The sequence below is a fragment of the Parendozoicomonas callyspongiae genome (assembly GCF_023502345.1).
GTDB lineage: Bacteria > Pseudomonadota > Gammaproteobacteria > Pseudomonadales > Endozoicomonadaceae > Sansalvadorimonas > Sansalvadorimonas callyspongiae.
This window is the reverse complement of the sequence record NZ_JAMFLX010000002.1, coordinates 1-57,671: the sequence shown is the minus strand read 5'-3', so window position 1 is coordinate 57,671 and position 57,671 is coordinate 1. Positions and strand designations below refer to the sequence as shown.

Below are 57,671 nucleotides of genomic sequence, written 5' to 3'. Positions count from 1 at the left end.
CTGATAATCGAGGCATCGGCACGGTTAACCCCCCGTCCGGCACCGGCTGTTCCCAATGCAGAAATCGAGTTGAAGTCCACCAGTGATAACCCTGCCCCCTGGGAAATCCCGGGTAAAACAGCAAAACAACCACCGGTTGCTAAAAGGGTCGACATCAGCCCATTCCGGCAAAGAATACCAGCTTTTAACAGCTTGGACATGCCCCACTCCTCTATGGGTTATTGTGTTTGGTATTTCCTGAGTGGGAGGAGGTATAGACGTACCAGAACAATATTTCCTGTTTTTTGAGTCATTCCCTGGAAAGAGCGCTTGATAATCATTCGGGCTAAGGAATTGTCTGGGCAGTAAAGTGTTACTGCCCAGATCAAATCAGACTTCTGGAGGAATGACCGGAATACCAGCGTTTACATCACCATTTTGAGCTCGGTGACGCATCAGGTGATCCATCAAAGTAATCGCCATCATGGCTTCAGCAATGGGTGTTGCCCGAATACCAACACAAGGGTCATGACGGCCCTTGGTCACAACCTCCGCCGGGTTTCCCTGTCTGTCAATCGTCTGCCCGGGTACAAGAAGGCTGGATGTGGGCTTGAGAACAATGCAGGCCTTAATAGTCTGTCCTGTAGAAATACCGCCCAGAATTCCGCCCGCATTATTGGATAGAAATCCTTCCGGTGTTATCTCATCACGATGCTCTGTCCCTTTCTGGGAGACTGATTCGAAGCCTGCTCCAATTTCGACACCTTTAACGGCATTAATACTCATCAGGGAATGAGCAAGATCGGCATCAAGTCGATCAAAAACAGGCTCTCCTAATCCGGGCATCACGCCTGTGGCTTCGACAGAAATCCGCGCGCCAATGGAGTTTCCTTCTTTGCGCAAACTGTTTATCAGGTTTTCCATTGCCTCCACTTTGGAGGAATCAGGGCAGAAGAATGGGTTATTCTGTACTTCATCCCAATCGAACTGCTCAATTTGAATATCGCCCATCTGCTCAAGATACCCGCGAACTACGATACCCTGTGAAGCCAGGTATTTCTTGGCAATTGCACCTGCTGCCACACGCATGGCGGTCTCACGGGCAGAAGAACGTCCGCCGCCGCGATAGTCGCGAAAACCGTATTTATGGTCATAGGTGTAATCAGCGTGTCCAGGACGATAGATATCCTTGATATTGGAGTAGTCCTTGGACTTTTGATCGGTATTTTCAATAATCATACCGATGGGCGTGCCTGTGGTTTTTCCTTCAAAAACCCCGGACATGATCTTGACCTGGTCAGGCTCCCGGCGCTGAGTAGTGTAGCGGGATGTACCGGGCTTGCGCCGGTTCAGATCCGCCTGAATATCAGTCTCGCTCAGTTCAATGCCCGGAGGGCAGCCATCCACTATACAGCCCAATGCCAACCCGTGACTTTCACCGAATGTGGTGACAGTGAACAGTTTCCCAATCGTATTGCCTGCCATAATGCCCTGCTTTATCTAAAGGTCATCAGTTCCCGTTATTAAGAAACTGGTCTGACGACTTATTCATTATGATTTTGATTGGATTATACCTGTGAAATCATTTAGAGCCAGAGCCAGGCATTGTTAGCCCTGAAGAGTTCTCAAGCACTGGCCATCATCAGCTATCGCTTTTTCGTCAGCCTGTTTGGATTGTTTTCCGGAAATATTGGAGCAGGTTTCTCCACCTCAAAAGGATTTTTTGGTTTAAAAATTTCCTTTCTTACTTGTGACGACAGGTAGCTAAGTTCCAGAGTTTTATAAGAAATGCTGAAACGGGCCAAGCTGATATTTGTTTTCGCGACAAACTCATAACAATCCGCGTCCTGTAATTCAGGCCTATAAACCTGTTCAATACCAAGGATTTTGTCAGCAAACAGCTGACGTGGAGCTACAAAAGTTTCCTTACCCTTACCACCCTCAAACTTTATGTAAACGCCACCTCTTGCGAACTCAAACACAACGCCACCAAAAGCAGTGTTTGCTACAAAACAAAGCAGAATTATTAGACAGGCTTTCATTGTTTTTTTACCACGGAAATGCCCCCCGCATTTTCATTTATTGAGATGGCATTTCCCGCTCATAGCTGTTTCTTTTAAAAAGAACGGAGTATAGACACACCTGTCACAAGAAAAAGTTGTACAAACTCACACTTTGCAGCTCTGACAATGATCAGCTTCTTGTTTTTGTACGCTTATTTTTATGCTTACCGGCAGGTGATTTTCGGGTAGAAGACTTCCCTCTATGATTTTTCCCTTTTCGAGAAGGTTTTGGCTTCTCTTTCTGTGGCTGTTCATAAGACTCGACCGGTCGAACTTCACCATTTTCAAAATAGGGAACAGGCTCAACCTTGAGTGATTGTTTTACCAACTGACGAATCCCATCCATCAGTTTCCTTTCTTCCGGACTCATCAGGGTAATTGCACACCCTGCAGTCCCCGCCCGTCCTGATCGCCCAATACGATGAACATAATCCTGAGCAACTTTAGGAAGATCGTAATTCACGACCAGCGGCAATTGCTCAATATCTAATCCTCTGGCAGCAACATCTGTAGCCACCAGAACCTGAAACCTGTTGCGCTTAAAATCATCCAAAGTCCGTGTCCGCAAATGCTGACTTTTATCGCTGTGAATGGCTCTGGCCTGGATACCATCCTGAACCAGCAGTTCGGCAACCTTATTGGCTGACTTCTTGGTACGGACAAAGACCAGGGCTTTGTTCCAACGGCCACCATGGATGATATAGCTGAGGATTTCTGGCTTATCATGATGATCAACCGGGTAAACCGACTGTTGAACTGTTTTGGCCGCTGAGTTCTGACTGGAAACTTCAACCTTGACTGGGTGGCGCTGAAATTCGCTGGCCAGTTGTTTGATCTCTGGAGAAAAGGTGGCAGAGAACAGCAGGCTCTGGCGCTTGGCAGGAACCCCCTGCAGAATCCTGTCAATATCATCCTTAAAGCCAAGATCCAGCATCCGGTCCGCTTCATCAAGAACCAAAATGCGTAACTTGCCAAGGGATACATGTTCTTTACTGATCAAATCCAGCAACCTGCCCGGGGTGGCAATCAGGATATCAGCACCGGCTTCAAGGGCTTCTATCTGTGGAGCCATATCGACCCCACCAAATACTGTGACCGCATTCAGAGGAAGATGCTTTCCATAAGTGGCAAAGCTCTCACCAACCTGAAGCGCAAGTTCACGGGTAGGAACCAGCACCAAGGCACGGATATCCTGGCTGGCACGCATTTCAGATAATCGATGCAGCAGAGGCAGAGTAAAGCCCGCAGTTTTTCCTGTCCCGGTCTGGGCTGAGGCCATAATATCCCTTCCGGTCAATACCATCGGGATCGCTTTCGCCTGGACAGGTGTCGGTTTCTTGTAACCGGCTTCTTCCACAGCCGTCAGCAGAGGCTCTGATAAACCAAGGGATGAGAAGTCAGTCATTTTGAACAGTCAACTTTGCCAAAGAGGGGTAAAAAAGCGAGGCAGTCTACAATAAAGACCTGCTTCAATCATACGTATTTGCTGAGTTATGCCCTTCTTTTCATGCTTTCTCAAGCATTACACTCCCACTCCTCTCATTATTCAGCCCTGAGTTTAATATCTATGACTCCTGCACCAATCAAAGACACCATTACCTTTGACGATTTTGACAAACTCGATATTCGGGTTGGTACGATTACTTCAGTTTCCGAGGTTGAGAAATCCAAAAAGCTTATGAAGCTAATGGTTGATTTCGGCGACCATACCCGCTCGATTCTTGCTGGCATCCGACAGGAAAGGGAAAACCCAAAAGAGATTGAAGGTAAGCAGGCTCTCTTTGTCGTTAACCTGCCTGAGAAGAAAATGGCTGGTGAGCTGTCCCAGGGAATGCTGTTTGATATCGGTTATGCCGACGGCGTTACGCCCTGTCTGGCCATGCCGGAGAAACCGTTACCAAATGGCTCCAGGGCCGGGTAACGCATTAGATTTCTATGGATAAAGTCGCCTCCCTGCGGCTTTATCCTGATTGTTATTAAAAGTTGGACAGATATTTTTTCAGATCTGCAGCAGTCAACAGGAATACACCATGCCCACCCTGCTCAAACTCGAGCCAGGTGAAGGGGACATCTGGAAATGCCTCATCCAGCGCATAACAGCTGTTACCCACTTCAACAATCAGAATACCGTCGTCAGTTAAGTATTCAGAGGCTTCTCTCAGAATTCTGCGGGTCAAGTCCAGACCGTCATTACCAGAAGCCAGACCCAGCTCGGGTTCGTGATGATACTCATCAGGCAGGTCTGACATATCCTCAGCATCAACATACGGCGGGTTGCTGATAATCACCTGATACTTTGGTGCATCATCACCATGTCCAAGGGCTGAGAACACATCGGACTCAACCGCTTCCACCCGATCCCAAAACTCAAACTGGTCGATATTGATACGGGCCACTTCCAGTGCATCGGGAGAAATATCCAGAAGATCAACCTGAGCCTCAGGAAAGGCCATGGCACAGGCAATGCCGATACAGCCGGAACCGGTGCACAGATCCATAACCCGGGTTACTTCCGCATCACCCAGCCAGGGCTGAAAACCATTGGCAATCAACTCGGCCACCGGTGAACGGGGAACAAGCACCCTCTCATCCACATAAAATGGCATACCTGCAAACCAGGCTTTGTTCAGCAGGTAAGCGGTTGGAATTTTCTCTTCAATACGACGGCGTACAAGTATTGCCAGACGCACGGATTCCGTTGCCGTCACCCGACTGCTGTAGAAGGACGGATCAAAGTCCCAAGGCAGTTCCAGCGCCTGAAGTACCAGATGACAGGCTTCATCCCAGCTGTTATCACTGCCATGTCCGTAGAACAGATCATGTTCGTTAAAGCGGCTATAGGTCCATCTCAGCCAGTCTCCAATAGTCTGGAGGGCCGCTGTATCAGTTAATGTGTCAGAAAAGTTCCCGGACATCATGAATCCTTGCAAGACTCGCGGTAAAATCAGCAGATTATATCTTAACTGCCTGAAGTCTGTTGATTTTTCGCTGTAGCAGGTTCTTTTTATGTAACCTGGTTTCGGCAAGTTTGATCAGGCTGAGGTTAGAGAAACGGAATTCAGGATTTCCCATGGTAACCGATGACGACAAACACCTTTTTTCGCAGGAGATGAGCGGAGTCAAACCGCTGAAACAGAATAAATCTGCTGCGCCCACAACAGGTCAGAAAAAAATTCCCGAATTCACTCTCCGCCTGCGTCGCAGGCAGGCCGTGGAAGAACAAGCCGATATCGAAGATGGACTGTCAGACACTCATATCGTAGCGATTGGTCCGGAAGAATATATCGAGCACACCGGCAAGGGGCTGCAGCACAAGCGGATGAACAAGCTGCGCCATGGTCAGATTGAGGTTCGATACAATCTGGATCTGCACGGTCTCACCTTTGAGGAGGCCAGGGATATGCTGCTGCGATTTATTGCCTTTAGCAGAAACAACCATTACAGCTGCGTCCGAGTGATTCATGGCAAATCCCATAAAGCCTGGCATGGCCAGCAGGATACTATGAAAAGCTATGTGAATGCCTGGCTGAAGCAGATTTCTGGAGTACTTGGATTTGCTTCCTGCCTGCCTGTTGATGGTGGAACCGGTGCTGTATATATCCTGCTCAGCAACTCCCGGTAGATCATTGAGTTAGTTGTCAGAAGTCCGTTTCACTGATTTTGACAGATAGTTGCCTAATGTTTTAAAAGGTCAAGGATGGCCGACCGGCACTATAGGGCAAGGAGCGACTGTGTTTCAACCATTGCGGGCAGCCTCGAAATTATCCAGAATTCTTTCCGTTTCCAAACGGCCAACCCGAACCATATCTTCAGCTCGGTTAAACTCATAAAAACGACACTGATTCCTCGATATTGGCACCAGAATATCCGGTGAATAACCAGCCATCTTGTACCGGGCCAGAGATTCCTGCATCACTTCAAGAGACTGGTTAAAAATATCCAACATACCCGTTTTGACTGTTGCCTCTGCTTGCTCACAATTATCTGATTCTGAGTATTTTCTGGTGCGCCAACTCAGCTTACTCAGCCAGCGGTCAAGAATCTTCTGCTGCCTGTCTGCTTCCTGAACCGGAGTTTCACACTGCAGAACCAGTGGATTCACATCAGCATTCAGATCTACCGCGATAATCAAATCCGAATGGCTTGAGACAGTTGGTGCAATTGGCAGCGGGTTGAGCACTCCGCCATCCACCAGCGTGCGACCATTATAGTTCACTGGAGTGAATAGACTTGGAATGGCAATGGATGCCCGGATGGCTCGCAGAAGCTGGCCATCCTGGAACCAGATTTCTTTGCGGGACTCCAGATCAGTTGCTACGGCAGTAAAAGGAATATCAAGATCTTCAATACGAGTGTCACCAACCATATCGGCAATCACATCAAAAACCCGGGAACCGTTGATCACACCCGGTGTGCGAAAAGATAAATCGAGCAGCCGGATCACATCCAGGTAATTCAGTTCATGCACCCAGTCCCGGTAATCAGCCAAGCGCCCTGCTGCATACAGGCCACCGACCAGAGCTCCCATAGAGCAGCCGGCAACAGCGGCAATTTCATAACCTCGGGCCACCAGCTCTTCGATAACACCAATATGGGCATAGCCTCGAGCACCACCGCTACCAAGAACCAGGGAAACTGTTGTTGTCATTGTTCGATAACTCCCGCTATTTCTGCAGAAGTTATCGGCCATTCAGAGAGGGTTTAGAGTCCTGTGCACAATCCTGTCACAGGTAGCATATTCATGGGCAAACTCTAACTCAGCTTCACAGCTTCTGACGCTGTCGCCAATGTTTCTCGCGTGGCAACTATGGAAGGCTCTCCCGGACGTATAAACTCTATCTTTTCCCATAACTGTCTGTCCGGGCTAATTGTCATATGACATTCGTTGCCACCACAGGCTAAAGGATCTTTCTGTATTACTTTCGTTACAAAACCAGCAGCCTGGTCTACGACAGGATCTAAATGATCACAATCGGCAACAGTATACGCTCTCAAGTTATCAGGAAGTTTGAAGCTAGTTATGAGAGGTTGAACAAAACAAGTCCTTTCTGAAGGTTTTTGAGACTGGCAAACATCCGCTAACATCCTTTCATGAAGGCGACCAAACATAAAAGCTTGTGCCATATTGGGTTCGTTATAATGATTACGAAATATCTTAAGAGCTATCTGGCTATAGCGGTTTTTCCTCTCGGATACTAATGACAAATCGACATCTTCCGATATTTTTTCCCCTTCTAAACTTCTTCCTGTTCGCCGCCCGACGACAGGTTTTTTTTCTGGCTTTATGTCATGGTCTTTCCATTGGCCTTGTTGCTTAACTGAGAACAATGATATGCCTTCCTCAGTATCTGTATCTGTATCTGTGAAAGCCCTGCCTTCATGCCCACAAACTTCGGTTTCAAACATGTCCGAATGATAAAGAAAGGCCAGATGATTTATCAGAGATATTTCACTTTTGCCCTTACCATCTTCAGGAACCGGTGGGCGACAGTGGAGAGTAAGCCTCCAATTATTTTCCAGTACTGATTTTGAATCATTGCCCGGTTGAATAACCAGAGTCCCTAAATTACTCCCGCCGTAACGAAGCACGTATTGATCTGCAAATCTGGGGATGCGATGCTGTAGAGGATGCTGTGCAATATCCTTATGATCTCCCTTCCAATCACACCCTGGTACACGGCAAAAGAATGTTGTATTGGCTAATTCGCGCTTTAAGGTCATCTCATGTAAACAACGGTCTTCACTAGAAAGTTTTTCTATTTCAAATCTACATATTGGGCATGTTTTTATTTTAGGTGCACATTCATCACAAACAGCATGTTCGGGTGATCGACAAACAATTGCTGAGGTCATGTTATCAGCACATATGGGACATTCCCCGATGATGTTGCTTGGGGTTACTTGCCAATCTACACCATGAATTGAAATAGTGGATAACCCTCCAGTTGCTGCTGCTTGCATATAAGCACTCCTTTATTGTCTGATTTCCAACAATTGTCTGAATCCAGTTTTCGTGAAATGAACCTGCTTGTATATTGGAAATAAACTGGGGAGGAATAGTTCCGCCCTTCCATTAAAAATAACGCATATGTTTGGAGGTTTGACTTAAGCCGATGAGGAAAGAGTCGTAGAGACTTTTTGGCACAATATAACGATAAGGCTGGCAACCTTGCACTTTGCTATTGACTGACAGCGAGGAGCCTGTCAACCATAGCGTAGACGCGGCGGTTGCCACGTTTGATGGTATAGAGCACGTAGTATTCTTCAGCACCTTTAACTGTGCGCTTGCCCAGCATATAAAACTGGTCTCGGTCATAACCGTTTAAAATCGCTACACGGAAGATATTATTGGCCCAGAGGTTACTGGCTCCACAATCTCGGCCATCACAGGTAAAAATGGGTTTAACATCCAGCTTGTTAAGCTGGCGAATCAGGTATTGGAACACATTCTTGCTGCTGTGCCCTGAAGGCATCTGGTACAGGCGACGTTCAAGATAACCATCATTCCAGTTGGTATCATCAGCACGAACTTCATTATTAACTTTTTTCAGGCGGCTGCTGATCAGGGGATAGTTAACCGTTTCCCGGGATTCCTGGATTTCCAGACTGGAGTTGGGATAACGGGGTATTCCCTCCAGATCGCCGTCCTGTTCACCTGCACAAGCAGGAGCTGCAGCAAACAGAGCCAGACACAAACCCGCAGCTATTTTGAGATTATCTCTAAACCACACAGTTGCACCCCAGTTCTTTATGTTTGTTATACAGATTGTACCTTATCCAAGTGAGCTTGAATCAGCTTTGCAGCAGGCTCTGCTCCTTCTTCCATATGCAGATGATGATCTCCATCAAGAGTCACGATATTGATATGAAGCAACCGCGACTTATTCTTCTCCACCAGCTCAGGCAATATTCCCTGGCTGGCAACGAGTAACAGAGTCGGCATCTTGATCTCCGCCACTACCTTGCGAGCCTGATCAAGAGTAAACCGAACTCCGGCAGGTGCCAGCAGACGGGAATCTGATCGCCAGATCCAGCCACCATTGTCCTCCTTAATACCCCGGCGAACAATCAACTCGGCAGCTGCAGACGAAATGCGCCCAAACCCCATCCTCCTGGCACGGACGGCCATATCGATGGTTGGAAAATTATTCTTAGCCCGCCCCGATATTCTGGCCCGGTGTTCAACAGCACGCTTAAGCTGGCTGACAACATTTTCAACCTCACCCGGAACAGGCCACAGTCCATCAATCAGGGACAATGTCAACACGCGCTCCGGACAGGCTGATGCCAGAATACTACTGACAATCGCTCCCATAGAATGCCCCAAGAGGTGAACCTGTTCCAAATCGAGTGAGTCCATAACACTGATCACATCCGGCACATAGGACCAGATAGGATAATCAGCCCCCTGCCCCCGGTGATCAGAAAGACCATGCCCCGCCAGATCCAGAGCAATAATCCGGTATCCTTTCAGCATCGGAGCAAGAATATTGAAGCTGGCGGCATTATCCAGCCAGCCATGAAGAGCCAGCACTACCGGTGCACCTTCTTCACCCCAGCTTAATGCCGCGAACGCCTGTTCCGCAGCTTTGATGGTCATGGATTGGGGCTGTGTACCCTGGTCTTCGCTCATAACCACATCAACTGTTTTGGGATTTTACGGCCATGGTCAGGCGGGAGATACAGACCATCCTGCCCTTATCATCCATTATATTGATTTCCCAGATCTGGGTAGAGCGACCGATATGGATGGCCCGGGCTTTTCCGGTAACAAGTCCGGATGTGGCTGATCGAATATGGTTAGCGTTGATTTCCAGACCAACGCAATAGCTTCCCGGTTCGCAGGCCATATTGGCGGCCATACTTCCCAGGCTCTCAGCCAAAGCAACGCTGGCACCACCATGCAGCAGTCGCATGGGTTGAACTGTCCGGCTATCTACCGGCATGGTGCCGGAAACGCCATCATCATGGATGACGGTCACTTCCATACCTAATGCTTCACAAAGGGTGTTTCTCAGCCCAAGATTCAGGGCTTCCACGGTAAAATCCCGCTTCCAGATGGTCATATTGGTTACTGAACACTTCTTCTATTTATAACAGTGCCAGATTACCGGAGCTCATCCTCAACAACAATGGGGCAAGGCTCAATCTGTCCTCTTTTGACACACATCAGAAGAGCTGAAGCCATAACAATTCCAGCTGGAATCAACAGAAGAACCTGGCGATAGCTATCGAGGCTGACTTCAGCATAGAAACCAAGCAGCCAGCCTATAAGCGGCTGAAATAACAGGGCACCAACCATCACGCTGATGGAGTTGGTCAATGCCAGACCGGTATCAAGAGCCGATCCATTCAACCAACGTTTTACCATCATAAACGGCATCAAGTACGAAGAAGAACAGAAGCCCAGCAGAAACATCAGCGGGTAATGAAGTCCCGGGGTGATTTTGTCGTAGAGAATCACCAGGAAGGTCAGGAAGGTCAGCGCACTGCAAATATACATAATTCCACGGCTATCACCACGCTCATCGGAGATCCATCCAAGTAGTGGAGCCCCAACGGCGGCCCCAAGAAAAATCATACCGGCAAGATTACTGGCACAGTAGTCATAGCCTTGGTTTGACTCCAGAAATGGAATAGCCCACAAGGCCGCAAATGCGTTTAACACCGCAAACATCAGCCCACTATAAAGAGCGACCAGCCATACATTGATATTGGTCAGGCCATCTGAAAAGCGACAGTTGCGCCCGCAGGTATCACAGGGTCGTTTCTCTTTTCCGGGTAGAAAGGACAGGGCAAAAAATGCCAGTATTGAAATGGTATAGCCAAACCATTCAAAAACCCCCTGCCAGCCGGATGACCTGATCCCCTCCGGTATCAGAAAATCACCGATTCCAGCCCCGACCATACCAAATATTTCCGTACCGGCTGCAAACAGGCCGAACAACCGTACAGGCAGAAGCGAGCTGACGGTACTCAAAAAACAGACAATCCCCGGTGCCGCACCCACTCCCATGAGGCAACGGCCAGCCATGGCAAGCGCAGCACTATCTGCCACCGACATAACAAAACAGCCCCCAGCCATAATCAGGGTTGAAACTGCCAGCAGCCAGCGCACTCCAACCATCGAGAGAAGCCAGCCAGCAGGCACCTGCAGAAGGACATAGGGATAATAAAAAACAGAGGCCAGCATACCGACCCCAGCTTCATTCATATCCAGATCAGCCTTTAACTCAGGCACCATCAGACTGATTGATCCCTGGAGAACAAACTGGCAGGCAACAAACAATCCAACAGTCAGATACCCAACGACAGATCGCAGCCGTGTCAGTTCCCGATCGCGAAAAACATGGGTTGTTAAGGAGTGCATTCCCTTGCCTCCTTAAGAAACAGAGAGGCAATCACCGCAAGCCCTGCCATCAAAACAAGAGGTAAAAATGCAATCTGATAATCAGCCAGTGTCAGCGAGGCTGCGTTCATCGTCCGGTTATCAAGAATATGACCCAGTAAAGGCTGTAGAACCTGCCCGGAGAACAACATACAAGCATTGATAAAGGCCATGGCAATACCTAAACCGGAAGTTCCCAGAGCCCTTTTGGATGAGACAAAAGCCAGGCCATAGCATCCAAGAGTCAGGCCAAACAGGAACAGCAGTATGGCCATGACCATAAGACTGACCGGCAAGTAGAGAATGGCAAGCAGGAGTAACAGCGCTGTAAGCGCCCCAGCTATCATACAGTTCCGCAGTGAACCCCAGAAGGAAACCAGCCAGCCACTCGTTACAGTGCCTATCGCCACACCAATGAATAGCAGGGAGATACCCTGAGCCGCGAAGTCACCACAGTCAGGATAAAGGCACTGCAGATAGGGTACGCCCCACATCATGCCGAAAGCATTCACCAGACCAAAAATGCATAGTCCAAAGAACGCGCTCATCCAGAAATTCAGGGAAGAAAACATGGCGGTTGCACCGCCCCTGGCTGGCTGGTCTTCACTCTTGGCTAAATCCACAACACCTGACGGCCTGTCATAGACAACAAGGGCAACCAGAATCAAAAGAATACCGCCTATAACCGCCGACATATTCATGGTTTCACGCCAGCCAAATTCCGTAACCATCCCAGGAACAATAAGGCCACAGAGGGCTCCACCCAACATCGCCATCATCTCAATAAAGCCGACCCCAAGGGCGAACCAGCTTCTGGGAAACCAGTTATTCAGCAGGCAAAATGATCCGACAATGGCCGCAGAGCTGCCAACGCCAGTGATTAACCGCCCCACTATGGCAAATTCAATCCCTGTTGCCCTGGCTGCCACCACTGAGCCCAGACAGAGCAGCCCAACACCAGCCAGGAAGCTCCAGCGCACGCCCCACTTTTCAACCAGCCAGCCAGCAGGAATCTGCATCAAAACGTAGGAATAAAGGAGAGAACTGCCCAGGAGTCCCGCCTGAGTACGGGTTAAAGACAGGTCGCTGATCAGCTCATTAACCATAAATGCGGGCGATGCCTGCAGAAATATTTGAAACAGGCAATAGAGAGCGCCTACCAGAACAATAAGGCAGCCCTGCAAAGTCACTTGTGACCGGTAATTTTCCATACCCCGTCTCCTGCATTCCTGTCGTCCCGCACCAGTAGGGACACCCATACGAAAGCCCCGGAAAGAAAGGAGTTTCTTTAACCGGAAGCTGGTCTTTCAGGGAAAAGGGCATGAAGTATAGAGAGCGATCCCTGCCCCTGCTGCCATGGGCTAAAAAATATATTTCTGCCACCCACTGTCTCTATAAGACATTGGTCTGCAGAAAAGGTTCGCAGGGATTGGACTTTGGTAATGAAGGGAAATTCAGGGGGTGAAAATTCGCTGCAGAGATGCCATTCCAGCAGCAGGAAATTCCATTTCCAGCTCGGCTATCATCGCTGTGCTGAAAGGAATCCCCATATTGGTCACTCCGTCTGTCAGTAAGCCTGTCAGACGTGAGACTAAAGGCATATGGGCTACCAGAAGAACGACCCCGGTCTCCGGCAGGGCATCAATAACGGGCTCCGGGGGCAAGTCCGGAGTGATCAGTCGGGAAGTGATAATCTCCGGCCCGTTAATGACCGACTGCACAATTCCAGCTGTCTGCTGGGCCCTTTTATAGGGGCTGGCAAGAATGGTTGTCAGTTCATATTTACCAAGCTGTTCAGCGACTGTTCCGGCCTGGTTCTGCCCGAAAGGAGTTAGAGGGCGCTCAGCATCACTGTCTGCCCAGGGTGCCGCCTCTCCATGGCGCATCACAAATAACTTCATCACTCGTTTTGTCCCGATCTTCACATCCGGTTAGCTACGCGCAGCTTACTGCGAATGCTGGCTGCGTCAAATGATTTTTCCATAACCACCGGGACTCACTTTTTGAGCAATGAAGAAGCAGATCATTTATTACTCGCTCTTATTCTCACTCACATCAGCAGGCCAGTCTGAAAACGGATAAGGCTTCAACTCACTGTTAAAGGTCAGAAACCCGGCTATCTGGTAGAGATAACGATTCAAACCTTTAGTGAAATCGAGCAAATTCGCGTTAGGACTTCCGGAAAGAAGAGTGATGACCGCCTGAATCACTGCGACAAAGAGTACCAGTGCAACTACAAGGTGGCCTGCCAGCCAGAACAGAACCATATAGATCAGACGAATCCATGCCGATTCAGACATAAGGTTCTTTTTTACATCCTGCTTATCAATATTATCCATTATTATTCCCCTCCCTTAGCGGGGTAGAAACGGGAAATGCTCAAACTTTTGATACCACAGAGCACTTCCGCAAAATTCTCTTAATTCGCTGGCGGCCGCACAGAAAACTCCACGTCTGTTTTCTGTTCCCGCATCATCATGGTGCTGGTCACTTCACGAATATCCTGACCTTCCAGAATGATGGCATAAAGACCATCAACAATGGGCATATATACACCTTTTTCCCGTGCCTTGTCCCTTACCAGGGATAAAGTATTGACCCCCTCTGCCACCTGCCCAAGTTCCTGCTCAGCCTGCTTCAGGGTTTTCCCTTCACCAAGCGCGTAACCGACCCGGAAATTCCGGCTGAGTTTGGACTCACAGGTTACAATCAGATCCCCGACTCCGGAAAGGCCAAGGAAGGTCATCGGGTTGGCGCCCATGGTCACGGCAAAACGACTCATCTCTGCCAGACCGCGGGTAATCAGCATACTCCGGGTGTTGTCTCCCATGCCTAGTGATGTCGCCAGACCTGCCACAATGGCATAGATATTTTTCAGAGCCCCGCCCATTTCGACACCATAACGGTCATGGTTGGAATAGACCCGGAAATAATCACAGTGGAGAATGGTCTGCACAGCCTGGCACAGCTCATCGTCCTCACTGGCAATCACTGTTGCTGTGATGCACTTGGCCATAATTTCCTTGGCCAGGTTGGGACCGCTGAGTACCCCGATTCTTGCACCCGGCACTTCCTGATGGAGAATGTCGGTCATCAGGTCAAACGTACCGGCTTCAACGCCCTTGGTGGTACTGATCACCAGTTTGCCTTCAGCCCTTCCTTTCAGGCGTTTGACCACGCTGCGAAACGCTTTACTGGGAATGGCAACAATGATGAGGTCCGCACCATCAATCGCTTCGTCGAAATCACTGGTCGCGGTAATTTTCTCGCTAACCTCGTATTCGGGCAGGTAGCGGGTATTGATATGGGCACGGTTCATGGCATCGGCCTGCTCCTTCGAGCGCATCCACTGGCGGACCGTATGCCCTTTTGTCGCAGTAATATCAGCCAGAGCCGTACCAAAGCTCCCACCACCCAGCACAGCCACAGTGCAGTGATTTGAAGATAATGAACTGGTCATTCCATTCCGTCACAATTTTAAAACAATGCCTATCATACACTACCCTGATGAACGATAAATCGGGGAAGAGCTGGTTGGTTGAATAGCAGCGATGAATACCAAAATACGGAAAACGGCTTATATTGAGGTGGCTTACATTTAGGTAATTGTGTCGCGACATGTTGCCGAACTGTAGTGAATTTGTTACAAAGCCGCGTTCCCTCATTAATTCATACTCAGTCGAATGGTATAGTCGCCACTGACCTGAGCACTCAGAGGGTACTCAACGGACGTAGCCTGGCTGATTCAGGATTGATGACTGGCCATTGATTAATGCTTCCTATAATGGACTATCTTCCCGCCCAGTCTCCCAGGCACGACCTGACCGGAATATATGATGAATAAACACAGCTATAGCCGAGATGAATTGCTGGCATGTGGCAAGGGCGAGATGTTCGGCCCTGGCAATGCCCGTCTCCCACTCCCCAACATGCTGATGATGGATCGCATTACTAAGATCTCATCTGAAGGTGGAGCCTACGGTAAGGGCGAAATTATCGCCGAACTGGATATCAACCCTGACCTGTGGTTCTTTGACTGCCACTTTGAGGGTGATCCGGTTATGCCTGGCTGTCTCGGCCTCGACGCTATGTGGCAGCTGGTCGGATTCTACCTCGGCTGGCTGGGCAGCCCCGGACGCGGACGCGCACTGGGCAGCGGTGAAGTGAAATTCACCGGACAGATTCTTCCAACCAGCAAGCTGGTTACCTACCGTCTGGACCTGAAGCGGGTTATCACCCGTAAACTGGTTATGGGCATCGCTGACGGCAGCGTGTCCGTAGACGGCCGGGAAATTTACACTGCAAAAGATCTCCGTGTAGGTCTTTTCACTCGCACAGATAACTTCTGATACAGGTTCACCAAGATATGAAACGCGTTGTTGTTACTGGCCTCGGCATTGCTTCCTGTCTGGGCAATGATGCCGAATCCGTAACGGACTCCCTGCGGGAAGGTCGTTCCGGCATTCGCTTTAACGAATCCTACGCAGAGAAGGGTTTCCGCAGCCATGTGTCCGGTACTGTCGATATCGATTTCTCTGAGCACATTGATCGCAAGACCATGCGCTTTATGGGTGATGCTGCAGCATACACCTTTATCGCCATGAAGCAGGCTATTACCGATGCAGGCCTCACTGAAGAGCAGGTTTCCAACCCTCGCTCCGGTCTGATCGCAGCTTCCGGTGGTGCTTCTACCGCCAACATCGTAGAGAGCACCGACACTCTGCGTGAAAAAGGCGTGAAGCGCATTGGCCCTTACCGTGTCACCCGTACCATGGGTAACACTGTATCCGCCTGTCTGGCCACTCCTTTCAAGATCAAGGGTGTGAACTACTCCATCACATCCGCTTGTGCCACCAGTGCTCACTGCATTGGTAACGCCATGGAACTGATTCAGCTGGGCAAGCAGGACATCGTTTTCGCCGGTGGTGGTGAAGAAGAGCACTGGTCCCAGACGGCCATGTTCGACGCCATGGGTGCCCTGTCTTCCAAGTACAACGACACGCCTGAAAAAGCATCTCGTGCTTACGATGCCAACCGTGACGGTTTCGTTATCGCTGGTGGTGGTGGTGTCCTGGTTCTGGAAGAGCTGGAACACGCTCTGGCCCGTGGTGCCAAGATCTACGCAGAGATCACAGGTTACGGTGCAACTTCTGACGGCTACGATATGGTGGCACCTTCCGGTGAAGGCGCTGTCCGCTGCATGCAGCTGGCCATGTCCACCATCAAGGGGCCAATCGACTACATCAACACTCACGGTACCAGTACTCCGGTTGGTGATGTTGCCGAACTGGGTGCGATTCGTGAAACCTTTGGCGACGACTGTCCGCTGATTGGTTCCACCAAGTCCCTGAGTGGTCACTCTCTGGGTGCGGCTGGTGTTCACGAAGCTATCTACAGCCTGCTGATGATGCAGAACAATTTCATTACCGCATCTGCAAACATCGAAACTCTGGACGAGAAGGCAGAAGGTCTGCCAATCGTTGTTGGTGAAAACAAAGAGAAGAAGCTGAACCGGATTATGTCCAACAGCTTCGGCTTTGGCGGCACCAATGCTTGCCTGGTGTTTGACCGCTTTGAAGGTTAATGCCTGACTGGGCAATTGAATAAAAGAAAGGGAAGCTTATGCTTCCCTTTCTTTTATTCAGGATCGGTATTATTAAAAGCCTTTACATCTGCTCTAATGACGAACAATTCCCTGCATTGCTTTAATAAACCTGTCGTAAGCATTACTCTTCATATTAAGCCAGAACTCCTTCCAGCCAGTATTGCTTCCAAACATGCTCACTAATTCCTGAGCAATTTCATCTTTACCAAGATGCGTAAACTGAGTCAGAAATTCTGCTGCCTGGGGAATAGCTGTCGGGCCATGAAAAGCTACAGGAATATCTGCAAAGTGATCTATCAAGTGCCGCATTTCCTGCTGATGGACAACCTTCGTTTTCCCAAGAGCCTCTTTCATTGATGTCAGATCTTTTTGTAACACCGCCAAATAATTGTTACGCATCGCGCGCCATTCTTCATCAGAACAAACACGACGAACTTCTTCCATCATTTTATTCTTCTGACAAAGAGTCGGTTCAACCAGTGCACTCTCATCTTGAGTTCTGCGCCTTAAATCATTCAGCCTTCCCTGGTATTCATCCATTTCATAATTATGCTGCCGCACATGCATGTCATACAGCCAGTTCACGCCTGCCTGAATTGATTGCCAGCCTTCAGCTGGCATTTCCGGCAGAAAGCGTTCAACAACCATTGTTACTTCTGCGGCTTTATTGGCAGTTTTCATCAAATCATTACTACGTTTCAGATCAGCTTTGAAGTCCTTATCTGAAATATTATCCACCCTGAGGGTGTAGATATTACGCCCTCCCAGAATATCCTTAGCCTCATCGGTATAGGTTCCATCCGGATGCAGAAGCGGATAAACCTGTCGGGACTGTCCGTCAATTATGATAAAACGCCCGGTCGCCTTAGACCTTACCATGTATAAGACATGCCCCCCCCCGCCTTCCTTACTGGTTTTCAGCAATATATATCGGGAGCCATTCAAAGCTGCAGGACCATCGTTTGCTGGATTTGGTTGTTTAGCCATCCCCTCTGCAGCTGCAGCCCTAAAATCATACAAACCTTCAAGGAAACTACTGAAATTTCCAGCCTGATACTTTGGCAAGTTCCAACAAGCTACAGGGGTGGGATCACCAACTTTAACATTCATATCGAGCTGCTGCATAACACCCACCACCTGCTGATACCCCAGACCTCGCATGAAGTGTTCCATGGAGTTTGCAAAGCTCTGGCAGTTTGAGTTGCCATGAGACTGAGTTTCATAGAGCTCCTGTACTGCTCTTCTATATACACCCAGCTCACGTACTTCTTCTTGAGATAATTTGGTAGGTCGGACTGGTGTGGTTCCTCTTAACTGCCCATCAAGGTCACGCCATTGTGTACTGGGAACACCATTTGTCAGCTGTCGCCATGCTTCTTCTCTGGAGGGAATAATTCCAAAGCGATATTTCTGCAATATTTCATTATTACTTTTTTGACGTATATATTCTTCTGGCGTCATAAACACGGCCATTTCATCTGTTGCCTGATTGACCCTCGCCAGCTCGGCCTCATAAGTCACATTGGTTTCACCATGAGCAAACAACTCTTCAGTGAGCGGCTGGTCATAGTGAGGTTTTCCAACACTGCGGACTTCCTGCAGCCCTTGGTAAACCTGATCCAGGTTACCGATTTTAGGTATTAGTTGAGGATTGGGTTGCCCTGGCTGTGCTTCAGGCTGTCTGGCTGTGGTTCTATCCCGACTCGACTTACCACCACCAACAGGCTGGGACTGCTGCCCGAACGTGATTTTATTTGACCTTTTTTCAGAGCTCGGCTTATTCATTACAAGTTTCTGTAACTCATGGGATGCTTGAAAAGCCTTGTATTCATTCCAGCCTTCAGTCAGTTCACGAACACTCGTACTATCTATTTTTCGATCTAAAAGCCTTTGAGAATAAATCTGAGCAAAGGAAGCATAAGGCAACTTTGATCCATATCTCTCCATCTTCAGGAAAATCACCAGATCTTCACGCAAACTCTGTTTTCCCCACTCACCCTGAGGAATATCCTTTAGCAACTCAGTCAGCTTTTCAGGCTCGACTGATAGATAATATTCTTGAAGATAAGTCACAACTTCAATTCTGGCCTTTTGATAATTTGTAACAGCCTGGCTTTGCTGGAAGGGGTTTCCTGCCGGCACTCCCCTCCCTGATGAACTCTTAAGACCTTCAGAATCATTTGGTTTTAGAAATCTGGTACCAGCTGGAGCTGGAACTGGGGCTGGAGTTACAGCTGGCTTTAGTGGAGCTTGAAGGCCCTTCTGCGGATCATCAGTACTCTGAAACGTTGCCACCCAGTCACCATCGAACTCATCAAACTTTGGTACCTGTGGAACCGGAGGGTGATCATGAGTGGGAGCTGCGCGCCTTGGCTCTGGAGAAGGAGATCTGGCAGGCGGCTGATATCTATGGATTTGAGGCTGAGGCTTAAACGATTCAGGATCATCATCCCAGCCCCAGTCGTCATCAGGAGGGTTGTGGGTCGTCGGCCTTGAAGGCTGACCACCCTGACTAGGTTTAGGCACAGGAGTCACGCCCCGCCGATCAAGATCGGTTTTAGGTGCATCACCTTCCGCCTTGTTCTTGCCAGCAAGAATTACCCTTATCGGTTCAACAGCCTTACTGACAGAGCGTCCAACATACTTTACTGCACTCCAAGCTGCCCTGAACGGATAGGTACAGGCCCTAAAAACCATCCGTGGTATAGAAGTACTGCCATTAACATCACTCATGATTCTCCTCCCTGAGAACGCACCTTAACAGCCTGGGGTAACGCCCACCTGCTGGAAGGAACGGGTAATCATCCTGTCATCTATTCCATCAACCTGGGCAGCCTGCTTAACACCACAGGCCGCTTCCGAAAATGTTGTTGTCGTCGTCCAGTAGAGCATATTGGCTCGAACCATCAGGGCAAATGCCGCACGGACATCACCATTCAGTCCTTCGACGATATTGACAAAGGCCCGGTTCATAACACCACTGCCTTTGTGAACGATATAACTTTGCCGTTTGTCAGAAGAAATCTGCTGAGAGGCTGTTAAAACATCATTCCAGCTTCGATCACATCCAGCGACCCGGCTTTCACACTCTGCAGAGCTATAGGCTGAAGGGTCGTACATAGAGCGCATGGCAAAACTGCCCTTTGATATCCGGTCGCCTATACGCCAGTCGATCCCGGACGTTCCAATAACAGTCTGGTAGGCTGTGTTGCTGATCTGCTTGAGGTAATATTCCGCTGCAATAGCGGCCATATCTGAAAATGCTTCATTGATGGCACCGGACTGGTTGGCATAGAACAGACCAGAATGCTGGCTGGTAAAGGCATGACTTAACTCATGGGCAACAATGGTGACCGACACCAACGGGTGATAGCTGTAACCCCCATCGCCAAACGCCAGATAGGTTCCATCCCAGAAGGCGTTTTCATAATTCTGCCCCACATTGACCAGTACCAGAAGCTGCTTCTGATTGCCATTTGGCCAGGCCAGAACCGGTGTCTGGTACCATCCCTTAAACATTGAAACGACCATATTGGTAAAGACATAGGCATCATTACCAGGAGACCAGGCACCATTTACCGGGGCTCCTGTATTCTGATCACAGTAATAACTGATAGGGCTGGGATTGCTGGAGATTCTCCAGCCATTGTTCATCGAGATAACTTTGACATTGGAATTACCCAGCTGACAGGTGTTATTGGTTTTGGTGACCTCCATATCCGGGATTGTTCCCTGGCCAAACACGTACTTGCCGGTTTTCCCATTGCCCCCGGGCCCCTGATCCTTATAAAGAACCTGTACATTATCCCAGTATTGGAAAATCTCATTATTTTCCGCAGCAATCATATAGTGCGGCCACATCTGTCGACCATCTTTGGGCTGTACCCGGAAATTCACCCGGTACGCGACCCTGGCCTTTTCATCACTGTCGATCCAGACCACCGGCTGGGTATCGATATTATCAACCTGTCCTTTGACTCCAGCCCTGCCAGCAAAGTCATCCTGGGCAAAGGCTGCAATGCTATTGCGAAAGTTCTCGCTTAAATACTCTTCCGGCACCGGAATTCTGATCTTTCTTGTGACCTTGCCGGTAAACACCGCCTTGTCATAGCCGGCTTTGTCGACAGGACCCTCAAAATGGCCAACAACACTGCGCCCAACAACTTCTAACCCTTTGAAATACTGGGAATATCTGACATAACGCTTATTATCCACGCTAAACCTGCGGGTCTGCACCAAGGCATTTTCAACCTGACCGACTTCAATATCGCCACTGGCATCATCCACCAGAACGAACTCTTCCAGAGAGCTGATATCTTCACCAGTTAAAAGGTCATCATCAATAGCCAGAACCTGAAGCGGCAGAAGCAATAATGAAGCAAGAACAGCAAGACTCCATTTAAAATTTGGAGAAGTTGGCATAGGTCATCCCTGTTAGAAAGCTTTCCCGTCCTATTCAGATATAGGTGGATGTGATTCGAAGGGAAAGAATCCGGAACCCTGCCGACAAAAAACCGCCAGCTCCAAGCGGAACTGGCGGTTTCAAAGTAAGAATTACTAAGTCTGATCAGCTATGGAGTTAAGATCCGGACAGCTCCAGCAGCAACTTGTTCAGACGCTGAACATAGGCACCGGGATCATCCAGCTGGCCTCCTTCAGCCAGGCTGGCCTGATCCATCAGGATACGGCTCAGCTCGGCAAAACGGTCTTCATCAGCTTCGTTATCCAGACGAACAATCAGCGGATGCTCTGGGTTAACCTCAAAGATTGGCTTGGTGTCAGGTACAGCCTGACCTGCTGCTTCCATAATACGGCGCATCTGGGCCCCCATATCCTGGGCACCAACCACCAGACAGGCTGGAGAATCGGTCAGACGGTGAGTGACACGTACAGACTCAACCTCTTCCTTCAGAACGTCCTGGATACGCTTAACCAGGTCTTCGCTCTGCTTCTCGACTTCTTCCTGGGCTTTCTTATCTTCTTCAGACTCCAGCTTGCCCAGATCCAGATCGCCACGACCGATATCTTCGAACTTCTTACCGTCGTATTCGAACAGGTGGGACATCAGCCATTCGTCGACTCGGTCAGACAGCAGCAGAACCTCTATACCCTTCTTGCGGAACACTTCCAGATGCGGGCTGCTCTTGGCAGCATTGAAGGACTCAGCGGAGATGTAGTAGATCTTCTCCTGGTCTTCATTCATACGACCGATATAGTCGTCCAGGGAAACAGTCTGCTCTTCCTTGCCTTCGAGGGAAGTGGAGAAGCGCAGCAGCTTGGCGATCTTCTCTTTGTTGCCCATATCTTCCGCAGGGCCTTCCTTCAGAACCTGGCCGAACTCTTTCCAGAACGTCTTGTAGGTTTCTTCATCGTTCTTAGCCATCTTGGTCAACATATCCAGCACACGCTTGGTCAGCGCGGACTTCATGCTTTCCACATTCGGATCTTTCTGTAGGATCTCACGGGAGATATTCAGGGACAAATCGTTGGAGTCCAGTACACCCTTGATAAAGCGCAGGTACATGGGCAGGAACTCTTCCGCCTTGTCCATGATAAATACGCGCTGAACATACAGCTTCAGGCCGCGATCCATCTCGCGATTGTACAGATCGAAAGGCGCCTTACCAGGAACATACAGCAGACTGGTGTATTCCAGCTTGCCTTCCACACGGTTGTGGCTCCATTTCAGCGGATCGGTGTGGTCGTGGCTGATATGGCCGTAGAATTCCTTGTACTCTTCGTCCTTGATCTCGCTGCGACTGCGGGTCCACAGGGCCTTGGCGGTATTTACTGTTTCCCACTCAGGCGCTTTGTTTTCCTCTTCCTTCTTCTCGTTGCCTTCTTCATCGTAGGAAGGCATGTCCTGCTTTTCCATCAGGATGGGCAGGGAGATATGGTCGGAGTACTTGCGGATAATGGAACGCAGCTGCCAGCCATCGGCAAAATCAAGGTGCTCATCTTTCAGGTGCAGGGTAATGCTGGTACCACGGGAAGCCTTGTCAGTTTCCTCGATAGTGAACTCACCAGTACCTTCAGATTCCCAGATAACGCCTTCTTTTTCACCGGCTTTACGGGTTTCAACAGTGACCTTGTCAGCAACAATAAAGGAGGAGTAGAAGCCCACACCAAACTGACCGATCAGCTGGGAGTCCTTCTTCTGGTCACCAGTCATGTTCTTCAGGAATTCCGCAGTACCGGACTTGGCGATAGTGCCCAGATTCTCGATCACATCTTCGCGGTTCATACCAATACCGTTATCAGCGATAGTGACGGTCTTGGCGTCCTTATCGAAGCTGATACGGATTTCCAGGTTAGGGTCAGATTCCAGCAGAGTGGCATCATGCAACGCTTGGTAGCGCAGCTTGTCGGAGGCGTCACTGGCGTTGGAAACCAGTTCACGCAGGAAGATTTCCGGGTGGGAATACAGGGAATGGATCATCAGGTGAAGCAGCTGCTTCACTTCTGTCTGAAAACCTAAAGTTTCTTTCTTTGTTTCAGTAGTCATTAATAAATCGTCCTCGGAAAACTAACCGTAAGCCGGAGTTAATAATTGATATTCGAAATGTGGGGATAGCCAAAAACGTTTTCAAGGGGCATTTTTAAAGAGATTGAAGAAAAATGTCAGATCAGCTGACAAGGACGTAAGAATATCCTTGCCAGGCTGAAGCACTTACGGGGCGTAGCGACAAGATATGACAAACTAAAACGTAACTATGCCAGTGTTGTCGCTATGGCATGCTGCATTATTTGGCTACCGATGTGAAAACCTCAACAGCCCCTGATATCACCACACCAAACCTACTTGATAAACTCTTGTTTGACGACCAATGTATCTACATACGGAAATAATCAACTTACCCTTTATTACCTTTTCAAGTTATCACTTTGATTTCAGGATTGGCTTTCGCATTATTTCGACTTTTATCCAGCACCCCAATCACAACCAGCCACCATAAAACAGCAATAAAGAATATTCCTCCCAGCCAGATCATTGCCAGCGAAAGAGATCCCAAAACGATTATCAGTAATTGTTGCATAAATGCACTGCCTGATTTACCTAACCGACTGACCAATAGCTCAATAGCAGCCTTGCCCTTATATTTTTCCTCATTCCCCAGTGGGACAAAAACCATCTCTTTAGTGGCATCAAACAGTGTATATTTAGCTGATTTACTCAGAACATTACTAATCAGACCAATGTAGACAGACAACGACAGCAGCTCTACCGAGAAAAATCCAGTTGTACTGAGCTGGTTCTGGTTATACAAAACGATAAGAAAAAATGGTACTGCCGTTATAAGCATAAGAACCGGAGTAGCCAATGCTGCTGCCTGCCACCCCTTTGACAACAACCTGAATAAACAGAGCCCGCACACAATACAGCCAAAGCCACTCATCAAAGTCATTTTTCCCATAAAAGTGGCATACTCAAGCTCTGTTGCAAAAACTTGGACAACCTGACTCTTCCAGGCGACTTCCAACATATTGATACAGACACAGTAGAACAGCATGACCAGTGCGATATATCGTACATTTGTGGAATGACTCAAAAACCGAATACTTTCAGTTAGAGGCAGATGTGTCACTGGTGCTTTACTCTCACTAGATAGTGCCTGTCGTTTTATTATTGAACTCTTTTTGCACCGCTGTTTATTACAGCTGTTATGAAGTAAAAGAATGATAATTCCATTAATAAGAAACAGTACCGACAACTGGTTCATACTGAGTTGCCAGCCTGCAGCACCCTGACTGCTGTTATTCGAAATACAAAATAGGATCAAAGGACCGGAAACCAGAGAGGCAAGATTACCCAGCATCGCAATCCATGGATAGGATTTCTCTGCACTGTCCGATGTATGCAGATCATTCGCTGTTGTCCAGAATAGAATGGATATAACCGCCGCGCCCCATAATTCAGCGGCTGTAAATAAAACAACCAAAGGCCAGTAGTACAGAAGCTCAGTAACTATCTGTAATTGAACAGGCAACCAGTTTTCCAGAAAATCGCAGAGCCTGCCGGGAGCCAGTTCATCCAAAGCAGGGTAAATAAGCCAAGTAAAAGCGAGCATCCAGATTATAAATGGGATGATAGATACCCTGAACAACCAGGCTTTACTAAGATGGTTTGCCAACCAACTATAGGTTATCAGGAAAACTAACGCCGCAGGCATAACAACCCAGAATTTCACAAAAGGTATCGCCTCAGCTCCCATTCGGGTAACCAGCAGCGTCTCTTTCAAGTTTCGGGCGATATCAAAATTAATCACTGTACAGAACAGCATTAACGCCAGCTGCCACCTCAGTCCTTGTAACTGATATTGACATTTCAGGCGACTGAAAAGTGCAAAACGTTCCAAAACGTCATTCGCAACCAAGAGCGGGAATAACGCATCAGGTTAGACACAGACAACCAAAAATGCCGAGAATTGTTACAGCCTGAAATGCACACGCCCGGTTGCGATCGGTACATCTCTGTGGGTCTGCCATGCTGTTACAGCAACATTGGCAACTCTGCGCCCCTGCCGATGTACCTGACATTCTGCAAAAGTATTCCTCAACTGACCGGTACGCAGATAGTCAATGGAAAAATCAATAATGGCGGGAATTTTAGGCCGATCCATAAACAGCAGCAGATGCAAAGCTGCCGAAGTCTCCATAAAACCACCAATAACACCCCCATGAAGAGCTGGCAGAATGGGGTTACCGACATTGTCTTTGTTGGAAGGAAGAAGAAAGAGAGCCTCGTCACCCACCAGCTGCCCCTGCACGCCTATCATTTGGGCATAGGGAATCTGATCAATCAATACCTCGACCCGCCCACTCTCTCTGGCTTCAATAACGGCCTCTGCAAAATTCACGATTCCTCTCCCTGCTTTGACTTGCTCTTATCCTTCTTTATTGCAGCTAATGGCCCCAGGCGCATAAAGGTACCAACAGCATGGGCAATGGGATCATCCGGTGATTCCTGCCAGGCAGTGCCACGGGTAAAGACAATGCTTTTCGTCACCCTGTATGGTTCAACCGTTGCGTAGAGGGGCTTGCCGGAAACAGGCACTTTCATATGGTCAATACGAAGATCCAGTGTGGGACAGGCCTCCACATTGGCCAGTGCACAGATTGAACAGATGCCACAGGCTGTATCCATCAATGTTGTGAGTACACCCGAGTGAACAACACCAGTTTCAGGGTTGCCAACAATCTGCTCACTCCATGGAAGCTGAACAGTTACACTGGAGAAATCAATTTCCATTATCGTCATGCCCAGCTTTACGCTATGAGGCAATGCGGCAAGAAACTGTTTGGCAACTGTATCCAGAACCTGTTCATCAGGAATAATTCGGGACATGTTTTTGTCATGATTGTTTTACTTATCTGCTTATAACATATTTTTCTGATAACTACTCGAAATCATCACTTGTTGAGCTATAAGCCATGGTTTTCAAAGCACGGGAATGAAACTCTCGCTGGTAGAGAATCACAACAACACCAGTAATCAAAATCAGATAGAACCAGACATTAATAAACCAGGCCAGCGAAGCCAGACCAAAATAATAGGCTCTTAACCCATAGTTAAAGTGAGTCGCTGCCATAGAAATGGTTCTGGCTCCTTTTTCCGCAAAGGCTTCTCCCAGTGCCTCTGATTTTCTGACTTCCTCAGGCAGCGGCGCACTTCCCATTAAAACCGCACAGTAGTTATAGAGACGTAATGACCAGGAAAACTCAAAAAAGGCATAGATAAAAATTGCAGTGAGCACTAGCATCCTATATTCCCAAAGCTCTCTTGTGATGGCTGCGGACACAGGCAAATGCGAAAGAATACTCAAACCCTCATCCGAAGCTGCCATTCCTGTCACCAGACCGGCAACCACGAGAATGGTTGTTGAAGCAAAAAAACCGACACTGCTGCGAAGCTGATCTAGCAGGTTGGCATCTGCAATCCGGGTTCCACGCTTCAGCATTCTCAGTAGCCACTGCTTGCGGTAAAGCTTCAGGACAGAGGCAAGGCAGGTATGGGTTTTTGAGAGTCGACTGGCTAATAATGTGTAACCAAGCCACAGGCTTAACATCCATATCAAGGCCAGAGAATCAAGCACGGTCGCTTTACCTGAAGACGGGGAAGAGCGGGGCAGTATAGATGGTAACTGAGAAATGCTATTTGTTGTGCTAAATATACCCTACTTGTGAATAACGCCTTCCACTCACGAAGAGGGTACCATGGTTTATCGCAGCCACTTATTTTTTCTCCTTGTAATCACTGTTTTCTTTTTTAACCTGAATGTTTATGCCATAACAGGTCGGATGAAGCAGCCTGAATATCAGAGTACAACTCTCACTCACACTCCTGGTTCAGCCAGACTCTATAAGCCGTTTTCATCTATCATCACCACCTCTTTATATGGTCGATCTGTAAAACTTCATTTTATTCCCACATACCTCCCCCTAGATCTGACAAAATCTGAAAGCTCAGATGCTGAGGTAACTGAAGATACTTTCGGCGTAACCCTTAGAGGATTCATGGTCATTTATGATTTTGGTGGTTATCAAAAATTCATTTTAAATATGCATCAAAATAATGATCAGTCACCAAATGATGACTTCACTGAGTCAGACGAGTTCTACGCCATGACAGACCCTTTTTTTGACTTTGTAAATAAAAAAAGGCCAGCGGAAAGCGATATAATTTCTATAGACAGGGATGATGTATCAACCTTTAGCCCTTTTTCCGACTATATCCTCGCCCTGCTTGAGAAACTGCTTGATTACGAAGTAAGGCACCCACATGAACCGACAGATCCACGGACTTGGGCACCACCGCTAAAAAACAGAACCGGACAGACAGCCATTATTCATGCAAATGGGACCCGCTATATTAATCTTGCTTACTTTTTTCCTCCAGAGGGAGAGGGAGGCTGTGGACATGATTATTGTTTGAGACCCCAAACGACCACTGTAGAGTTTTCCGGGATTAAGGGCAAAGAAAAAATTGAGATTGAATTAGCCCACTCTAAATCCATGTATACTGATGGTTGTAAAGTAAAGCTCTCCAGAACTGCATCCAACCAGGAGAAAAGTTACTCAATTTCAATCACCAAAGCTGCTTCATTTACACATACAGGAAACGATTTTATTGATTTTTTGCTTAAATCCGCAAAAGATTTTATTGTTCCTGCGGGTCAACCTGAAGATACACCTACAGCTTTTACAGAATTAAAAGGGCATGTTCACTCTTTAAGCAACAACTCCGTAGTTTGCCTGGAACAACCTTCCGGCAGCGCCCCTGTTGTCGTAGTTTTACCAGGTCGCAACCCTTCAGACTCTGAAGGAACCACTATTAAAATTCTTCCACCTGGTTCCTTCAGCACCCGGAAATAACCGTCTTTGGTGCAGCCCATTAATCGGCATGGTCTGCACCAAAGATATCATTTTGCAACGGATAGAATAAACGCCTGCTCAAAAGCAGCCTCACGCATAGCCTCATAACGGCCGGATGCGCCAAAGTGTCCGGCCCCCATATTGGTTTTTAAAAACACGGGATTGTTATCCGTTTTCAACTCCCGCATTTTGGCCACCCATTTTGCGGGTTCCCAGTACTGCACACGACGATCTTCCAGCCCGGCCATGACCAGCTGAGGCGGGTAATGCGCTGCCTGAATATTGTCATAGGGTGAGTAGCTTTTCAGGTATTCATAAACTTCGGGATCAGAAGGGTCTCCCCACTCATCATATTCAGTGACTGTCAGCGGCAAGTCCGGATTCATCATGGAATTCAACGCATCCACAAAAGGCACATCCAGAACTGCACCGGCAAACAGATCTGGTCGCATAACCAGTGCAGCCCCGGTCAGCAGCCCACCAGCGCTTCCTCCGGAAATTACAATTTTGCTTCTGTCGGCCAGGTCTTGACTGATTAAATGCTCGGCACAGGCTATAAAATCATGGAAACTGTTTTTCTTCTGCAGACGACGACCATCCCTGTACCAGCTTTCACCAAGGTCTGCCCCTCCCCTGACATGAGCGATTGCAAAAAGCATTCCCCGGTCAAGAAGATTCAGACGGGCCCGGGCAAAATACGGATCTTCGCTCATTCCGTAAGCACCATAGCCATAGACAAGAACGGGAGCCGGTTGATGGAAGCTTTCTTTTCTTCCAACAACACTAACCGGTACCTGGACTCCATCATGGCTGACAGCCATCAAACGACGGGTTGCATATTCTTCCGGATTAAAGCCACCCAGTACAGGCAGTTGCCGACGAAAAGTCAGCTCTCCCGTGTCAAGATCTACGTCGTAAACAGTCGGGGGACGATTCAGGGATTCATATTCCAAGCGCAGAAAGTCTGCCCGATACTCGGCATTATCACAGCCGCCCACTGACCAGGCTTCATCCGGGAAGGCCAGTGTTCTGGTGCTTCCGTCTTCAGAACAGATACGAACTTGAACCAGTCCATTTTCCCGTTCAAAAACAACCAGTCTGCCGGGGAAGATTTCGAAATCCTCAAGGGTGATCTGGTCCCTGTGGGAGATAACTTCCTGCCAGTTATCAAGCTGTTTAAATTCAGCTGTTACAAGGCGGTAATTAATACCTTTATCGTTCGTGCGGATAAACAGCTTCTGGCCATCGGAATCCGGATAGTACTCAACACCCGTTTTCCGAGGGCGGATCATGGATAACGGTTGTGATGGATCAGTCAATGAACCAATAAAACACTCCGAGGTGTCAGTACTGGCAGACTCGACCAGCAGCCATGTCTCAGCCCGGTCTGGATAAACCGACAGAAAAAATCGCTCATTAGGCTCTTCCAGAATAACGCGATCGTTATCAACAGAATCACCCACTACATGATGGCAGAGTTGCCACGGGCGGAAATTCTTATCCTGACGGATATACCAGAAGGAACGGGAATCAGAAGCCCAGACAATATTTGCCGAGCAGTCTTCCAGAACATCAGCAAACTCTTCACCAGAGCTGAGATCCTTTACCCTTAGTGTCCAACTCTCATTGCCTTCATAATCTTCTGCCCAGCCAAGAAGACGATTATCGGGGCTGACGGACATCGCCCCCAGATCAAAATAATCATGGCCCTGGGCTCTGGCATTGCCGTCAAATATCACCTGCTCTTCAGCATCGGCCCCAAGCTTTCTGCGATAGTGAACACCGTAATCCTTACCGGAAAATGTACGGCTGAAAAACTCGTAGCCACGCCAGGAATAGGGAAGTGAATCATCATCCTCTTTCAGGCGGGCCTTCATCTCCTGGTAAAGTTCTTCCTGCAAGGCTTCTGTCGCAGCCATTCCCGCTTTGGTATAGGCGTTTTCAACTTCAAGCCACTGTTTAACCTCAGCACTTTCCCGGCTATGGAGCCAGCGATAACTATCCCTGCGGAGGTGCCCCTGCCCATCATCGATTTCTACAGTTTTCTTAGGGGCAATTGGGAAACAGACCCTGCAATTGGCATCCAGTGGCATAAGAGCTAATCATCCTCAAATCATGGGAGGCGCAAAAAAGGAGGCATTATATAGAATTAGCACCGATAAAAAACAACACTCGCACTCAATAATCCTCAATTTATCAGAATGTTATCACCGTTGAACTTTTGATAAGAATTTTGATCGAACTTCAACGACAGGATTTTTTTGACGGGTTTCCCAATGGCTGCACCTATCAGCGATCAGATAGCCTCAAGCAAACAATCAGGCTCCCATGGTTTTGACACAACCACTTCAGAAAAAGCTTCGAATACAAGCAATGCGCCTGCGCAGGCTTTCGATCGCCCCTGCAACATCTGCCTTGAGTCTAAAACAGTAATCGCTATAACCTGCTGTGTGAGTTCATACTGTGCTGATTGCATTAAGACAATGCATAGTCGACATACTTCCCGATGTGCCAACTGCCGAAAACAGTTATCTTTCAAGAGCAGAGAAACTATGGCTAAGTTCGCGGGGCTCAATAGTTGGCTTCAAGCATCAGAAAAGACACTTTTTTTAAATATAAAAACAGCCAAAACAAAAATACCTGAATTCAGCCCAGATTTGTTAAACGCGATAGATGCTAACGCAAAAAATACTGAGGGCAATACTTTTTTAGTTGAATTATGTCGCCTGCATGATTTTAATGAAACGGTTTTCAATGCTTTATTGGAAGCTGGAGCGAATCCCAACATTATCTCTAGTGAAGGATTCACAATTTTATCATTGTTAATGGATTATGATGATTTCCCAAAACTGGCTTTTGAAAGAACACTCAAGAATGGAGCAGATCCAAATAAAAGAAATGTTGCAGAAGATAAATGCACTCCTCTTGAGAAAGCAGTGTCAGATGATAACTTGAAAGCATTCGAGCTACTGCTTGAATATGGAGCAAACCCTGAGATGAAAAACTCATTTGGCGAAAACCTATTGTATCTTGCAGACTCACCTGCTGTAGCAAATAAACTTCTATCTCTTGGCAAGCTTGATATTGAAGAGCGCTGCAATGAAGGTTACACAGTATTTCTTGCTATGGCCGCAGAATACCAGCCTCACATGTTAAGGTATTGGTACATTCATAAAGCTGATATTAATGCCGTAGATAACAAGGGACTCAATATTTTATCAATTTTGGCCAAGAGCAGGAATATTAAGGATGAGAAAAAAGCAGACTTAGAAAACTGTTGCGATATTGCGCTGGAATTACCACTCAAAACCCCTCAAATTGGCAAAGCGTTGCGGCAAGCATTGAAAGTCAGAAATGATATTTTCATTGAGTGCGCGCTGAACAAAAGTTCCACTGACTCACGCTACAGAGAAGATATCGAAACAGAACTTAAAGACCCATCCTTTTTACAAGATATAAAAGACTCTTACCCCTGGATGGCAGACCAATTACTTAAACATGGTTATGATCCAGCGTAAACAGCTCTGTAGTGGACAATACATTACAAGATGAAAGCGCATCTCGCACTGTTCCGTTATGGCCCGGAATGATTGGCCAGTTTGCTTTAATCCTTATTTATCAAAAGGTTATCATCATTGAACTTTTGATGAAAATTTTAATCTAACTTTATACAGCGATATTTTTCAACATGTCAATTTAACAGTTATGGATACTAGAAACCAAACAGCTTCAAGAAAGAGACAAAACCTCATTACCCCTCAGATGATCACGCCTGCAAAGGCTTTAAAGACCAGTGGTGCGCCTGCACAGGCTTTCAAGCGCTCCTGCAGCATCTGTCTTGAGCCTAAAACACAAATAATCTCTATAACCTGCTGTGTGAATTCATACTGTGCTACCTGTATTAACGATCTTCATAAACACAATATTTTCAAATGCCCCAATTGCCAAATACCGTTATCTTTCAAGAATAGAGAAGCTATGGCCAATTTAGCGGGGCTCAATAGTTGGCTTTTCAGGTCAGAAAGCAAAATTTTTTCTAGCATAGATAGTGGTAAAACCATTAGCCATAAACATTTATCAACTGTTTCAAACGCGATAGATGCTAACGCAAAAAATACTGCTGGCAATACTTTTTTAGTTGAATTATGCAGCCTGCATGATTTCAATGAAACGGTTTTCAATACTTTATTGGAAGCTGGAGCGAATCCCAACATTATCTCTAGTGAAGGATTCACAATTTTATCATTGTTAATGGATTATGATGATTTCCCAAAACTGGCTTTTGAAAGAACACTCAAGAATGGAGCAGATCCAAATAAAAGAAATGTTGCAGAAGATAAATGCACTCCTCTTGAGAAAGCAGTGTCAGATGATAACTTGAAAGCAGTCGAGCTACTGTTTGAATATGGAGCAAACCCTGAGATGAAAAACTCATTTGGCGAAAACCTATTGCATCTTGCAGAGTCACCTGCTGTAGCAAATAAACTTCTATCTCTTGGCAAGCTTGATATTGAAGAGCGCTGCAATGAAGGTTACACAGTATTTCTTGCTATGGCCGCAGAATACCAGTCTCATATGTTAAGGTATTGGTACAATCATAAAGCTGATATTAATGCCGTAGATAACAATGGACTCAATATTTTATCAATTTTGGCCAAGAGCAGGAATATTAAGGATGAAGAAAAAGCAGACTTAGAAAACTGTTGCGATATTGCTCTGGAATTACCACTCAAAACCCCTCAAATTGGCAAAGCGTTGCGGCAAGCGTTGAAAGCCAGAAATAACATCTTCATTGAGTGCGCGCTGAACAAAAGCTCCACTAACTCACACTACAGAGCAGATATCGAAACAGAACTTAAAGACCCATCCTTTTTACAAGATATAAAAGACTCTTACCCCTGGATGGCAGACCAATTACTTAAACATGGTTATGATCCAGCGTAAACAGCTACAGTCCAGAAACACAAACCTGTGCTTCAATCTGCCTGTCCTTGTTCTCACTGTCTCCATCTAATCACTTTTTCCAGAAGCTGGACTAAAGATGCAACATCATCATCGACAGGGGCAGAACCAACTTTCTGAACAATTCTGGTGAGCAGACATTGATATTGTGACTCTGTAACTGCTTTGCTTTAAAACAAGCCCCGCAGTCGCTACATTGGATATCCTGCTCAGGACAAATCTCGCCCAGGTGACTCTGCATATGCTTGCGTAACAAAGACGCATTGCATTGTTTGCAGTTTAATGGAGCGAACTCGCATGTGTTGCTATGTTCTTGCCAGCCCTGCTTTCCTTCCCCACCAGCCCCATATTCAATGTTCCATTCACACCCTTCATAAGCACAATGGACAACAAGTTTCCCAAGCTTTGTTTTGTATTCATCAACCAAAATGTATTTGACCTGACCAGTTATCATGCCCCAAGCACCAATATTACCTTCATTAACCTCAGGTACACTGAACTGATCAAAAACATTAGCGACAGGCTGCGCACAGCTTTTACAATTAAATTTGCCATTAAAACTGCCATAGCCAGCACGAAAGCAACAACCCAGAAACAGCGCATCAGGCATTCTCCGGGATGGGATACACAGGCACATCAAAATACCAAAACAACAGTGGAACCATTTTAGATAATACTGAATTATTCCGAGTGCTCTTTTGTTTTGGTAGAAGTACAATAAACTATATGTCTTACTGGCTTGCAAACATTACCAATTGGAAGTGCTGATTTCATGACCCTGACCCAGTACCTTGTTGCCTGGATGGTTTATATTCTGGCATCTCTTGGCTGCCTGGCAGTCTGGTGGCGTATGACCCGAGGATTTGGCCCTGCATTGAGCGCATGGCTCAGGCTGTTTGCAGCCGTTCTTGTTCTCACGCCCGGGTTGACCAGTCCGGATATGCACTATATGTCGCCGGCATTTCTTGGTGCGCTGTTTGACGGACTAACCAACGGCCCTGAAGCCATGATGCGTAACGGCATTCTACTGGGAGGCGTACTGATTATTGTATCAGTAGGAAAGATTCTGTTTTTCCGTTCTCCGAAGAAACGGGCAACTCGCAAGGACACGAGCCACCGCTCCAATCCTGGTCAACGTATTGAACCCAAAGCACATTGAGGCTGTTTTAGAGACCGTTATAAATGTGTGAACTGCTGGGCATGAGCGCCAATACTCCCACGGATATAATTTTCAGCTTTACCGGCTTGATGCAACGCAGCGGCAAAACCGGCCCGAACCGGGATGGCTGGGGTATAGCCTTTTATGACGGCAAGGGAATCCGCGATTTTCGTGATCCTGATCCCGGCTGTACCTCAGAGATCGCCGAACTTGTCCAAAAATACCCAATTAAAAGTGAAACGGTTATCAGCCATATCCGCCAGGCAAACGCTGGCCGGGTCTGCCTGGAAAACACCCACCCTTTTACTCGCGAACTCTGGGGACGCTACTGGACATTTGCCCATAACGGTCAGCTTCAGGGAATCAAATCCCGGCCTCTGGAGTTCTATCAGCCGGTTGGCACCACTGACAGTGAATATGCTTTCTGCTGGCTTCTGGACCAGATACGAGCCAAATACCCCAAACCTCCCAAGCGCAGGGAAACTCTGTGGCGATATATTCGTAAAGTCTGCAATGAGCTGAGGGAGATGGGTGTTTACAATATGCTGCTCAGCGATGGTCGGGATCTGGGCTGCTACTGCTCAACCAAACTGTGCTGGATTACCCGCAAGGCACCTTTCACCACAGCGTCCCTGAAAGATGCGGATGTCACAGTTGATTTCCACCAGGAAACTACGCCGGATGATATTGTCACAGTGATCGCGACCCAGCCCCTGACAGATAATGAAACCTGGCTGACTATGAACGCAGGAGAGATGCAGGTGTTTTACAAAGGTGAAACTCTTGCTCTGTAGGCGGTTGGACATCGTATAGAGCGGCTGTTTCCGCCTCTTCATTCATTAGTTTTTCACACTCCTCCATCACCAGCTGCCGGAACCAAATATGAGCGTGGTCCCGGTGGCGCAACCTGTGCCAGGACATCTGGTAATCTCCTTTCAGAGCTTTCAGCTCAGGAGGCAGTTCAGCCGCACAAAGAGAATACTGCTCAATAATCGGCCGGGTCAGGCAGGTAGTTCCGATCATGAGTGCCTGAGTATCACTGACTACCTGCAAGGCAAGATGATGATCGGGCGTTGACATCAAAACTTCTCGATTTCCCAACAGCATCATGATTTTGCGAACGAACGGATTTTCCTGGAACTCAGGAATCTCCACCCCGATTCGCGGGTAAGCCATATATTCATTCAGATTCAGGTTACGCCGGCCTGCCAAAGGGTGATTGCGAGACATAAATACGCAAGCCTGAGCATGGGCAATCACTCTGCGATGAATATCCGGTCTGTCTATTGGAATAATATTGATACACATATCCAGCTTACCGGAAGACATATCCGACACACTGTTTTTTGACCATGGGCAGACGCGAAGGCGCACATTCGGGGCATCTTTTGCCAGCCTCATCAGCAGGCGCGGAATCAACTGAACGGAAATATGCTCCATCACACTGATTGCAAACTTGTGCTTACAGCTCAGCGGATCAAATGAAGATGGCTCAACTACCCTGGATACCATGTTGAGAGCTTCAGCCAGTTCACTCTGAATCTCCAGGGCCCGGGATGTTGGCTGCAAACCGTGGGGACGGCGAACAAATAGTTCATCCTCAAAGATATCACGCAAACGACCCAACGATCGACTGATCGCCGACTGACTCAGATGCAGCCGCTCCGCAGCCCTGCTGACATTGCACTCTTCCAGCAATACATTCAGGGTAATCAGCAGATTCAGATCATAACGACGCAGGGCATCGGGATTCATTCACGGCTCCATCCAGTTACGAACCGTGATATTAAGAAAGGGAATGTAAACGGCTCATGCCGGCTATCCTAACGGGACAACCGGCATGAGCCTGTAGGTAGTTACCGTAAACCTTCTAAAAACTGCAAATTTTTAGAAGGAATGATTGTATTGGAGACTCCAGAGGTGAGCAGGACCATCGGTCAGCCTACCGCGAATAGTTGCAAGAGTGATATTATTCCCTGCAACAGATCCTTCCAGCTTATCTTCAATCTCTACGCTTTCTGTTTTCAGGTAGGCGTAACCGAAATCAATTCTCTGATCTTTATCCAGCTGATAACTGGTTCCAAAGGCCAGCAACTGCCGATCACCGTCCGGTACGGTAAAGTGCCGATCATCATTTGTTACCGGACTGTTGTCGTAGGCATAACCAGCCCGGAAGGTCCACTTCTGGTCATACTTGTAAGTTGCGCCGACTGCAATTCTGGAGCTGTCCTGATAATTTTGTTTTACTGCGGCAGGAGATTCACCACTATCAAGCTTGGGAGCAAGTTCTTCGAAGGTTGACCAGCCTGTCCACATATAGCTGGCGTGAACGGCCCACTGATCATTGATATCCTGCCAGATGGAGAGTTCGGCAATATCAGGCAGTTTAATATCAACAGATCCTTTTCCGTTGTAACTTGGGATAACTCCAGGCACCTGCCCAACAAAAACATCTGATTTAGCTTTTCCTTCAAGTTTAGTTTTAACAGTAGAATGATAACTCAACCCCAAGCGGGTACCATCAACAGGCTCCCACATAGCTCCCGCTTTCCAACCAAAGCCCCAGTCATCACCAGACATATCCAAAATACTACCCGGACCAAGTGTTAGAGAACCAATTCCAGGTACATTTAGAGGATAAGGGGTCGGAAGAGTAGTTGTAAGTTTGGCATCAATATAAACAGCATTAACACCCAAGCCAAAGCTCAAATTTTCCTGTGCCTTGTAAGCCAGGTTATAACTCAGGTTATAAGTTTTGATATCAGACAGATCAGCAACAGGAGTAATACCGGACGTATTGGAATAATCCGTCACAAAGCCAAAGTTTGTATAAGCACCTAAACCATAGCTCCACTGATCATTGATCGGTGCTACATAAAAGAACTCTGGAGCAATAGCCTCACCAGCAATAGCTTTGTCTTTTACACCTGTATCAAGATTCTTTATAACAGCATTTGGATGGATATATGTCGCTACTGCTGTGAACATTGCCTTATCAAAAAAGGCCATACCGGCAATATTGGTTGCAACCACCGAAGCATCATCAAGTGCTGCTGCACCGGATGAGTGGGCATTACCTGTTCCAGTCGCCCCATGTTCTCCCAGCTGAAAACCAGCAGCACTGGCATTCATAATGGGCAGCATGGCTGCAAATAAAACAGAAACAGTAAAGGTTCTGGCGATTCTCTGGTGACTCATGGGGTCCCCTTATACTTCTTAGAGGTATTTTGGATAGTTGTTCTTGTGCAGCTTTTCGATCTGGATGCTTCGAGGAAAGGAGCCATGACAGTGGACAGAAGCAGATCCAGCTCTCCTTGCTAGGGGTAACAGTAAGAAATATAAAGAGAGGCCACTATTGACTTTTGGTTCTATCTGGTATGAATAAAACAAATACCAAAAGACTGTGTAAGTTTTTCAACAAACACATTTGAGGAAGGAGGTTTGAAATGCCCCCCAGAATTATTCCGGGGGACATGCAAAGCATATTAGAACTTGTAGTTATACTGCAAACTCAGGATATGAGCATTACTCTTCTTGATTTTACCATCAACCTTGATACCGGTTGAGCTGGTATAATGGATTTCGCTCTCTTTACCCGTTAAATAAGCATACCCGGCATCAAGCTTTTGATTACTATCAATCGTATAGCTAGCACCAACACTGAACCATTCACGATCGCCATCCGGGATACGGAAGCTGCGATGCTCATCACTGACAGGGCTGTTGTCGTATGCGTAACCGGTACGGAATGTCCAATCTTCACTGTACTTATAAGTCGCACCTACTGACCAACGAGAAACATCTTTGTATTCAAAGATCTCTTCAGGGTGTGCAGCAGCCGGGACACCATCAAGCTTAATTGTGAGTTTCTCAAGTGAGGACCACCCAATTTTTTGGTAACTGGCATGAACAGACAACTGATCATTCAGCTGCTGTAAAATTGAAAGTTCCGCAATTGAAGGTAGTGTCAGATCAGCTGAACCATTAGTGTTAAAGTTCAACCCAAGAGGGTTAACATTGGCAACAACAGTGCCATTATAGACTTGAGATTTATTCTTACCTTCAAGGGTTGCGTCGACTTCCGAAGTATAACTGAATCCTAAACGCGTATGCTCAAGTGGCTGCCAGAGAACACCAGCACTCCAGTTATATGACCAGTCATCTCCTTCCATATCAAGAGCTGTTCTGAATGTATCTGGGGCGACAAGAGCAACATTGCTAAGAGCAGCTTCCAAATACACGGCATTCAATCCGAAACCAATACTAAGGTTATCTTGAAGTTTATAAGCGACACTTGCATTTAGGTTGTAAGTCATAATATCTGACTTTTTAGCTGGCAAAGTCATGCCAGATTCAGTGTCATATTCGGTGGAAAAACCAAAGTTGGTATAACCAGCAAAGCCTACGCTGACTTTATCATTTACCGGAGTTACATAATAAAAGACAGGTACGACAGCAGCAGGAGCTACATCTTTTTGCACTTTACCTTTATAATCTCCATACGGGTAATTAGGATCAGTCAAACCTGTTGGAGTTGGTGTAGTATTTTCAATCTCAATATTTGGCTTAATATAGCTGACTGTACCAGTGAATGTGGGGCCATCTAGGAAGGCCATACCTGCAACATTTCGTGCAATAGTGGATGCATCTTCTGCCGTAGCAGCTTCACCGGCAAAGGCACGGCCGACACCAGCGGCACTGTGTTCAGCAACCTGGAAAGCGGCAGCATTGGCTTGCATGGCAGGAAGCATTGCAGCGAACAGAGCTGATAGTGTGAAAGCTCTGGAAAGGCCTTTATAATTCATTCTTATCCCCTTGGTACAGCGAGGTGTGTGGTGCAATTTATTATTCTTCCTGCTTTTCGAAGGTGTGAACTCAACTGGAAGAATAATTCTGGCCAAGTCAGAGTTCAGACCCAACACTCCTTGTTGCGGCCACTCTAGAGGAACGTTGTTTCGCTCACCATTGAATCTTTCTGCTATCTGATTTGTGCTGCGCGCATATCATAGCAACCATGATTTCACTCTTCGCAACACGCATTACCTGATAGATGCCAATTGAGAGAGCCGCTTTGCGTGGAATGCATATTTTATGGAGATATTTTCTGTAAAGACTCTTTTACAGGCTATTGATAAAATACATGCAGATCAGCGACTTGAACTTCCATGGAAACCACGATTACAGCTTCTTCACCTGCCACACCGGCTCAGGATGTCTTTATTGTTCCCCCCTGCCGGGAACAGGTCGACTTTATATATGTTGATGAACACTGCCTACTTATCAATAAACCATCAGGACTTCTCTCTGTTCCAGGCCGCCACCCTGCCAACCAGGACTGTGCTATATCACGTGTTCAGCTGCGGTACCCGGATGCGTTGATAGTTCATCGACTGGATATGGATACATCCGGCCTGATGGTAATTGCCCGCGGAGCAGAGAGTCACCGCAACCTGAGTCAGCAATTTGAGAACCGCTCTGTTGAAAAGGAGTACCAGGCCTGGGTTCATGGAATCCTGAAACCCGGTGAAGGCATCATTGAACTGCCTCTGCGCTGTGACTGGCCCAACAGACCTAAACAGATGGTCGACTTTGAACAGGGAAAACCGGCAATAACCCGCTACCAGGTTTCCGTCAGGGACAGTGGTCAGAACAAAACCAGGGTCAAGCTGTTTCCGGTCACCGGCCGCTCTCACCAGCTCAGGGTTCATACGGCGGAACTTGGCCACCCGATTCTGGGTTGTAACTTCTATGCCCATGAAGATGCCAGAACAGCAGCCAGACGGCTTCAGCTGCATGCCTGTTATCTCAAACTCAGACACCCTAAAACAGGAGAGGAGCTGATCGGCCGATCAACTCCTCCCTTCTAGTTCGATTAAACGAGGGCTGTTTACTGAACCAGCTCCTGCTCGGAGAACATACCTTCGAACAGCGGGCTGGACAGATAGCGCTCACCGGAATCCGGCAGAATAACAACAATATTCTTGCCTTCGAATTCCGGCAGTTCGGCCAACCTGACGGCTGCTGCCATGGCTGCACCGCAGGAAATACCACAGAGCATACCTTCCTCTCGCCCCAGGCGAAGAGCCATTTCAATAGCTTCCTCGTTGGATACCTGTTCTACACGATCGATCAGATCGAGATCCAGGTTCTTTGGTACAAACCCTGCCCCAATCCCCTGAATTTTATGGGGAGCGGGCTGTACTTCTTCATTGTTCAGAGTCTGGGTAATCACTGGAGAAGCAGAAGGCTCAACGGCAACAGTAACAATCTTCTTGCCCTTCTCTTCCTTGATAAACCGTGATACCCCAGTAATAGTGCCGCCGGTACCGACACCCGCTACCAGAACATCAATTTCACCATCGGTGTCGTTCCAGATTTCAGGCCCGGTTGTCTCTTCATGGATGCGAGGGTTTGCAGGGTTTTCAAACTGCTGCAGCAAAAGGAAACGTGATGGATTAGCTTCTGCAATTTCCTTTGCCCTGGCAATGGCCCCATTCATACCTTTGGCCGGCTCTGTCAAAACCAGGGTAGCTCCCAGTGCTTTCAGCAGTTTTCTACGCTCAAGACTCATAGAGGCAGGCATTGTCAAAGTCAGAGGAATGCCTTTAGAGGCAGCCACAAACGCCAATGCGATACCAGTGTTACCACTGGTAGGTTCGACAATTTCCATTCCTGACTTGAGACGGCCACTGTTTTCAGCATCCCAGATCATGCTGGCACCAATACGGCACTTGACACTTCCCGCCGGGTTTCTCGATTCAATCTTGGCAAAAACCTTCTTATCTTTGACAAGACGCTGAACCTTCACCAGAGGGGTGCGACCGATAGTGCTGGCGTTATTACTGAAAACAGAACTCATGAAAATATCTCCCTAATGGTCACCACGCTTATTCATTTATCACAAAAATCAGCGTTCAAAATTTTTTCTATGTACGAACTATCCAGTACACGACACAAGCAGTAAACGATTGTTTTCTTATGATCATATAACTCCAAGTTATAATTAGCCCCATCCGACACCTGATATCCACCTATGGAATATATTGATCTGCATCAAGGGAGTGTTTAGAGTACCTGCACACAAGCACAGTACAAGAACAACAAGTTACGGGCCAAAGAACACGTTATGAAGTTCAACAGCACCGAAGAATATATCGCCACCGATGACCTCCGACTAGCCGTCAATGCCGCCATCACCCTGCAGCGCCCCCTGCTGGTCAAGGGGGAGCCTGGGACCGGTAAAACCATGCTTGCAGAGCAGTTAGCCAACTCCCTCGGATTACCTCTTATCCAATGGCATATCAAATCAACAACCCGTGCCCAGCAGGGCCTGTATGAATATGATGCGGTATCGCGCCTAAGAGACTCACAGCTTGGTGTTGAGGGTGTTCACGATATCAGCAACTATATCGTCAAAGGGAAATTGTGGGAGGCCTTTGAATCCGACACCCCCGTGGTTCTACTAATCGATGAAATTGATAAAGCCGATATTGAGTTCCCCAATGACCTGCTGCTGGAACTCGACAAGATGGAGTTTCATGTTTACGAAACTCAGGAACAGGTCAAAGCCCGCCACCGTCCGATCATTATTATCACCAGTAACAACGAGAAGGATCTGCCGGATGCCTTTCTGCGTCGCTGCTTTTTCCACTACATCAATTTCCCTGACCGTGAAACCATGAAGGAGATTGTCAACGTACATTTTCCCAAGATTCGGGATTCCCTGGTTAAAGAAGCACTTGAAGTATTTTTTGATGTGCGTAAAGTGCCCGGCTTAAAGAAAAAGCCCTCCACATCAGAGCTGGTCGACTGGCTGAAATTGCTGATGGCGGATGATGTGCCTGAAGAGGTATTACTGGAACGTGACCCAACGCGTGCGATTCCACCTCTTGCCGGGGCGCTGGTGAAAAACGAGCAAGATGTACAACTTCTTGAAAAGCTGGCATTTATGGCAAGGCGAGGAACTTAAGGGCATACTGACAACTCTTTAACAACTTTTACGGAAATCTTACAAGAGCAAAAACGCTGCCATTTTCGTTGAAAATCTGCAAAACAGACGACATCTAGTGAGCAAAAATCGCCTCTCCCGATTTTTGTTCGTCTACAGAATTTCACGGCCATTCACAAAGAACACTCATTTCTGACAAAATTCAGTAACACAATTCGAAGTGTCAGTCGACGGATACCGCATGACACCAAGGAGATGGCTCGTTACCTGTGTAGTGAAAGTCTGAGGATGAAAATGACATTATCGACATCAGGGGGAAGAGTTGTTCTTAGCAGTCAACTCACTCAAGAAAAAAAAGGCCAGGAAGCCGAAGATATCTTTACTCATTCAGCCCGCTCTCTCGAGGTTATAAAACAAGAGATTCAGGACTTTATCAGTGGATATGGTTTCCTAAGTTTCCGTTATAGCTCCGCTCCAAAGCAACTGTCTCTGCAGGACCACACACTGCTGCAGAACTTTAACTTTCAGGAAAGGGCTGATGGCCGAGAAGGTTTTGGCACCCTGCCGGAAAAACTGCTGAAGACCTATTACCGGTCTTTTGCTGGCCAGGATTCCTTATGGCCTCAGCTGGAAAAGGCCGACGAACCGGTCATTCACCTAAGCACCGAAAACTGTTCTTCCAAAGTTCTGACCTTCTTCCACAACTACAATATCAACAGCCAGCTGTTCCTGCCCATGCGCTGGCAGACCGGCTCTGATTGGTTCTGTATTTTCAGCTTCCAGAGCAGTCTTTCTCCTGAAGATCTGAAGGAACATTACGAAACTATTCATACCAAGCTCAATGCCCGTGCTCTGGGCTGGCACCTTGAACTGATGGCTTTCAAACAGGACAAATTTAACCCTTATATTGTCCGCAAGGTTCTTTCTCCCAGGGCAAGACATATCCTGAAACTGGCGGCAGAAGGTTACTCTTCCCGTACCATTGCCGAGATGACAGATATCAGCGATAACGGGGTGAATTACCATTACCGTGAAGCGAAGCGGGTACTCGGAGCACGAAACCGCACTCACCTTGTTTCACTGGCAAAAGATTTGCGCCTGATATGATGCGAATGACTACATAACCTGCAGGCTCCTTCCCTCAGGAGTCTGCATCAATGTGAGTCAAACAGCCTTAAAGCTTAAGTTATGAGCGGAGATCCCGCTCATATCCGATCATACCCCTTACTTTCCCCCAGAAAACTCCATAGCAAATTGCATAGAGCGAGCATCTTTCTTATGCTTGCGGCACTACAGTTGCAATTCATTATAAAAACAAATGCTGCTTAACTTTTTCGACACCCTTCGCAAGTACCGTGTTCCTGTCAGTATCAGGGAACATCTGGATCTCCTGGAAGCTCTCCAAAACCATCTGGCTTTTGCCGACCTTAATGATTTCTATTTTCTGTCACGTTCGGTTCTGGTCAAAGATGAACGTCACTTTGACAAATTCGACAAGGCCTTTGCCGCCTTTTCAGAAGGTATTGAAGACCTTGACCAGATACTGGATGCCTTAATTCCGGAAGACTGGCTTAGAAAAGAGTTCGAGCGTTTTCTGTCAGATGAGGAAAAAGCTCGTATTCAAAAGTTTGGAAACCTTGAAGAGCTGATCAAGCAGTTCAAAGACCGCCTCGAAGAACAGAAGAAACGCCACCAGGGCGGAAGCAAGTGGATTGGAACCGGAGGCACCTCACCGTTTGGAGCCTATGGATATAATCCCGAAGGTATCAGGGTTGGTCAGGAAGGTGGCAGAAACCAGAGTGCAGTAAAAGTATGGGATAAACGGGAGTTCCGCAATCTGGACGATGATATTGAGCTGGGAACCCGCAATATTAAAGTCGCCCTGCGCAGACTGAGAAAATTTGCCCGTGAAGGTGCCCAGGAAGAGCTGGATATGGATGACACTATTCGCTCTACCGCCCGCTCAGCCGGCATGCTTGATATTAAAATGGTTCCGGAACGGCACAATACCGTGAAAGTTCTGCTTTTTATCGATATTGGCGGCACCATGGATGCTCATATCAAGATCTGTGAAGAATTGTTTTCAGCTATCAAGACCGAGTTCAAACATCTGGAATTTTTCTATTTCCACAACTTCATTTATGAATCCGTGTGGAAAGATAATCTGCGCCGCCACAACGACCGTATCCAAACCCTGGATATTCTCCACAAGTATGGCGATGACTATAAAGTGATCTTTGTCGGTGATGCGACAATGGCCCCCTATGAAGTCAACCAGCCTGGTGGGAGTATTGAGCACTGGAACCAGCAACCCGGATCAGCCTGGATGCTGCGTTTTATGGATAAGTATCGCAAGTTGATCTGGCTGAATCCTTACCCGGAAGCGCACTGGGAATACACCACATCAACAGAGATGATTCGTGATCTGGTCGAAAACAGGATGTACCAGTTAAGCGTTAAAGGTCTTGAGGAAGGCATGCGCTATCTAAGCCGCTAACCTTCCTCAAACAGGATGGATGGACAGACCAGTTAAGATGATTACAGTTTCGCGCTGGCGAGTGAGTATCTCAGCGAGTAGTCTTCTTTGAGGATATCAAAGCTGGTAATTGTCTTTTGACTATCCAGATCAAATTCATACTGTGAACCATCGGTCATATTCAGCATGACTGAAAAGCCTTTGTCATTTTTTACAGTTTTGGACCAGGCGACAGCTGTCGGCTCATTCATCAATAGAAATGCACTGCGATACTTTCTGCTGTCGCCCTTCATTTCCAGTCCGTTCGGCAGCTCTGCCAGTTCAACCAGCTTTCTTTCCAGATCATCGAACGCACCATACTCACTGACCCGAATCAGCTGCTCACCATTTCCGCTGTACAATGCCGGTTCTGTACGGGACATAGTCAGCCCCCCACTTTTTTGAACTTCTTCCAGATTGGGGAAAGAGATTCTCTCAGGCAGCGTCTTATCAAATGAACTGCGAAAGCTCATGGAGAGGTAGTGATCCTGGATATTTTTTTCCAGGGTAACATTGCCTGTGAACTGCTGGTTATCAGCCTTTACGGTTACCCGGTAGCGGATTTCATCCCCCTGCACACTGGCAGAGAAAAGCGATACAACTCCCAACGAAAGAATAGCGGCAATAGAGAGGAAAGGTTTACGGTCAATCGTCATGGCATTTACTCCTGAGCCAATGAATCAAGTTCAGGAGTCCATCCCACTGTTTATCAATTTCCCTGCCCAAACTCAGACAGAATGACTGACACAAGGTTCAGTATGACCAACACCTCGACTGTTAGCAGTGCTGACATTTACTGACAGAATGGCTAACAGGATGCAGAAAAATAAAGGGACACTTTCAGGAGGTCTGGCAATAGGGCACTGATTTATAAAAGAGTTTTCAGATATGCCGGAACCAGACTGGTAGCAGGGCCATTCTCAAAATGATCAAAAATACTGGCATGCTGACCCGGTTCAAGGTTCAGCTCAACGGTTCTCGCCCCTGCAGCCGAGGCTTCCTGGAAAAAACCGGCTGCTGGATACACATTGCCTGATGTGCCAATACTGATAAACAAATCGCACCGTGACAGCGCGTTATAAATCCGATCCAGTTCCAGTGGCATCTCATGAAACCAGACAATATGAGGGCGCAGAGAACCGACAGCAGAGCACAACGGACAACGACTTGCTCCATCCATTGAACCACACCAGGCCGAGACCGAACCACATCTCTTGCAGCGCGCCTTCAATAGCTCTCCATGCATATGAATCAATTTTTGGGAACCGGCACGTTCATGAAGATCATCAACATTCTGGGTAACAAGTAGATATTCCCCAGTGAACTTTTGCTCAAACTCAGCCAGCGCGTAATGAGCTGCATTAGGCTGCACCTCCCCCAGTTGCTGACGGCGTGCGTTATAAAAGCGGTGAACAAGGTCAGGGTTACGGAGAAAACCTTCCGGAGTGGCGACATCCTCGATGGTATGGTCTTCCCATAAACCATCTGCCGCGCGGAAAGTTCTGATGCCCGATTCTGCAGATATCCCGGCACCAGTTAGAATAACAACAGACTTACAACGAGCCACTGATTCACTCTCTTGTGGATGAGAGCCTAATCATAAAGGATCATGCCCAATCAGGCAGCAACTTGCTGCTCCTGACGTCTTATGTTTTTGACTATTCGCAGTATTTCGAGATGTTGGCTGACCGCTGCTCCTTTATGAGCGATAGCCTTGAACAGCATTTCCGCATCTTCAAGGTTCTGGTTTACGCCCTTGTAACAGTACATTTTACTGAGAGCCATATCATAGAGCGTTTCATCGCCCTGCTTATGTTTTTTCCGTGCATTGATCGCATCAACAGTCTCACCAACCTGTTTTTTCCATAGCTCCCAGTCTTCCACATCCAACTTCTCTCTCACCTTCCAGGCTTTATCACAACGCTCAACCAAAAGGTTACATGCATGGATTCTGTAATTGGTGTCAGAATGGAGCAGTTCAAGGTCGTGTATTCCTTTTTTCAGCTCTGTAAAGTTATGATTCACGGCATCATCCCGCAGGCGCAGAGCGCCAAGCAGCAGCCGTGCCTGGTTGCCTGGAGCCGCTCCCCCCTGCCTATTGGCAAGCGGTTCAACAGCGCCGATAACACCCTTTTCACCAACGCCAGCAGCATTCTTAAAGTGGGTTAATGCTTCTTCGTGCTCCCCGCACTCCCACAGAGCCTGAGCAAGAACCATTAATGCACGCCCATTTTTAGGTTTGTCGTCTACAGCTTTTCTAAGGTGCGTAATCGTTTTATCGTAATTCCCCTGGTGATAATGCAGTTCTCCAAGCTCTGTTCTGTCCATATCATTTTCTTCGATAACACCTTCCAGCCTATCGATTTCACACTGGGGTATTTCAATATTCAGCCTTGCAAGATCATTGTAAATCGACATGGCTACAGGAAGAGTATCAAGCCGGTAACCTGCAATCGAAGCAATCTGTTTTAAATGATTGACAGCACCACCTTTAGGCTGCGAACCACTGCAGGTGAAGACTTCTAAAGGCAGCATTTTCAAAAGATATAAAGCTTCCGGAACCTTGGCAGGATTTTTCAAAGACGCTTGCACTTCATTTTTAAACTCTTCCAGCTTGGCAATATTTCCAGATCTCACATTGTCCAGCATTGTGTTCAGTCGCTCCTCGACTGAAGCAGGAAAACAGAACACACCCGAATGTATGGACTGTGCAGCCGGAATATTCACCACACCATCAGGTTCAAGCCCGATAAACTCCACTGCCTTTTTCGGAATAGGAATGGGTAGAATACCTGTCAGTCTTGAGTGCACGACAGGTAACCCATTTCTTGACCCAATACGCACACCACCATTTTTAACAGAGCCTGTCGTTACTCGAATCGCAATATTGATCCCTTTGGTAATAAGCCAGTCCGGCAACGATGCTCTTGGGGCTTTTTTCAATTCTCTCTCCAGCGCCCGGATCTGACTGTTTTTTTCATCTGTTCGCTCATCCGGGCTTATATCCTGCAGCCATTCAAGCTTGGTTCTCATCCTTATACGATTCAAATCCGCCTGAGTAACGACCCGCACACCAACACCCGCCAACTCCCGGATATTAAATTTCCCTTTCCTAACATTCAGATGCCCGCTCATGACCAGAGTTTTATTTCCCAGCAGAAGTTTTGCCAGCCTTTTCTTGATTGTCTTTTTCTCAGGAACGGCCTTCTCACCTTCCTGTGGAACTGTATCGTCTTCCAGAAGATCGTCAAAGTTCACGCTGGCATCATTGACCTGCAAGTGTCCATCCAACTCTTTATCAAGATCCAGCTCAACCCTTCCGAGATGTATATTACCTGACTGAATATCCTTAAGGCCTATATGCCTCGGGTGCATCATCACAACCTGTCTAGAACGCCGCCCACTTTTATGGGTGTGCTTGACACTGGATATACCGGCATCACGAATCCTGCCTGTTCCGTAAATGGGAATTTCATACCGGCTTGGTGTTGCAGGTTTGCCTTCTTCTGATTTCAGTCCGGTTTCTACCGTAATCGCACCGTTGCCGGACACTTCGAGTTCAGCCAGTGTTGTATCAACACGCTGCTCATGACATTTGGACTGCAGTTGTTTTTCCTGGGAGATAACCTTGAAGCCCTTGGCTTTTGCATCCAGATCTTTGGGAACCACAATCTGGAAACCTTCTGTTCTTATAGACACAAGCTGGCTGGAGTCGGTGCAGAGTTCGGACATCTTCACCGATACCTGCTTAGGGGAAATATTCACTTCCGTCCTGCCCGACAAATCAAACTTGACCCTGCCCTTTGCCTGGAGCTGTCCAAGTTTTTTTATACCAGTTGTTTGTTCAAGGGCCGGAACCATTCCGGGTTTACACTCTACCTGCGCAAAAGACTTGGCTCCTTTAACGGCATCTTCATCAATGACGAAAGCAACTGAGGTCTGGTCATTATGGTTTTTAATATCAAGATCAACTCTCGCCAGCTGACCTGTTACCATCAGATCCCCGCTGTTAATAACATCCAGCTCATCCGCCTTGATATGATTATGCCCTTCACCCTCAACAACCCAGACCGGATCGTTACTGGCTTTGGTCGGCCGATTGTGAACCTCACGAACCAGGCTGACATGCATATTGGAAGCACCCAGTTTTAACTGCTGGCTGGCATTTTCAGGCAGTTTCTCCAAAGCCGACGGTGAAGCCAGAAGAGCAAGAGGTGCGGGAAGATGAACAAGAGGATCATCCGGTCTGATCTTTTTGACAATCTGATTGGCAAGGTTCAGAGGGCTGGCAACAGTCACATCAGCTGTCACCGCATCGACCTCTAGAGCTGCATTTCTTTTGTTATCAAGTGGTTTACCGTTAACATCCGGTTTGAGAGCCAGTTTAACGTCTCTGAGCTTTGCTCCAGCTTTGACCTCTCCTTCTGTCTCTACATTGACACTGTCAACCGAAGCAGTCACAGGCAAGGGGAGCCCAGCCAGCATGGTATGTAATGCACTGCCAGGGCTTCGCCCGGCCATGCATGCTCCCCTGGCAATGGTATCCGACTTTAATCCATCAACCTTAACCGTGGCATTCCCTGCCTTGAGACTAAGTTCAACGGGGGCAATTCCACCCTTCCCTTTCAATGCCTCAAACGTATCCCACCCCTTCGAAGCAAGGTCTTTCAGACCTCCAATAAGATCTTTCTTGATACCACTGCTCTTCAGGTATTTATCCATTCCCTTGGCTATTTCACCACCGACCGTCAACTGAAAGCGGTCAATATCAACGGTGACATCAACATATTCAGCTCCATCAATGGGAGCCTTTACCACCGCATGTGTTTTATCAAACACAATATCAACAAAATGCTCACCTTTGTCCTCACGAGTCACAATGGAGGTTGGCCACAGGCTGATTTCCTTAAGTTCAACTGGCGGGTTGCCCAGCTTTAAGTCATTAATTTTTATCGGACCAATAGCAGCTTTACCCTGACTGATACTGCGCAGGTTTAACATCAGAGTTACGATCTGTTCAGCCATTGAAGCTTCAACGACTTTGACTTCCTCGAGGCGCGCTTCAAGTTTCTGTTTCTCTACATTAATGCCTTGCTGTTCACCATCTACCTTTCTGATATCTGATTGATTTTTTAAAATCACTTGTTGAACAGTTTCACTGTGTGATGTCTGCGCCTTGATTTCCTCTGATTTAGCGTCACGCTCCTTTACTTTTGCATCCAGCTTACTCTGTCTATCTGCATTCTTTTTTGACCTCGGGTTGTCATTAATTTTCTTCTGCTTTGCCTCAATATCTCTGGTTAGCTTTTCTACACCTGTCATCAAGTTTCTAATGTTTGTGGTCACCTGCTTTTCCAGCTCTTGATTGCGCCGCAGGTTATTAATCAACCCATCTTTTCTTGCTTTCAGTTCACGGTAATCTTTATCAAGAGCGCTCATTTCCTGTTTCAGGGTCACCTGTTCACCGCTCTCTTTTAAGACACCCTTGAGCTTGCTCTTGGCAATCCATGCCACCAGGCGCTGGAACTTACCTCGTTTTGGCTTCAGGTTTTCTGCGGCCAAACCTGTTATATAGTGGTCCAGGTCTTTGTTATCCTCCCACTGCTCAAAATCAGTCAGATCGGATCCGTTTGATGCTTGGGTCGTCTCTGAACCGGCAACGCTGACTATGTCATCAGCAACAGAAACTGGACTCGAAAGGCTTCGGGGAGTGCTGAGTGCGGGACTTTGAGGCGGGGTAAGAGGAACTCCCGGCTCTGATTGATCTGACTTGGCCTGACCAATGGCCTGAGCCAGGGGATGCAGCGTGATATTCCTCTGATCTATTCGCTGCCTGGGCTTATTAGAGCTTGATTCCCCACTGGACTCAGGGGGAACCAGAACAGCTTGAGAGGGCTTTTTTTGGATTCTTCGTCTGAGTTTATCCAGGCCAGTTCTAATCAATCCTGGTTTATCTGCAGGTTTACTCCCCTCAGGGCTGTGACTCCTTCTGAAATACTGTCTTATCTTCCCTTGCATCCCTGCTCTCCGGACCCATTAAAACACATAGGAAACAATGCCCGCGCATCCAGCGCAGGCATGTTTTGAGTCTAGGAGGGAGGGAGTTAATCAGAGAGAAACAGCGTCAGTTTTTGCGGTAGGTACTGGTAAAGGTCACCGTCACTGTCTTGCCTGCCGGGATACTGACAGACAGAAGTCCTTTGTCCGCCCTTGCCCCTTTGTCAGGTTCAACCTTCATCAGGCTGTAATCGGTATCCTCAATCAGCAGATCAGCGTCCCGTTCCTGACTATTGGTTACGGTCAGCTGCCAGTCCGCTTTCCAGCTGGAATCATACTGCCGGGTTGCCAGCCGGCGCCTTTCTACGGTCAGGGTATAAGCCTCACCAAGAGCGATCTCAACCGGCTGACCAGCTGATGTCTGGGGAATAGAGCCAAAATTCACGATTTTCAGGCTGCCCTCGCGATCTTTCTCCAAAACCTGCAAAGGACCTGCCGGAAGATCTCCTTCAGCATTAAAGGCCAGGGTTCTTCTTGGATGCTCTTTGACAGACCGGTTTCCCGGATGGCTGTTGCCATAGAAGCTGTATTTATAACGGCTGGTATAACTGCTGCCTTTCTGGTTCAGCAGTGGGACATTAAGCTCACCACCGGCAGGCAAAGTGTACTTGCCAGGGACATCAATAAAAAGAAGATCGCCAAATCTTTGCCGTTCAGCTCCCATATCCGCTTCAGCAGCCATGGTTACCATCTTGCGGCTCATAAATTGCCCACCTCCACTGTTTCTACCCAGATCACCGGAAGCCAGCTGCAGGGTTGCACTGCCGTAGCTGGTTAGTGAGTTATTGACCAGATGTGCTGAGAGATTGAGATCCAGAGTGGAGTCGGCAGGCACAGTTACCATACGGTACTGATTACCGTACTGCAGCCCGTGATTCAAATAGGTCAGGTTCACCGCCTTCGACGGTTGCTGCAGGCTGAAACTTGCCTCCAGCATGGGAGCAAACTTCTGAACCGGAAGAGCATTCGTTCCAACCGTGCGCACGGACATGCCATTATCCCATTGGAAAATATCCTGTCTGCCATCGTCCAGAAGCAATACACCGGCCCCCTGCTGCCAGTCGATAAGCGTACCTTTTATAGAAGAGCCGGTGCCGGAACGTTTTAACTCAACCTGCTGCCCGACCAGTTGCTGCATTAACTGGTCATGATCGGATATCGTGCGACGCCAGAAAATACTGTCAGGCAGATGCTGTCTGCTTCCATCCCTGGCAGCCAACTGCAATGTTGGCAGATCCCAGTGATCAAAATCAGGTCGTAACCTGAGCGTCGACTCGCCTGCCGGGAGCTTTTTATCCAAAGCCTGTGAGACCAGTGTCTGGCCTGAATACATGGTCAACTGCGTAGAGGTGGCTTTCTCCATATCAACACTAACTGAAGCAGCCCATGAACCAGAGGACACCGCCAATGCCAGAGGAACCATAACCAGAGACAGAGCCTTTACCTGCCCCCGAATCAAGCGCATAGGTTTTGTCATTATTTCTGCTCCACTATCGTTTGTATCCAGTCAGTTGTAACCAGCGACGTCCGCTGTCACGGGCATGCTCCAGAGTCACCAGCATGGCAGGAACCACCAGCAGAATCAGCCCTGTACCAAAAGCCAGGCCGAAAACAATAGACGTTGCCATGGGAATCAGGAACTGTGCCTGTAGTGATGTTTCAAAAAGAATGGGCAACAGGCCACAGATGGTGGTCAGTGAGGTCAGCAAAACAGCTCTTAGCCGCTGACAGGCTGCTTCCGTTATAGCCTCCAGAACCTCCATGCCCCGCTCTCGCAGTTTCCGGTAGAAAGTCAGAAGAACGATAGAATCATTAACCACGATACCCGCCAGACCAAACAGGCCGAACTGGGACATAACAGTCAGATCCAGCCCTGTCATCCAGTGCCCGAACAGTGCCCCGGTAATACCAAACGGAATAGCCAGCATCACGGTAATAGGCCAGCTGTAGGATGAGAACACCCAGGTCAGAATGATATAAATCAGCGCCAGGGCAATCAAGAGCCCCATTAACATATCATCCATCATGGCCCGCTGTTCCGCACTGCGCCCTTCATAACCGTACCGCAGGCCATATCGGGCGGTCAGTTCTGGAAGTATGGTCTGCTCCAGCTGTGCCAGAACCTGTCCGGCATTAGTGACCTTTTCATTGACATGGGCACTGACCTGCACCGCCAGCTCTCCGTCTACCCGCTTCAAGGTATCCAGGCCCCGCACACTTGTGAAACTGACCAGATTATCCAGCCGCTCTGTTCTTTCAGGCCCCAGGACAATGGGATAGTCGGAGATAGTTGTTAGCTTCTCGCGCTGCTCCCGGTTCAAACGCAGCCTGACTTCCACCTCTTCATAACGGTCGTGATAGATCTGCAGCCTCTGACCGGCCACTGCAGTTCTCAGACGTTGACCAACTTCCTGCCTGGATAAACCCAGTGCACGGCCTTCGGGTTTAATATCAAATAGAATCTGCTCACGGCCATATGGAAGATCATCTTCAATATTGCTGACGCCCGGATAAGTGGCCAATGCATCCTGTAACTCGAGAGAAGCTGATTTCAGTGCTTCCACATCCGGGCCAATCAGTTTCAGTTCAATGGCTTTTCCAGGTGGGCCGGCCCGGGTCTGTGCAATGGTAAAGCGCTCCAATCCCTGGGGCAGATCAATAGCTTCTTTCCAAGCCCTGATCAGTTTAGCATTGGTTGTTTCCCGATTTTCTGATGACTCAAGATCAACAATCAGGGTGCCGTAGTTCTCGCCGTACTTATTACTGGAAAACAGGCCAAACTGCCCATGGTTCTGCATCTGGAAAGTGTGCCTGACAACCTTTTCCCCCATCATGGACTCAGCATCACGCAGACCTCTTTCCAGCTCATTTAGAAACTGGCGGGTCTCCTCAGGGGATGTCCCCGGAGCAAACTGGAAGGCGGCACGCATAGTCTGCCCATCAATAGTGGGAAAGAATGTGAAACGAATATGGCCGGAAGCCACCATACTCAGGCTAATTACGAACAGTGCAACAGCAGTTGTTATGGTTGTTCCCTTGTTTCTGACCGCCGCGGATACCAGAGGACGGAACCACTGCTCACGGAAGTTATCAAACGCTGAGTCCAGCTTGATACGGAACGCACTCGGCTTATATGGTTTTTTACCAAGCGAGTGATAGAGATGACCGGGAAGGATCAGGAAACATTCCACCAGCGAAGCCACTATCACGCAGATCACCACCGTTGGAATATCAATCAGCATATTGCCGACATTGCCATCCAGAATCAGCAGCGGAATAAAGGCGGCTATCGTCGTTAATGAAGCAGCTGTAACCGGAGCCATCATGCGCATGGCCCCTGATATCGCAGCCGAACGCGGTTCCTCACCTTTCTGGATATGGGCAAGAATATCTTCGCCAACCACTATGGCGTCATCAACGATAATCCCCAGAACCATAATCAGACCAAACAGGCTGATCAGGTTGATACTGCCACCTATCAGTTCAAGAATGGCCAGAGCCGCCAGAAATGATATAGGAATACCGACGGATACCCAGAAGGCTACATTCACATTCAGGAACAGGAACAGAATGGCCACAACAAGTATCAGCCCACCAAGACCATTCTTGATCAGCAGCTGCAATCGTTCACTCAGATAAGACCAGTTTTCATCGTAAACAATAAGATCAATATTATCGGGCAGCTGTTGTCGTACATCAGCAACCCATTCCTGCAAAATACCGGCAGCTTCAAGAGTATCGTCACCACTGGTGCGAAAGAGTGTCATCTGAACTGAGGGCTTGTTATCGACATAAAGTCGTGGCCAGCCTTCCTTGCCCTCCATGGTGACAGTGGCGATATCACCAAGCCTGACCACAGCACCATCACCATCGGTGACTACCGGCAACTCTTCAAATTCGCTTGGCAAACGTGCCTGACCAAGACTGCGCAGGGGGCGCTCAACCGTTCCCACACCTGCGGTTCCGGCCGGAATATCAATACTGCGGGAGCGAATCGCTGAAGCAATCTGCGGCAGGGATGTACCAAGCCGATGCAGTTGATTGCTGTCGACTTCTATCGCCATTTCCAGTTCCGGCAAACCATCGAAAGAGACTTTGCGTATCCCTCGGGCCAGAATATCCTGTTCCAGTCGTCTGACCAGAGGTCTTAACTCCTCCAGGGAAACACCACCGGCAATCACAACTTTGGCTATGGGCTCAAACCGCTCCAGCTTGCTGACAACCGGAGTTTCAGCATCATCGGGCAGCGTGTTAACACTGTTAACAGCCTGCCGGATACGATCAGTGACCTCACCCACATCTTCTGACCTGTTGATCTCCAGCCGGATTCGGCTCATCCCGGGTGATGATGTCGAAAAATAACGATCAATACCGGCCAGGCTTTTCACCTCGCGTTCAAGCGGAATGGTGATAGCCTGCTGAATATCATCAGCGGTTGCACCGGTCCATGTTGTGGAAATGTTCACCACATCCACATCAAAAGTCGGGAAGAACTGAGTATTGAGTCTCTGCAGGGCCCATAAACCAGCAAGGATCATTAAAGACATAACCAGGTTGGCGGCAACCCGGTGACTGGTAAACAGAACAATGGGAGAGAACCCGGAATGTTTGCTCATTGAGGATCTCCAGCTTGACCAGGCTGGTCACTCTGATTGTTGCCCTCTGCTGGCGAACTGTTCTCAGTCTTAACCTTTACCTTCATACCGCTGATAGCGCTGGCAATTCTGGTCACCAGCAGCTGATCATCTTCCTTAAGCTCAGAGCTTTGAACCAGCAGCCATTCCTGACCGTTTTCCTCCTTACTCCCGAGATGATCAACCTCTATTGCTTCCAGCTGACTTTGGGAGTTCACACGGTAAATGTATCGATCTCTATAAAGGGCATCCGGTGGCACCTTAACGACCTGCTCTTTAAGCGGAACCTGTAATTCGATAACCCGGACACGACCATAGATCAAAGGCTTTGCCTGTCCCTGCGCAAGGCGGAATAGGCCATCAACACCGCCGCGACCGCTATCAACCGATCCAGCCAGGCGATTCAACTCAAGCGGGATCAGATTTCCTCCTGTTCGCAATAATGCCGAGACTTGTGTTCCGCTCTCAATCAGGTTCTGTACAACCGGCAAAAAACGATCCGGAATCTGGGCACGTATTTCCAGCTGTTCCGTGTCGTACATTTCCAGAAGAACATCTCCGGGCCGGACTCGTTCTCCCTTTGCCACTTTTAGCTGACTGACAACTCCGGAGAATGGTGCTGCCACCCTGCTGCGTTCAAGATCCAGCTTTGCCTGCTCCAGCAGGGCCTGGGCACGGCTGTGCTGGGCTTCAAGCTGCTTAAGTCGGTTACTGGCATCATTGACCATCTGTTCACGACCTAAAACAGTCAGTTTCTGTCGGGCATGATTACCAATAGCAGTTTCCAAAATGGCTTCCGAAACCAGATTCTTCTGCTGCAATACCTCCTGGCGGTTCTTCTCTTTTTCAGCATTATCCAACAGAATCTTTTCCTGACGGAGGGCCTCACGGTCCATCTTCCCCCGAAGCTGTTCGGATTTGAGGCGGGCTTCTATATCAGCAACATCAGCTTTTCGCTGAGCGACGACAAGCTCCTGGTCTCTGCTGTCCAGTTCAACAACAAGCTCATCATTGTTAACAGCTTGCCCCTCAAGGGCATGGACCTGTTTCACATAAGCCGTAACCGGTGAAGCCAGTGAAACAAAGGCTGGTGTTTCTACCCGACCATACAGTGTCGCCTCCACAGACTGCGCTTCGAAAGAAACCGGCATGACCCGGACAGACCATTCACTTTGTCGGGCTTTGGCAGGTTTTGGCCGTTCAGCGGTTGAAAAGAGAAAGATAATCAGCAGGATTGTGACCATCACAATCAGTAGTGACCATTTCCATCGAGAGTAGAACAGACGCTGAATCAAAGCGGAGGGCATCCGGCGACACCTTTCATTAAATGATGAATCATTGTTTATACAGAGTATGCAGTTTTACCTGCCCATTTCTGTTTAGGATTATGCCAGAGAACCGCAGAATGATTTATCGAATTTGATCATCCTGTTGGATTATTACTCTACTACTCTTCTGTAGGTTTTTGATCCAACCCTCTGTGTCGACTTAAGAGCCTGCCCCTTTTAAATGCTTTTTAAGAGCGGTTGGTCCAGCTCGCAAGGCGGAAGCCAAGGCTGAACTGGTGAAAACTCAAACCACGCAGGAAGCTGTCTCTATACCCTCCTGGACGTGTAACTGAAACCAGCTCTGCCAGCTCTCCCTAACCGGGTTTAAACCACATGCAGTAACCTTTACACACACCTCATCCGGCTTGGGATTAGGGATTTCAAGATCCGCAAAAAAAAACAAATCACTGGCAGGATCAAAAACAACGGCTTTCATTTCAGGCCTATATCACAGGTTAATAGGCCTTAGTTTATGGAAGACAACCCAAAAGAATGAATTATGATTTCTTATAAAATATATAAATCCTTCTTATCGATATCATGTCCTGGTGAGCCATACATACTGCTACTGGAAAACATGTTTCCCCATAAACGTAAAAACCCGACCGGAGCCGGGTTATAAAGCCATATACAACTATCTAGAAATCTGCCGCCAGACGC

At 47.8% G+C, this 57,671-nt stretch carries 47 protein-coding genes and 1 pseudogene (1 of these 48 running past the window's edge); 14 read left to right on the top strand and 34 right to left on the bottom strand.

Features of this window, described 5'->3' with window-relative positions:
* From M3P05_RS01725 to M3P05_RS01710, 4 genes are all read right to left on the bottom strand, one after another.
* Nucleotides 1–200 carry the 5' portion of an OmpP1/FadL family transporter gene (locus M3P05_RS01725; RefSeq protein WP_249697509.1) on the bottom strand. It extends 1,363 nt beyond the left edge of the window, so only the first 200 of its 1,563 coding nucleotides appear in the window; the start codon lies at nucleotides 198–200; its stop codon lies beyond the left edge, outside the window.
* A gap of 169 nt (nucleotides 201–369) precedes the next feature.
* Nucleotides 370–1,464 carry a chorismate synthase gene (gene aroC, locus M3P05_RS01720; protein WP_249697508.1) on the bottom strand — a complete coding sequence of 365 codons (1,095 nt, stop codon included), beginning with the start codon at nucleotides 1,462–1,464 and terminating at the stop codon, nucleotides 370–372.
* Between the two features lie 161 nt (nucleotides 1,465–1,625).
* Nucleotides 1,626–2,021 carry a hypothetical protein gene (locus tag M3P05_RS01715; RefSeq protein WP_249697507.1) on the bottom strand — a complete coding sequence of 132 codons (396 nt, stop codon included), beginning with the start codon at nucleotides 2,019–2,021 and terminating at the stop codon, nucleotides 1,626–1,628.
* A gap of 151 nt (nucleotides 2,022–2,172) precedes the next feature.
* Nucleotides 2,173–3,447, bottom strand: a complete 1,275-nt coding sequence (locus M3P05_RS01710; protein WP_249697506.1) for a DEAD/DEAH box helicase — start codon at nucleotides 3,445–3,447, stop codon at nucleotides 2,173–2,175.
* A gap of 162 nt (nucleotides 3,448–3,609) precedes the next feature.
* On the opposite strand from M3P05_RS01710, the gene M3P05_RS01705 reads away from it, so the two are divergent.
* The gene (locus tag M3P05_RS01705; RefSeq protein WP_249697505.1) at nucleotides 3,610–3,963 is read left to right on the top strand and encodes a hypothetical protein; all 354 of its coding nucleotides are present in this window, start codon (nucleotides 3,610–3,612) and stop codon (nucleotides 3,961–3,963) included.
* A 55-nt stretch (nucleotides 3,964–4,018) separates the two neighbouring features.
* On the opposite strand, the gene prmB is transcribed toward M3P05_RS01705, so the two are convergent.
* Nucleotides 4,019–4,960, bottom strand: coding sequence for a 50S ribosomal protein L3 N(5)-glutamine methyltransferase (gene prmB / locus M3P05_RS01700; protein ID WP_332841988.1), 942 nt, complete (start codon nucleotides 4,958–4,960; stop codon nucleotides 4,019–4,021).
* A gap of 152 nt (nucleotides 4,961–5,112) precedes the next feature.
* Here prmB and M3P05_RS01695 point away from each other — a divergent pair, with 152 nt between their 5' ends.
* Entirely contained in the window at nucleotides 5,113–5,664 is a 552-nt protein-coding gene (locus tag M3P05_RS01695) for a Smr/MutS family protein (protein ID WP_249697504.1), read from the top strand.
* Between the two features lie 114 nt (nucleotides 5,665–5,778).
* On the opposite strand, the gene M3P05_RS01690 is transcribed toward M3P05_RS01695, so the two are convergent.
* The 10 genes from M3P05_RS01690 to M3P05_RS01645 all read right to left on the bottom strand — a co-directional run bounded on the left by M3P05_RS01690 (nucleotide 5,779) and on the right by M3P05_RS01645 (nucleotide 14,890).
* Nucleotides 5,779–6,690, bottom strand: coding sequence for a patatin-like phospholipase family protein (locus tag M3P05_RS01690; RefSeq protein ID WP_249697503.1), 912 nt, complete (start codon nucleotides 6,688–6,690; stop codon nucleotides 5,779–5,781).
* A gap of 104 nt (nucleotides 6,691–6,794) precedes the next feature.
* Nucleotides 6,795–8,003, bottom strand: a complete 1,209-nt coding sequence (locus M3P05_RS01685) for an RING-HC finger protein (protein WP_249697502.1) — start codon at nucleotides 8,001–8,003, stop codon at nucleotides 6,795–6,797.
* A 218-nt stretch (nucleotides 8,004–8,221) separates the two neighbouring features.
* Entirely contained in the window at nucleotides 8,222–8,773 is a 552-nt protein-coding gene (locus M3P05_RS01680) for a DUF4892 domain-containing protein (protein WP_249697501.1), read from the bottom strand.
* A gap of 26 nt (nucleotides 8,774–8,799) precedes the next feature.
* The gene (locus M3P05_RS01675) at nucleotides 8,800–9,675 is read right to left on the bottom strand and encodes an alpha/beta fold hydrolase (RefSeq protein ID WP_249697500.1); all 876 of its coding nucleotides are present in this window, start codon (nucleotides 9,673–9,675) and stop codon (nucleotides 8,800–8,802) included.
* Between the two features lie 7 nt (nucleotides 9,676–9,682).
* A complete protein-coding gene (locus tag M3P05_RS01670) occupies nucleotides 9,683–10,108 on the bottom strand; it encodes a hotdog fold thioesterase (RefSeq protein WP_249697499.1) in 426 nt (141 codons plus the stop codon).
* Between the two features lie 41 nt (nucleotides 10,109–10,149).
* On the bottom strand, nucleotides 10,150–11,412 hold the full coding sequence (locus M3P05_RS01665; RefSeq protein WP_249697498.1) for an MFS transporter: 1,263 nt from the start codon (nucleotides 11,410–11,412) through the stop codon (nucleotides 10,150–10,152).
* Nucleotides 11,400–12,641: an MFS transporter gene (locus M3P05_RS01660; protein ID WP_249697497.1), complete on the bottom strand. Its 1,242-nt coding sequence runs from the start codon at nucleotides 12,639–12,641 to the stop codon at nucleotides 11,400–11,402. The genes M3P05_RS01665 and M3P05_RS01660 overlap by 13 nt, the downstream gene beginning before the upstream one ends.
* Before the next feature lie 243 nt (nucleotides 12,642–12,884).
* Nucleotides 12,885–13,331: a phosphohistidine phosphatase SixA gene (gene sixA / locus M3P05_RS01655; protein ID WP_249697679.1), complete on the bottom strand. Its 447-nt coding sequence runs from the start codon at nucleotides 13,329–13,331 to the stop codon at nucleotides 12,885–12,887.
* A 129-nt stretch (nucleotides 13,332–13,460) separates the two neighbouring features.
* Entirely contained in the window at nucleotides 13,461–13,769 is a 309-nt protein-coding gene (locus M3P05_RS01650) for a DUF4389 domain-containing protein (RefSeq protein ID WP_249697496.1), read from the bottom strand.
* Nucleotides 13,770–13,849: 80 nt separating this feature from the next.
* On the bottom strand, nucleotides 13,850–14,890 hold the full coding sequence (locus tag M3P05_RS01645; protein ID WP_249697495.1) for an NAD(P)H-dependent glycerol-3-phosphate dehydrogenase: 1,041 nt from the start codon (nucleotides 14,888–14,890) through the stop codon (nucleotides 13,850–13,852).
* A gap of 373 nt (nucleotides 14,891–15,263) precedes the next feature.
* Between M3P05_RS01645 and fabA the strand changes: the two genes are divergently transcribed.
* Both fabA and fabB read left to right on the top strand, forming a co-directional pair.
* A complete protein-coding gene (gene fabA / locus M3P05_RS01640) occupies nucleotides 15,264–15,779 on the top strand; it encodes a 3-hydroxyacyl-[acyl-carrier-protein] dehydratase FabA (RefSeq protein WP_249697494.1) in 516 nt (171 codons plus the stop codon).
* A 17-nt stretch (nucleotides 15,780–15,796) separates the two neighbouring features.
* Complete coding sequence (fabB, locus tag M3P05_RS01635) at nucleotides 15,797–17,014, top strand: beta-ketoacyl-ACP synthase I (protein WP_249697493.1); 1,218 nt, start codon at nucleotides 15,797–15,799, stop codon at nucleotides 17,012–17,014.
* Between the two features lie 93 nt (nucleotides 17,015–17,107).
* Here fabB and M3P05_RS01630 read toward each other — a convergent pair whose 3' ends face one another.
* The 3 genes from M3P05_RS01630 to htpG form a co-directional block, all read right to left on the bottom strand.
* Entirely contained in the window at nucleotides 17,108–19,768 is a 2,661-nt protein-coding gene (locus M3P05_RS01630; protein ID WP_249697492.1) for a hypothetical protein, read from the bottom strand.
* A 24-nt stretch (nucleotides 19,769–19,792) separates the two neighbouring features.
* On the bottom strand, nucleotides 19,793–21,457 hold the full coding sequence (locus M3P05_RS01625; protein ID WP_249697491.1) for a M4 family metallopeptidase: 1,665 nt from the start codon (nucleotides 21,455–21,457) through the stop codon (nucleotides 19,793–19,795).
* Nucleotides 21,458–21,614: 157 nt separating this feature from the next.
* A complete protein-coding gene (htpG, locus tag M3P05_RS01620) occupies nucleotides 21,615–23,540 on the bottom strand; it encodes a molecular chaperone HtpG (RefSeq protein ID WP_249697490.1) in 1,926 nt (641 codons plus the stop codon).
* A gap of 138 nt (nucleotides 23,541–23,678) precedes the next feature.
* Here htpG and M3P05_RS01615 point away from each other — a divergent pair.
* Nucleotides 23,679–23,798, top strand: a pseudogene (locus M3P05_RS01615) (IS5/IS1182 family transposase); the annotation flags it as partial.
* A 109-nt stretch (nucleotides 23,799–23,907) separates the two neighbouring features.
* On the opposite strand, the gene M3P05_RS01610 reads toward M3P05_RS01615, so the two are convergent.
* From M3P05_RS01610 to M3P05_RS01595, 4 genes are all read right to left on the bottom strand, one after another.
* The gene (locus M3P05_RS01610) at nucleotides 23,908–25,317 is read right to left on the bottom strand and encodes an NTP/NDP exchange transporter (protein ID WP_249697489.1); all 1,410 of its coding nucleotides are present in this window, start codon (nucleotides 25,315–25,317) and stop codon (nucleotides 23,908–23,910) included.
* 147 nt (nucleotides 25,318–25,464) lie between these two features.
* Nucleotides 25,465–25,893: a PaaI family thioesterase gene (locus tag M3P05_RS01605; RefSeq protein ID WP_249697488.1), complete on the bottom strand. Its 429-nt coding sequence runs from the start codon at nucleotides 25,891–25,893 to the stop codon at nucleotides 25,465–25,467.
* On the bottom strand, nucleotides 25,890–26,381 hold the full coding sequence (locus tag M3P05_RS01600; protein WP_249697487.1) for a PaaI family thioesterase: 492 nt from the start codon (nucleotides 26,379–26,381) through the stop codon (nucleotides 25,890–25,892). The genes M3P05_RS01605 and M3P05_RS01600 overlap by 4 nt, the downstream gene beginning before the upstream one ends.
* A gap of 52 nt (nucleotides 26,382–26,433) precedes the next feature.
* The gene (locus M3P05_RS01595; protein ID WP_249697486.1) at nucleotides 26,434–27,129 is read right to left on the bottom strand and encodes a DUF599 domain-containing protein; all 696 of its coding nucleotides are present in this window, start codon (nucleotides 27,127–27,129) and stop codon (nucleotides 26,434–26,436) included.
* A gap of 121 nt (nucleotides 27,130–27,250) precedes the next feature.
* Here M3P05_RS01595 and M3P05_RS01590 point away from each other — a divergent pair, with 121 nt between their 5' ends.
* Nucleotides 27,251–28,408 (top strand): hypothetical protein, encoded by a 1,158-nt coding sequence (locus tag M3P05_RS01590; protein WP_249697485.1) that lies wholly within the window; start codon nucleotides 27,251–27,253, stop codon nucleotides 28,406–28,408.
* 47 nt (nucleotides 28,409–28,455) lie between these two features.
* On the opposite strand, the gene M3P05_RS01585 is transcribed toward M3P05_RS01590, so the two are convergent.
* Nucleotides 28,456–30,501 carry a S9 family peptidase gene (locus M3P05_RS01585; protein WP_249697484.1) on the bottom strand — a complete coding sequence of 682 codons (2,046 nt, stop codon included), beginning with the start codon at nucleotides 30,499–30,501 and terminating at the stop codon, nucleotides 28,456–28,458.
* A gap of 459 nt (nucleotides 30,502–30,960) precedes the next feature.
* Between M3P05_RS01585 and M3P05_RS01580 the strand changes: the two genes are divergently transcribed.
* Nucleotides 30,961–31,926 carry an ankyrin repeat domain-containing protein gene (locus M3P05_RS01580; RefSeq protein WP_249697483.1) on the top strand — a complete coding sequence of 322 codons (966 nt, stop codon included), beginning with the start codon at nucleotides 30,961–30,963 and terminating at the stop codon, nucleotides 31,924–31,926.
* Nucleotides 31,927–32,113: 187 nt separating this feature from the next.
* Entirely contained in the window at nucleotides 32,114–33,352 is a 1,239-nt protein-coding gene (locus M3P05_RS01575; RefSeq protein ID WP_249697482.1) for an ankyrin repeat domain-containing protein, read from the top strand.
* Between the two features lie 91 nt (nucleotides 33,353–33,443).
* Here the strand turns inward: M3P05_RS01575 and M3P05_RS01570 are convergent, their stop codons facing one another.
* Nucleotides 33,444–33,980: a zf-TRAF domain-containing protein gene (locus tag M3P05_RS01570; protein WP_249697481.1), complete on the bottom strand. Its 537-nt coding sequence runs from the start codon at nucleotides 33,978–33,980 to the stop codon at nucleotides 33,444–33,446.
* Between the two features lie 162 nt (nucleotides 33,981–34,142).
* Here M3P05_RS01570 and M3P05_RS01565 point away from each other — a divergent pair, with 162 nt between their 5' ends.
* Nucleotides 34,143–34,529 carry a hypothetical protein gene (locus M3P05_RS01565; protein ID WP_249697480.1) on the top strand — a complete coding sequence of 129 codons (387 nt, stop codon included), beginning with the start codon at nucleotides 34,143–34,145 and terminating at the stop codon, nucleotides 34,527–34,529.
* Nucleotides 34,530–34,552: 23 nt separating this feature from the next.
* Entirely contained in the window at nucleotides 34,553–35,323 is a 771-nt protein-coding gene (locus M3P05_RS01560; protein ID WP_249697479.1) for a class II glutamine amidotransferase, read from the top strand.
* Here the strand turns inward: M3P05_RS01560 and M3P05_RS01555 are convergent.
* The 3 genes from M3P05_RS01555 to M3P05_RS01545 form a co-directional block, all read right to left on the bottom strand.
* The gene (locus M3P05_RS01555; protein WP_249697478.1) at nucleotides 35,268–36,284 is read right to left on the bottom strand and encodes a LysR family transcriptional regulator; all 1,017 of its coding nucleotides are present in this window, start codon (nucleotides 36,282–36,284) and stop codon (nucleotides 35,268–35,270) included. The genes M3P05_RS01560 and M3P05_RS01555 overlap by 56 nt on opposite strands.
* 132 nt (nucleotides 36,285–36,416) lie before the next feature.
* Complete coding sequence (locus M3P05_RS01550; protein WP_249697477.1) at nucleotides 36,417–37,727, bottom strand: OmpP1/FadL family transporter; 1,311 nt, start codon at nucleotides 37,725–37,727, stop codon at nucleotides 36,417–36,419.
* A 287-nt stretch (nucleotides 37,728–38,014) separates the two neighbouring features.
* Nucleotides 38,015–39,334, bottom strand: coding sequence for an OmpP1/FadL family transporter (locus M3P05_RS01545; RefSeq protein WP_249697476.1), 1,320 nt, complete (start codon nucleotides 39,332–39,334; stop codon nucleotides 38,015–38,017).
* Between the two features lie 360 nt (nucleotides 39,335–39,694).
* Between M3P05_RS01545 and M3P05_RS01540 the strand changes: the two genes are divergently transcribed.
* Nucleotides 39,695–40,396 carry a pseudouridine synthase gene (locus M3P05_RS01540; protein WP_249697475.1) on the top strand — a complete coding sequence of 234 codons (702 nt, stop codon included), beginning with the start codon at nucleotides 39,695–39,697 and terminating at the stop codon, nucleotides 40,394–40,396.
* A gap of 20 nt (nucleotides 40,397–40,416) precedes the next feature.
* Here M3P05_RS01540 and cysK read toward each other — a convergent pair whose 3' ends face one another.
* Nucleotides 40,417–41,388 carry a cysteine synthase A gene (gene cysK, locus M3P05_RS01535; RefSeq protein ID WP_249697474.1) on the bottom strand — a complete coding sequence of 324 codons (972 nt, stop codon included), beginning with the start codon at nucleotides 41,386–41,388 and terminating at the stop codon, nucleotides 40,417–40,419.
* Nucleotides 41,389–41,655: 267 nt separating this feature from the next.
* Between cysK and M3P05_RS01530 the strand changes: the two genes are divergently transcribed.
* The 3 genes from M3P05_RS01530 to M3P05_RS01520 all read left to right on the top strand — a co-directional run bounded on the left by M3P05_RS01530 (nucleotide 41,656) and on the right by M3P05_RS01520 (nucleotide 44,974).
* On the top strand, nucleotides 41,656–42,498 hold the full coding sequence (locus M3P05_RS01530; protein ID WP_249697473.1) for an AAA family ATPase: 843 nt from the start codon (nucleotides 41,656–41,658) through the stop codon (nucleotides 42,496–42,498).
* A gap of 273 nt (nucleotides 42,499–42,771) precedes the next feature.
* Entirely contained in the window at nucleotides 42,772–43,584 is an 813-nt protein-coding gene (locus M3P05_RS01525) for a response regulator transcription factor (protein ID WP_249697472.1), read from the top strand.
* A 211-nt stretch (nucleotides 43,585–43,795) separates the two neighbouring features.
* Nucleotides 43,796–44,974, top strand: coding sequence for a vWA domain-containing protein (locus tag M3P05_RS01520; protein ID WP_249697471.1), 1,179 nt, complete (start codon nucleotides 43,796–43,798; stop codon nucleotides 44,972–44,974).
* A 41-nt stretch (nucleotides 44,975–45,015) separates the two neighbouring features.
* On the opposite strand, the gene M3P05_RS01515 is transcribed toward M3P05_RS01520, so the two are convergent.
* The 6 genes from M3P05_RS01515 to M3P05_RS01490 form a co-directional block, all read right to left on the bottom strand.
* Nucleotides 45,016–45,648, bottom strand: coding sequence for a hypothetical protein (locus M3P05_RS01515; RefSeq protein WP_249697470.1), 633 nt, complete (start codon nucleotides 45,646–45,648; stop codon nucleotides 45,016–45,018).
* Nucleotides 45,649–45,860: 212 nt separating this feature from the next.
* Entirely contained in the window at nucleotides 45,861–46,559 is a 699-nt protein-coding gene (cobB, locus tag M3P05_RS01510; protein WP_249697469.1) for a Sir2 family NAD+-dependent deacetylase, read from the bottom strand.
* 50 nt (nucleotides 46,560–46,609) lie between these two features.
* Complete coding sequence (locus M3P05_RS01505) at nucleotides 46,610–51,010, bottom strand: tetratricopeptide repeat protein (protein ID WP_249697468.1); 4,401 nt, start codon at nucleotides 51,008–51,010, stop codon at nucleotides 46,610–46,612.
* A gap of 106 nt (nucleotides 51,011–51,116) precedes the next feature.
* On the bottom strand, nucleotides 51,117–52,526 hold the full coding sequence (locus M3P05_RS01500; RefSeq protein ID WP_249697467.1) for a hypothetical protein: 1,410 nt from the start codon (nucleotides 52,524–52,526) through the stop codon (nucleotides 51,117–51,119).
* Between the two features lie 13 nt (nucleotides 52,527–52,539).
* Complete coding sequence (locus tag M3P05_RS01495; protein ID WP_249697466.1) at nucleotides 52,540–55,665, bottom strand: efflux RND transporter permease subunit; 3,126 nt, start codon at nucleotides 55,663–55,665, stop codon at nucleotides 52,540–52,542.
* Nucleotides 55,662–56,990, bottom strand: a complete 1,329-nt coding sequence (locus M3P05_RS01490; RefSeq protein ID WP_249697465.1) for an efflux RND transporter periplasmic adaptor subunit — start codon at nucleotides 56,988–56,990, stop codon at nucleotides 55,662–55,664. The genes M3P05_RS01495 and M3P05_RS01490 overlap by 4 nt, the downstream gene beginning before the upstream one ends.
* Between the last annotated feature and the right edge of the window lie 681 nt (nucleotides 56,991–57,671).

Excerpts from the sequence above, each read along its gene's own strand:
- aroC (WP_249697508.1), bottom strand. The coding sequence starts at position 1,464 with ATGGCAGGCAATACGATTGGGAAACTGTTCACTGTCACCACATTCGGT.
- M3P05_RS01715 (WP_249697507.1), bottom strand. The coding sequence starts at position 2,021 with ATGAAAGCCTGTCTAATAATTCTGCTTTGTTTTGTAGCAAACACTGCT.
- M3P05_RS01710 (WP_249697506.1), bottom strand. The coding sequence starts at position 3,447 with ATGACTGACTTCTCATCCCTTGGTTTATCAGAGCCTCTGCTGACGGCT.
- M3P05_RS01705 (WP_249697505.1), top strand. The coding sequence starts at position 3,610 with ATGACTCCTGCACCAATCAAAGACACCATTACCTTTGACGATTTTGAC.
- prmB (WP_332841988.1), bottom strand. The coding sequence starts at position 4,960 with ATGATGTCCGGGAACTTTTCTGACACATTAACTGATACAGCGGCCCTC.
- M3P05_RS01695 (WP_249697504.1), top strand. The coding sequence starts at position 5,113 with ATGGTAACCGATGACGACAAACACCTTTTTTCGCAGGAGATGAGCGGA.
- M3P05_RS01690 (WP_249697503.1), bottom strand. The coding sequence starts at position 6,690 with ATGACAACAACAGTTTCCCTGGTTCTTGGTAGCGGTGGTGCTCGAGGC.
- M3P05_RS01685 (WP_249697502.1), bottom strand. The coding sequence starts at position 8,003 with ATGCAAGCAGCAGCAACTGGAGGGTTATCCACTATTTCAATTCATGGT.
- M3P05_RS01675 (WP_249697500.1), bottom strand. The coding sequence starts at position 9,675 with ATGAGCGAAGACCAGGGTACACAGCCCCAATCCATGACCATCAAAGCT.
- M3P05_RS01670 (WP_249697499.1), bottom strand. The coding sequence starts at position 10,108 with ATGACCATCTGGAAGCGGGATTTTACCGTGGAAGCCCTGAATCTTGGG.
- M3P05_RS01665 (WP_249697498.1), bottom strand. The coding sequence starts at position 11,412 with ATGCACTCCTTAACAACCCATGTTTTTCGCGATCGGGAACTGACACGG.
- M3P05_RS01660 (WP_249697497.1), bottom strand. The coding sequence starts at position 12,641 with ATGGAAAATTACCGGTCACAAGTGACTTTGCAGGGCTGCCTTATTGTT.
- sixA (WP_249697679.1), bottom strand. The coding sequence starts at position 13,331 with ATGAAGTTATTTGTGATGCGCCATGGAGAGGCGGCACCCTGGGCAGAC.
- M3P05_RS01650 (WP_249697496.1), bottom strand. The coding sequence starts at position 13,769 with ATGGATAATATTGATAAGCAGGATGTAAAAAAGAACCTTATGTCTGAA.
- M3P05_RS01645 (WP_249697495.1), bottom strand. The coding sequence starts at position 14,890 with ATGACCAGTTCATTATCTTCAAATCACTGCACTGTGGCTGTGCTGGGT.
- fabA (WP_249697494.1), top strand. The coding sequence starts at position 15,264 with ATGATGAATAAACACAGCTATAGCCGAGATGAATTGCTGGCATGTGGC.
- fabB (WP_249697493.1), top strand. The coding sequence starts at position 15,797 with ATGAAACGCGTTGTTGTTACTGGCCTCGGCATTGCTTCCTGTCTGGGC.
- M3P05_RS01630 (WP_249697492.1), bottom strand. The coding sequence starts at position 19,768 with ATGAGTGATGTTAATGGCAGTACTTCTATACCACGGATGGTTTTTAGG.
- M3P05_RS01625 (WP_249697491.1), bottom strand. The coding sequence starts at position 21,457 with ATGCCAACTTCTCCAAATTTTAAATGGAGTCTTGCTGTTCTTGCTTCA.
- htpG (WP_249697490.1), bottom strand. The coding sequence starts at position 23,540 with ATGACTACTGAAACAAAGAAAGAAACTTTAGGTTTTCAGACAGAAGTG.
- M3P05_RS01610 (WP_249697489.1), bottom strand. The coding sequence starts at position 25,317 with ATGCTGTTCTGTACAGTGATTAATTTTGATATCGCCCGAAACTTGAAA.
- M3P05_RS01600 (WP_249697487.1), bottom strand. The coding sequence starts at position 26,381 with ATGTCCCGAATTATTCCTGATGAACAGGTTCTGGATACAGTTGCCAAA.
- M3P05_RS01590 (WP_249697485.1), top strand. The coding sequence starts at position 27,251 with ATGGTTTATCGCAGCCACTTATTTTTTCTCCTTGTAATCACTGTTTTC.
- M3P05_RS01585 (WP_249697484.1), bottom strand. The coding sequence starts at position 30,501 with ATGCCACTGGATGCCAATTGCAGGGTCTGTTTCCCAATTGCCCCTAAG.
- M3P05_RS01580 (WP_249697483.1), top strand. The coding sequence starts at position 30,961 with ATGGCTAAGTTCGCGGGGCTCAATAGTTGGCTTCAAGCATCAGAAAAG.
- M3P05_RS01575 (WP_249697482.1), top strand. The coding sequence starts at position 32,114 with ATGGATACTAGAAACCAAACAGCTTCAAGAAAGAGACAAAACCTCATT.
- M3P05_RS01570 (WP_249697481.1), bottom strand. The coding sequence starts at position 33,980 with ATGCCTGATGCGCTGTTTCTGGGTTGTTGCTTTCGTGCTGGCTATGGC.
- M3P05_RS01565 (WP_249697480.1), top strand. The coding sequence starts at position 34,143 with ATGACCCTGACCCAGTACCTTGTTGCCTGGATGGTTTATATTCTGGCA.
- M3P05_RS01560 (WP_249697479.1), top strand. The coding sequence starts at position 34,553 with ATGTGTGAACTGCTGGGCATGAGCGCCAATACTCCCACGGATATAATT.
- M3P05_RS01555 (WP_249697478.1), bottom strand. The coding sequence starts at position 36,284 with ATGAATCCCGATGCCCTGCGTCGTTATGATCTGAATCTGCTGATTACC.
- M3P05_RS01550 (WP_249697477.1), bottom strand. The coding sequence starts at position 37,727 with ATGAGTCACCAGAGAATCGCCAGAACCTTTACTGTTTCTGTTTTATTT.
- M3P05_RS01545 (WP_249697476.1), bottom strand. The coding sequence starts at position 39,334 with ATGAATTATAAAGGCCTTTCCAGAGCTTTCACACTATCAGCTCTGTTC.
- M3P05_RS01540 (WP_249697475.1), top strand. The coding sequence starts at position 39,695 with ATGGAAACCACGATTACAGCTTCTTCACCTGCCACACCGGCTCAGGAT.
- cysK (WP_249697474.1), bottom strand. The coding sequence starts at position 41,388 with ATGAGTTCTGTTTTCAGTAATAACGCCAGCACTATCGGTCGCACCCCT.
- M3P05_RS01530 (WP_249697473.1), top strand. The coding sequence starts at position 41,656 with ATGAAGTTCAACAGCACCGAAGAATATATCGCCACCGATGACCTCCGA.
- M3P05_RS01525 (WP_249697472.1), top strand. The coding sequence starts at position 42,772 with ATGACATTATCGACATCAGGGGGAAGAGTTGTTCTTAGCAGTCAACTC.
- M3P05_RS01520 (WP_249697471.1), top strand. The coding sequence starts at position 43,796 with ATGCTGCTTAACTTTTTCGACACCCTTCGCAAGTACCGTGTTCCTGTC.
- M3P05_RS01515 (WP_249697470.1), bottom strand. The coding sequence starts at position 45,648 with ATGACGATTGACCGTAAACCTTTCCTCTCTATTGCCGCTATTCTTTCG.
- M3P05_RS01505 (WP_249697468.1), bottom strand. The coding sequence starts at position 51,010 with ATGCAAGGGAAGATAAGACAGTATTTCAGAAGGAGTCACAGCCCTGAG.
- M3P05_RS01500 (WP_249697467.1), bottom strand. The coding sequence starts at position 52,526 with ATGACAAAACCTATGCGCTTGATTCGGGGGCAGGTAAAGGCTCTGTCT.
- M3P05_RS01495 (WP_249697466.1), bottom strand. The coding sequence starts at position 55,665 with ATGAGCAAACATTCCGGGTTCTCTCCCATTGTTCTGTTTACCAGTCAC.
- M3P05_RS01490 (WP_249697465.1), bottom strand. The coding sequence starts at position 56,990 with ATGCCCTCCGCTTTGATTCAGCGTCTGTTCTACTCTCGATGGAAATGG.